Source organism: Rothia sp. HMSC065C03, from assembly GCF_001837295.1.
Lineage (GTDB): Bacteria > Actinomycetota > Actinomycetes > Actinomycetales > Micrococcaceae > Rothia.
Genome location: NZ_KV832005.1, coordinates 173,107 through 229,511, shown reverse-complemented (window position 1 = coordinate 229,511; position 56,405 = coordinate 173,107). Strand labels below are relative to the sequence as shown.

The window sequence follows — 56,405 nt, the reverse complement described above, 5'->3', positions numbered from 1 at the left end:
GACCCGCCGTCATGGCGAGTCGCCCCTCCCAGTATTTTATGACAGTTTGTTACATGGTATTGGGTGGTTTTTCCCGTTTTCCTGTGGGATTGGGGGGGGTGGAGGCCTAAATTTTGCCGTGGTTTTATTTTGTTTTTGTCTTTTTTACTTTAAGTTGCGCCTGTGTGTCGAGTTATGGGTGGTGCGCATGAGATGCTTTATATATGACACGGGTTACATTGGGAGTGACGGCCCCGTATTAGTCAGTAACCCGAGAAAGATTCGTTCACGTGATGTTCTGGTGAGCGTAGTCGCTTTCCTTTTACTCTGCCTATAAATCTTTAAGGCATGCCATTTTTCTGTGAACTAGGCTCATTGTGTTCATCGCAATTCTTGGTCGCTATTTTGATGCGTCCTGGAAGGAGTAAAGCATGACAACACACAAAATACCCTGGAGAATCTACGTAGCCCTTATCGGCTCTCTGGTAGGTACAGGAATATATTCCTTCGCCCTACCCATTGCGATTCTCGCTAGTACAGGCGAAATTGGGCTGGCCGGCGTGATGGCGGTAGCCATGCAAATCCCCAATATCGCCTTGGCATATCCGCTAGCAACCCTATCGGATAGTCTGCCTCGAAAACCTATGATCGTGATTGCCGGGGCAGTAAACATCCTCAGCATCCTTACCTTGGCGTTGATGATTGAGCAGCATATGCTGTCATGGTTCGCCATCGCCGCACTAGGATTTGTGAGCGGTGTCTTCTCTGAACTGGCTGCTGCCTCAGAAGCAGGATATATCCCGCAGCTTCTCGGACGAGAAAACCTTCTTTCGTACAACGCACGTCGTGAAATTTGCGAGGGAATATCCGCAATCATTGCGCCCCCTACAGCAGGATTTATTGTTCTTGTCGCGGGCGCAACGGTCGGTCTTATCGTCCCGGTGCTCCTTTTCGGAGCGGCAACTATTTCATACGCAACGTTGCCATCCGTAGAGATGGAAACTAAAACTGAGCAACGCGAAACCGCACAACATGGGTTTATTCACCGAATGTTTGACGGTATCCAATACATGTTCTCCGGCGCCCCGCAGAGACTTATCCTTGTCTACACGTTCTTCTTGGCGGCAGCTACAGCATCGTATTCACTCATCATTATTTACCGCCTATACGAGGAACTCACTTTTGAAGCCTCAGTGGTAGGCATGATTATGGCCTGCAGTGGTATCGGCGGTATTGTCGCGGCACTCATCATCGATCGTTTCCTCTCTTTCGAGAACACACGAGGAATGCTGCTGGTCGCCAATGTCGTATCCCTGCTCGGAATACCGCTCGTCACTGTCAGCAATAACCCCGTAGTGCTCGGCGCCCTGCTCTTCATCCTGGACGTAGGATGGGCATCAGCTTTCATCTTCTCCAACAATCTGCGTGACTGCATTACACCGAATGAGCTACTGGGGCGTGCCAGCTCCCTTGACGGTGCCGTGTTTGGACTAGGAACGCTGTACTCCATGGGCGCGGTAGCACTGATGCTTGACCATCTCGGCTCCTTCAACGCTGCGCTTGTCGTCAGTATTCCGGCTGTACTCTGCCTCATCTACACGCTGGTCCACTATAAACAGTTCAAAGTGTTTAATATCGTTGAACAATAGTGAGAACCCGCTACCACCTTAATGACGGGGGCAGAGAACATACACAGAAGGAGGGGCGACCCGCCGTCATGGCGAGTCGCCCCTCCCTCTATGGTTAAGCCGCGAACCTCAGGCGAGGTTCAGACGGGGTGAGATTAGAAGTTGCCCAGCATCTTGGTGACGTCCAGAGCCGCATCCAGCTGCTCCTCAGTCACTTCGCCGCGCTCCACGTAGCCCAGTGCCACAACTGCCTCACGGACAGTCACCTTGTGAGCCACCGAGTACTTAGCGATCTTCGCAGCAGCCTCGTAACCAATCAGCTTGTTCAGCGGGGTCACGGTCGACGGCGAAGCCTCAGCCAGGAAGCGGCAACGGTCAACGTTAGCGGTCAGACCGTCAATCATCTTCTCAGCCGAAACACGGGAGACGTTAGCGAGCAGGCGGATCGACTGCAGCAGGTTAGCAGCCATCACCGGGATACCCACGTTCAGCTCAAACGCGCCGTTAGTGGAGGACAGAGCAATGGTTGCGTCGTTACCGATAACCTGAGCGGCAACCATGATGGTAGCCTCACAAATCACGGGGTTGACCTTACCGGGCATAATCGAGGAGCCGGGCTGCAGGTCGGGGATGTGCAGCTCGCCCAGGCCGGTGTTCGGGCCCGAACCCATCCAGCGGATGTCGTTGCTGATCTTCATCAGGCCGTACGCCAGGGTGCGCAGCTGACCGGAAACCTCAATCAGGCCGTCACGGTTAGCCTGAGCCTCGAAGTGGTTACGAGCTTCGGTCAGGGGCAGGCCGGTCTCCTCAGCGAGCAGCTCAATCACGCGAGCGGAGAAGCCGTCGGGGGTGTTGATGCCGGTACCCACAGCGGTACCGCCCAGGGGAACCTCAGCCACGCGGGGCAGGGAAGCGTTCACACGCTCAATTCCGTAACGTACGGTTGCAGCGTAGCCGGAGAACTCCTGGCCCAGGGTGATGGGGGTTGCGTCCATCAGGTGGGTACGACCGGACTTCACAACGTCCTTGAACTCTGCGGACTTGCGCTCCAGGGACTCAGCGAGCACCTCGAGAGCGGGAATCAGGTCCTTCACCAGAGCCTCGGTCACAGCAACGTGCACGGAGGTGGGGAAGACGTCGTTGGAGGACTGGGATGCGTTCACGTGGTCATTGGGGTGAACCTCAATGCCCTTGGACTCCAGGGAACGGGTTGCCAGGGTTGCCAGAACCTCGTTCGCGTTCATGTTCGAGGAGGTACCGGAACCGGTCTGGAAGACGTCAATGGGGAAGTGGGCGTCGTACTTACCGGTTGCTACCAGATCCGCTGCGTCGCGGATAGCCTGGGCGCGCTCAGCGTCGAGCACCTTGAGTTCCTCATTGGCGGTCGCGGCTGCCTTCTTCACGAGGGCAAGCGCACGAATATGGGCGGATTCGAGGGTCTGACCCGAAATCGGGAAGTTCTCGACTGCGCGCTGGGTCTGTGCACGGTAGAGCGCATCAGCCGGAACGCGAACTTCGCCCATGGTGTCATGTTCAATGCGGTATTCAATGTTTTCAGCCATATCTCTAGGATAGGCGTTCAAAGTGGCTTACGTCGCCTCGAAAAGGTGTCAAAAGAGGAAAAACGCTCATAAATTTTGAGGCGTGAGAAGGCGCAGAAAAACCCCGCCCCGATAGATGTGCGAACACGCTGCCGTGGCGGGGGTATCCCATAGAAAAATCTGTTGTTAAGTGCGAGCATGTGGGTTCTCGCGCTAAGGCTCGTAACGAGCGGAGGAGAAGGAACCTAGGCCAGGTTCTCGGCAACCACAACGCGCGGGGGAGTCTTCACGACCACCGGAAGTGTCTGGGTCGGCGGGTTCTGTGCGTTGTTCTTCTCCTCCGGCAGGGTGAGGTCCTGCGAACTGAACACCAGCTCAGCCTTACCCTCCTTCAGGTGGTAGAAGACACCAATCACGGCGACCTTACCCTCAACCACCGCATCCGAAATGATGTGGGACTGCTCAATAATGCGGATAGCAGTCTGGCGGGTGTGCTCACGCACCATGTCGTTGACGACCGGGTTCTCCGGCAGCTTCGGGGACATCACCGAAGGCAGGATGTGCTGCACCAGGTTACGGATGAAGCCGTGCGGCATCTCGCCGGACTCCAGGGATTTGCTGGCTGCGGTGACAGCACCGCAGGAGTCGTGACCGAGAACCATCACGATAGGGGTCTCGAACTCCTCAACCGCGTACTCCAACGAGCCGAGCGCCGCGTTCTCCAGCACATGACCGGCGGTACGCACCACGAACGCATCACCCAGACCCAGGTCAAAAATAATCTCCGCCGCCAGACGCGAGTCACCGCAACCGAAAATCGAGGCGAACGGGAACTGACCTGATGCAAGGTCGGTACGGCGGATCGTGTCCTGGTTGGGGTGCTCATTGCTACCCTCAACGAAACGGCGGTTACCGTCCTTCAGACGCTTCCATGCTTCTGCGGGGGTCGGTTGAATACCAGCCATGTGATGCTCCTTAGCGGACAAGTACAGAAAACGCCTGCGCCAGAGCAAACGAATCTGCGAATCGGGTATGTGGGGCTTCAGGCGCTCGCGCTGAAGCTCAGCTCCTTGCCGGAACCCGGCGAAGAACCTACCTCAAATATGCCTTAAAAATGCGAAAAATAGCTAGTTTGGCACGCCTTCTCAGCTTCGTTCTCGGCACCCAGCAGCACAAAATAACGCGAAGAGAGACGCAGCCCTCACCAATATGCCGCATCTGCTCACCTTACAGTCAACACGCACGCAAACTCGTTCAGAACAAGAAAAACGAAGCCTGAGCGCGCTATCCTGAAAGGAGCACTACTGCGTCGGCGACTTCGCGCTGGAAAGAACCAGCCAGCCGACAGTGTATTCAGAAATCTCGAAGGTGAGTCTATGACTACGAACAATAACCACGGCGACCGCAACCTCGCAATGGAACTGGTGCGTGCCACCGAAGCCGCAGCTATCGCCGCAGGCCCCTGGGTTGGCGCTGGTGAAAAGAACCTCGCAGACGGCGCAGCTGTCGACGCCATGCGTTACCGCCTCTCCACCGTTAACTTCAACGGCACCGTCGTCATCGGTGAAGGCGAGAAGGACAAGGCTCCCATGCTGTACAACGGCGAGAACGTCGGCGACGGCTCCGGCCCCTCCCTCGACGTGGCAGTGGACCCCATCGACGGTACCCGCCTGACCGCACTCGGCATGGACAACGCCCTCTCCGTGATTGCTGTGGCAGACGGCGGCACCATGTTCGACCCCTCCGCAGTGTTCTACATGGAGAAGCTGGTCACCGGCCCCGAAGCCGCAGAGTTCGTGGACCTGCGCCTGCCCGTCAAGCAGAACCTGCACCTGGTCGCTAAGGCTAAGGGCAAGAAGGTCAGCGAGCTGACCGTCTGTGTGCTGGACCGCCCCCGCCACGCCAAGCTGATCCAGGAGATTCGCGAGGCAGGCGCCCGTACCCGCATCATCCTCGACGGTGACGTCGCAGGCGCTATCGCAGCTTGCCGCGAGAACACCGGCGTGGACCTGATGCTCGGCACCGGCGGCACCCCCGAAGGCGTCGTCGCAGCGTGCGCTATCAAGGCAACCGGCGGTGTGATTCAGGGCCGTCTGGCACCGACCGACGAGGCTGAGCGCGAGAAGGCACTGGAAGCCGGTCACGACCTGGACCGCGTGCTGACCACCAACGACCTGGTCACCAGCGACAACTGCTTCTTCGCCGCAACCGGTATCACCGACGGCAAGCTGCTGCGCGGCGTGCGCTACAGCAAGAACGTTGTGACCACCCAGTCGCTGGTCATGCGTTCCTCCTCGGGCACCGTGCGCACCGTTGAGGCTGAGCACCGCCTCTCCCGCCTGCGCGAGATCCTCTCGCACACCAAGAGCCCCGGCGAAGCATAAGCCCTTGAGGTAGCCCCCAAGCATAAAGGAGCCGCCCCCGACCGAGTGATTCGGTCGGAGGCGGCTCCTTTGTATATTTAGCCCGTATATTGAGCTCGTATATTTAGCTTTTAGCTCTCAGAACCTACCCAGATTGGGGCGCCTGAAGTCGTTAGCGAGAGCGGAAGGACTGAACCTTTGCCTTCGCCTTTGCCACTGCATCGCAAACCGCAGGACGAGCCTTGTACGCCAGGGTGTAGGCGCGGTAACCCAGCGAGGTGACCGGCACATCCCAGGTACCCGGGTACTCCACGGACTCGCCGCCGAAGGACTTCTTGAACTTCGTGAAACCGGCCCACTCGTGATCCGGCTGATCCTCCGGCGCGATGCCGAAGAGGTCAACGTACTTCAGGCCCTTACGCTTAGCGTCCAGGATTAAGTTCGTCATCACCACAACACCGGCACTAAGGGTGCGGTGCTCGAAGGATGCCGCCGCGTGCGCGTAGGTGCGGGTATCGTCCGAATCGTACACGAACGCCGCCGCAATCGGGGTGCTCTCACCGTTCTCGCCCGCCAGCTTCGCAATGTAGAGCGACGCCGCACCGGCGGGCATCAGCACGCGAGCCGCCTGCATCAGGTAGTCGTCGTGCTGACGGTTGAAGCCGTTACGCTCCGCGGTCTCCTCGAGGAAGCCGAAGAGAATCGACATATCCGAGGGATTGGTCGATGCCTCAACGGTCACGCCCTTCTTGTGGATATTACGATGACGAGTACGATAACCGGAAATCATTCCCTTGATGATCTCATCCTCGGTGCCCGAGAGGTCAATAATCTGCGTGTGCGAAGGCTGCACCTGGCGAGGAGCCAGAACCGCACCGCGACGAGCCAGGAACGCCGCAGCATCCTGATCGCCCCAGATGGCGGACTCAGTAGGCTCAATACGCACAAACAGACAACGAAGCTTCGCGGCCTCTTCCTTCAACGAGGCAAGAGCCTCGTCGAAGGCCACAGCGCTCGAAGCAACCGGTCCGTACGGGCTGTACAAGTAGCGGCCGGTAGCACCGCCCTCAACGGTCGCAAGGTACGACCAGCCGTTACCGCTCTTACGAATTACGGTGTGACCATTAGATTCCTGAAAACGTGCCCAAATATCGGACTGAAGAATATTGCTCATACTTCTAGTGTATCCGAGCTTAGGGAACGTAAGCCTGCGGCTCCGAGGAAGCCTCGGGGGCAGGTGCCGGGCGAGTCGAGGAGGTGCTCTCCTCAGCCTCATGCTCGGCAGCAGCCTTCGCCTTCGCCTCGGCTACGCGGGCGCGCAGGGCGGCGCCCTTGTCCATAGCGCTCTGACGCAGATCCTGAGAGAACTGACGCAAATCAGCGTGAACCTGCTGAGCAAACGCATCGGTGCCCGAACCCAGAATACGCAGAGCCAGCAGACCCGCATTGCGAGCGCCGTTAATGGAGACGGTAGCTACCGGAACACCGGCGGGCATCTGAACAATCGACAGCAGCGAGTCCATGCCCTCGAGGTTCTTCAGACGCACCGGAACACCAATCACAGGCAGAGCGGTGACGGAAGCGAGCATACCGGGCAGATGAGCGGCGCCGCCGGCACCGGCAATAATCACGCGAATACCGCGGCTGTGAGCCTTCTTGCCATACTCAATCATGTCCTCGGGCATGCGGTGTGCAGAAACAACATCAGCCTCGTAAGGGATGTCGAACTCGTCCAGAACCTCGGCTGCGGCCTCCATGACCGACCAATCCGAATCCGAACCCATCACAATGCCAACAATGGGCTGGGAAGAATTATAGGGAGACTGAGACATAATCCTCATATCCTTTCAGGATGCGGTGGCGAACCACCATCAATAGGGTGCGTCGGATACGCAGGATGCTCTCACCCCACGCACCGGCTAAAAATAGGGCTACAGGGGGCGGCCGTCACGCAAAATGGAGGCGGCATTCGCGGCGCTGTGGCGCAACTCGTCAAGCTCAGCCACCGTGCCAGTAATGTTCACGTGACCAATCTTGCGTCCCGGACGGGTTTCCTTGCCGTAGAAGTGAATCTTTGCGCGCGGCTCAGCCGAAAGCGCCAGCGGGTAGACGCCGAAGATATCCTCGTTCTCGCCGCCCAGGTAGTTCTTCATCACTGCAACGCCCTCCAGCACGGAGGTATCGCCCAGCGGCAGATCAAGCACCGCACGCAGGTGCTGCTCAAACTGGCTGGTCACCGAACCGTCCTGAGTCCAGTGGCCGGTGTTGTGCGGGCGCATCGCCAGTTCGTTGATGTAGAAGCCTGCGGGGGAGCCGGGTACCTCAAAAAGCTCAGCAGCCATCACACCGGTGACACCCAGCTCGGAAGCAATAGTCACGGCGGCGGAAGCGGCAGCCTCAGCAATCTCGGGGTCCAGATTCTGCGCGGGGGCAATGACCTCGTCACAGATGGAGTTCACCTGGATGGTCTCAACGACCGGCCAGGGGCGCACCTCGCCGCTTTCACGGCGAGCAACCAGCGCGGAGAGCTCACGGGTGAAGGGCACCTTCTCCTCAGCGAGCAGGGCGGAGAAATCAGTGCGGGAAGGCAGCTGCTCGAACCACTCGGCGCTGCGCTCGCGAGCATCGGCGGGGGAATCCAGAACGAGAACGCCCTTGCCGTCGTAGCCGCCGCGCGGGGTCTTCAACACCACGGGCCAGCCGATCTCATCACCGAAGGCGAGCAGCTCGTCCAGGGTAGAAACCTGAGCCCAACGCGGGTTCGGCAGACCCAGGCGTTCAACAGCCTGGCGCATCAGGAGCTTGTCCTGGGCGTACTGCAGGGCTTCGGGGCGGGGCTGAACGTTCACGCCCTCTGCCATGAGAGCGCGCAGAAAATCGGTGGGCACGTGCTCGTGGTCGAAAGTGATGACATCCTTGCCGCGAGCAAACTCGCGGAGGGTGTCCAGGTCTTTGTAGTCCCCGACGGGTGCGGTACGTACCGCTGCCACGGCGCCGACGGTGGGCGCCTCCGCAAGAATCTGCAGGTCGAGGCCAAGGTTAGTTGCTGCGGGTGCCATCATGCGGGCCAGCTGGCCTCCGCCGATGACGCCAATTACGGGTCCAGTCACAGGGTAAGTCACAGCACCTAAGTGTACCGGTTTCAGAGTGCTTATGGGAGCAAGACCACATTAAGGTCACAGAATGAGTGCCAGGGAGGTGAAACAATCCAGCGCATAGATTCTTGCGCCGTTGATGTAACGCGGCGGATACGCGGGTAAAGCCCTCAAGCTTGCCTCTTTGGCATCATCAGGGGCGAGGTGAACGGAGGCGTCCCGATAGCTGGGAGGTCCATGGAAAAACTCTCAGAGGTACAGAGAAGACAGCAGGACTGTATTAACATATAAGAGCTTGTAAAAGAGGCTGAAGCATTCGACCGTCGCCGCGTAACTAGCGCCCACCGTCGCATATCGCCCCTTTTTCCCGATAAAACTCCGCTAGATAGGCCCCGTATGAGCGCACAGACGAAACCGACCCTCACCGAACGCTTGAAATCCCTCTGGGACAGCTACGGTATTGAGGTGCTCAAATTCGGTACCGTGGGCGGCGCCGCCTTCATCGTGAACTCTGTGACGGTGTGGGTGCTGATGATGACCATCATGTCGGAGTCCCACACCAAGGCGAAGGTCGTTGCAAGTGTTGTCGCAACCATCTTCTCCTGGCTCATGAACCGCCTGTGGACCTTCCGCGAATCCCGCTCCGAGAACTGGAAGCGCGAAGCTATCGAATTCGGCTTGGTCAATCTGCTCGGCATCCTCGTTGAGGCCGGCTGTGTGGCATTCAGTACCTACGTGCTGAACCTGCGCACCCCCGAGGCGTCCTTCATCTCCGGTACGATCATCGGTACCATCCTGGGCACCATCCTTCGCTACTTCCTCTACCGCTTCTGGGTGTACGGTTCGCACCGCCAGAAAGTCGAAGAGGGCGAAGGTACCGACCACGAGGAGCTCGGCCGCATGTTTGACGAAGCTGCCGCCATTCTCGACGGCGAAGAGCCCGCAGCACGTAAGGCAACCTCTGAAGCGGCTGCATCCGAGGCGCAGTCGAAGCCCGGTTCGCAGAACTCCTAGACCCGCCTAAGGCCGACCATCAGCTAAGACTTGTTCCAAAAACTTATCCCCCGATACACGCTGTATCGGGGGATAAGTTTTTTAAAAATCTAGAAACTTTGGAAGACTCACTAGGCGCGGGAAACTAGCTGCGGGGAATCTCCACTGCACGCTCGGAATCCATCAGAGACGCCAGCTGCTCATCCTGCCAGTCCACGCTCGGGTCAGCCACAAACACCGCATGACCGGAGAGCAAAATCGCCAGAACCTCCAACAGGGCGCTCATGGTCGCCTCCGACGCATCAAAAGCGTAATCGGGGCTCAACTCCAGCGCGAGCGCACGCTGACCCGAAGGCAGCGCATAACCCGCCGTGCGATAAATCTGCGCCTGTGCAAGCGCCTGCTCGTACGCCTCTGCGTATGTGAAGCCCTCAAGCACCTCTGCCGAGTCATCCGGAAGCATACCGGAGTACTGGTCGCCAAAGCTACGCACCAGCGCGCAATAATCGAGCACCTCATCGGCATAGGAGGACAGCGCCTGCAGGTCACCGGTGTAAGAAAGCGCCAGCGGGGCACGATCAACCGCCAGAAGGTACGCGGGGTCGTTCGTGTAGCCAGCCTCCTGCTCGGTGCAGACTGCGGCAACCAACGGCTCATCCTGGTTCAGCAGAGCGCCCACACGCAGCGCCGCCAAGCCCAGAACAATAGTGCGCCAGTGCAGGGGAGCCTGAAGGTCAAAGTCCTCACCAGGCTCCAGCTCGCATTCTTCAACCAGCAGGTTTGCGCTCTTATCAACCCAATTCATGAGGACCCTGCCGGAGAGCTCGATGCGCTCGCCATTTACCGAATACCAGATGAGGGCGGGAGTCTGCTGGCTGCTGAGCTTCTCAAAGAAGCGGTTCAGAGTTGTGGGCACGGAGGCGCCGGTGGGGGAGAGAGTAACCATGGGTTTTACTCTACCGCACCGTGTGGTGGGGCGCGTGGAGAAGCCGACGCGGGAGTAAAAGATACAGGGGTAAAGTAAAAACGCCTAAGGATGCCTTAAAAAATCTAATGGCTCAAAATGTTTGACAGCCCTAATGTCTCATTTTGGAATGTGGCATAAATATAAATTGGAAATGTAAATGGTTCGCAATGCCTCGAAAAATATTCAGAAACCGCATGGTGAAAAAGATAAGTTTTTCTTATCTAATTATTAGAATCTTTCCCTATACTCGAGATGGGGCGTGTGGGATGGTCGTCATGAACCCTTATATTTGCAGTCAGGATGCGGAATTTGCGGGCGATGGAAACCACTCCTGGAGAAGGGAAAACCTGGGTGTCCCTTAGGTGTGAGCGAGGGTAAGTGGTGCGTGGGAAAATATATAAAGGTCAAATTTACATTAAATATGACGCCCCTAACACATACATCTAAATATTGTTTAAGTCTAGTTTGACGAAACGGCGTGTCGCACGTCTAATAGATATATAAGCGTGTTTGCCTTGGAGGGACCGTAGAGGCCAAAGCGAACCATGCCACACCATACACACTAAGATTCCGTCGACGACGGATCCGCAGACTCATTAAGCTCACAATGAGAACACGGAAGGAAAACCCATGGGCTCCTACATTGCATCGGACCGCTCCATCGCGGCCGCGCGCGCATCAGGCGCTCAGCACCGTAGCATGAATCCCACTCAATCTCTCGAAAAAGCCACCGACGCCTTTCTCGCAGACGCAGAACGAAACATGCCTGCCTGCACCGACGTATGGACCGCAGCGGCAGGACTCTACGGAACCGAAGGCGAAGACGGAGAACTCGCCTGGCAAGCTGAAGCACTCTGCGCCCAGACCGACCCCGAAGCCTTCTTCCCCGAGAAGGGCGGCTCCACCCGAGACGCCAAAAGGGTATGCGGTGTATGCCCCGTGCGCGAAGAATGTCTACAATATGCAATGGACAATGACGAGCGCTTCGGAATCTGGGGCGGGCTGTCAGAACGTGAACGCCGCCGACTGCGCAAGCAGGCGAGCTAAGCCAGGAAGGTACCATCTACATGCAGACCGCACGACTGTGCTCCCGCCAGACCTGCCAGCGAGAGGCGACTGTTACTCTCCACTACTCCTACGCAGATTCCACGGCACTCATTGATGCACTCTCTGAATTCCGCGAACCCCACGCCTACGACCTCTGCGACGATCACGCCGCACGACTGACGGCACCTCAGGGCTGGCGAGTGGTCTACAAGGTACCCGTCCAGGGTGCGGACACCATCGAATCCTAGAATTCGGACCCAAGATTTAAACACCCGAATGCAAAGAACCTTCCGTGAATTCACACGGAAGGTTCTTTGCGTATGAGAAACTGGCAGATAGTACAGACACCCGCAACTCACTCAAACACCATTCACTCGAAGAAGAACGCGAGATCAATGAGCAAAGAAACACACCGAGGAATGTGGGGCGCACTGCGCCCGGCCATCCGCCGCAATAGCGCCGAAGAACTTCTCAAGGCCCGCCGCGCAGAGACCGTCACCAGCGAACCGGCACCGCACACCGGCGCATTCGGCCGCATCGTAGCAGACGTACCCACCGTCGCTGAAGAACCCGACCTGCCCACCGGTTCCGTACCCGTCGTCCCCGCACGCAGCAAACTCCGTGAACAGGGCGTCGGCACCCGCGTGCGCACCCGCACCAACGTCTCCACCGGCTTCGTGCCCCTCGTGCGCGACTCGCAGAGCACCCCCAAAAACCCGACCCTCAGCGACCTCAACCGCGAAACCATGCAGCGCGCCGCCGAAGCAGAAGCCGCGGCAGCAGCAGAAGCCGAAAAAGCCGCTGAAGCAGAAACCGTCGCTACCGCGGAGGCGGCAAGCGCCTCCACCGCCGGACGCAAGTACCGCACCGAAACCACCCGCACCGGCCACACCCACGCGGTCGCAGACCCCAACGCGCCTCTGTCCTCCCTGGCAGCCTCACCCGAGGCCGCTGAACGCGCCGCGGCACGCGAAGACGCCGTGGAAGACACCCCGCGCCTCCTCAAGCTCCGCGCAACCCTCATCGCGCTCACCGTACCGCTGACCGTACTCATGATCGCGATCCGTGCCGTCGCTTCCGCGCCCTTCCTCTGGCTTGAATACCACCGACCCGGATTCCCCGAAGACAGCTACGGCTACTACCTCATCGAGAGGATGCGCCTGGGCTCTTACGGCGTGGACTACATCAACAACTTCGCGCCGCGAGAATACCTCGCCCGCGTCACCACCGGTGCCGACAATACCCTCGCCTTCACCGAAGCAGAAGTAAACCACATGCACGACGTGAAATGGGTGCTGCTCATCGCTACCGTAGCCGTTGCCGTGCTCTTCCTCGTGACGCTCTTCAGCAGCATCTCCCTGCGCGAGCGTGCCCCCGGAACCATCCGCCGCAGCCTTTTCTCGGGCGCGTGGATTACCCTGGGCCTTATCGTGGTGCTCGGCGTCGTGGGCGCCTTCGGTTGGGAATGGCTGTTCACCACCTTCCACCAGGTGTTCTTCCCGCAGGGCAACTGGGAGTTCTCGGTGCGAAGCTCCCTAATCCGCCTCTACCCGCCGCAGTTCTGGATTGATGCGGCAATCGCCGTAGCGGTCCTCGTGGCAGCGCAGATTACCCTCCTGCTCGTGACCACCTGGCCCACCAAATACCGCAAGCTCAAGGCGGAACGCCGCCGCCAGGAACGCCAGGAGCTGCGCGTCAAGCTCGCCTCCGCACGAGTCGGCGAGAACTAAATTCCATAAGCCTTCTCGCTCCCCGCGTTAGAGCGCAGAGGGCACAACAAAGGGGGCTGGGCATCTACCCATACGGTAGAACCCAGCCCCCTTCGCTATACCCAAGCTTGCATCGCTCGCGTCTAAACCCGAGCCTAAAACCCGAGCCTAAAACCCGGCTCTAAAACCCGAGGCTAGATTCCGAGCCTAAATCCAGGACTTAAACCACATGTGCGAATACCACTGCTCATACGGAATCACCTGAGCAGTCCACAGCGGCATAAAGTATGCACTCAACACCAGCACACCCACAAGGTAAATCGCCACCAGCGTCACGCCCAAACGGGCACGCAACACCGAACCGCGAGCACCCGACAGCGCCAGACCCAAAACACCCGCCAACAGCAGAATCAGGAACGGCTCAAAGGACAGAGCGTAGAAGTAGAACATCGTGCGGGTCGGGTACATAAACCACGGGAAATAGCCCGCACCGAACACAACCAGCAGCGCACCAAAACGCCAATCCCGCTTCAGCAACAGAACCAGAAGCGCCACAATAATCGCCGGAATAAACGCCCACCAAATCGCCGGGTTACCGATATTCAAAATAGCCTCGGAACAGGACTTCACGGTACAGCCAGAAGAACCCAGCTTCGGCGACTCATAGTAGTACGAGGTCGGGCGGCCCAAAACCAGCCACTGCCACGCCTGCGAAGAATACGTGTGCGGGCTACTCAAACCAGAATGGAACTTAAACGCCGAGACATGGTACTCCCACAAGGAACGCAAATCCTCAGGAAGCCACATGACACCCTTGCCGGGGTTCTCAACAGCCCAGCGGCGGAAATACGCATTCGACGACTGGAACCAGCCCGCCCAAGTGCTCAGATACACCAGCAGACCCACACCAATCATCTGGAAGAACGCGGGGATGCCGTCACGCACCAGCGCCGTCAAACCCCACTTATCCAGGCCCACAATACGGCGAGCATTAATATCCCAGAACACCGTCAGCAGACCCATCGCCGCAATAAAGAACAGCGAATTCCACTTCACACCCACCGCGGCACCGGCGCACACACCGGCAGCAAAACGCCACAGGCGCAGACCCATACTCGGGCCCCACGGCATCGGCGGAAGCACACCGCTATTCTGGCGTGCCGCCTCCGCAATATTGCGCGCCAACACGCGCCGCGCCTGAATACGGTCAAGCACCAGGCACACAAAAGTCGCCAGAATCCAGAACATCTGGAAAATATCCAGCAGAGCCAGGCGAGACTCCACCAGCATCAGACCATCCACCGCAGCCAGCAGAGCCGCAATAGTCGCCACCGTCATCGAACGGAACAGCAACCAGCCAGCATACGCAATCAACGCCACCGACAGGGTGCCAATCACCGCAGCAGAAACACGCCAACCAAAGGGATTATTATCACCAAAAATTGCCATGCCCGCGGCAATCATCCACTTACCCAACGGCGGATGCACCACATACTCCGGCGAATCCGTCAACAGACCCGACGGGTGACCCGCCGCAAAGGAAGCATTAGCGTCCTTCGACCAGCTCAACTCATAGCCGTAATGCACATACGAGTAGGCGTCCTTGGCGTAGTACGTCTCATCAAAAACAATGGCATTCGGATGCGCCAAATTATAAAAACGCAGAATACCGGCAACCAGCACAATCAGTGCGGGCGCCAGCCAGCCCCAACGCGGGGCACGAATATAGGCAACAGCGAGCGCATCCAGCAGAGAATCGAGGCTGTAACGACCACGTTCAGACGAAGAACGGGCAGAACCAGCCGAACCAGCCGTGGCGGCAGACGCGGGAGAAAGTAGCTTAGGTATCTTCACCCCATCAATCCTAAAGGGTCAGAACGCACGATGCACCATTTCAGCCCGTGAACGGCTTATATGACGCACTGGCACCTGTGCCTGACGCGGAGTCCCACCCGGTACTGGATTGAGCGCGGGCGTTACACTTAGTGGGTACACGAAGACCAGACACAAACACGAGGCCTGCCATGACCGCACCCGCAGAATACACCGAAGAAACCGCCGCCCCCTCAGAAACGGTCGAGGCACCCGAGACTGACACCGCCGTCACTTCCGAAGAAGGCGGCGTACTCATCCTCGGCGGCACCCCCATCGGCAACCTCGCCGACGCCTCCGACCGACTGCGCTCAGCCCTCGCCACCGCAGACCTCATCGCCGTTGAAGACACCCGCAAGCTACGCACCCTCGCCTCCGGGCTTGGCGTGCGCACCCGCGGTCGCGTCATCGTCAACCACGACCACAATGAAGCCGAACGTAGCGAAACCATCGTGCAATCGGTACAGGACGGTCAGCGCGTGCTGTTGCTCTCGGACGCGGGCATGCCCACCATCTCCGACCCCGGCTACGTTGCCGCCGCAGCCGTCGCGGAAGCCGACCTGCCCGTCACGGTGGTGCCCGGCCCCTCCGCCGCGTTGACCGCGCTCGCGCTCTCCGGCCTGCCCACCGGACGATTCACCTTCGAAGGCTTCCTCGCCCGCAAGGGCTCCGAGCGCACCCGCCGCCTTGCATCGCTGGCGGGGGAGGAGCGCACCATGATTTTCTACGAATCCCCGCACCGCACCGCCGCAACCCTGGCAGACTTCGTGCAGACCTTCGGCGCTGACCGCCGCGGAACGGTCAGCCGTGAGCTAACTAAGCTTCACGAAGAGGTTCGACGCGGTACCCTGGCTGAGCTTGCCGAATGGGCTGACTCTGAACGCGTCCGAGGCGAAATCGTCATTATTGTTGAGGGCGCACAAGCCCCCGAAACCCCCGAAGCGCAGGACGTAGTGCAGCTGGTCCTCGACCGCGTGGCTGGCGGCGAGCGCCTCAAGAGCGCCTGCACCGCGGTTGCCGCTGAGACCGGCACCTCCAAGCGCGACCTGTATGAGGCGGCACTGGCTGCCCGCTCCGAATAGCCCAGAATCACCGCGCAATTTTACCCCCTAAGTTTTACCCCGCTGTTTTATCCCGAGGATTTATCAATGTGTCAGAGCTATCCCGGTCCTGAAATCACCCAGGAGTACCTGAACTCCCTCGCCGCCCTGGCGAACTACACCCTGCCCACCCCCGCGGCACTTCAGGCAACCGCCCTGCCTAACGGCTGGGCGCCTGTCCCCGGTGAAGTCCCCGCACCCTATAAGGCGGAACTCTACACCGGCATCAGCGACGCCGAAGGCGGAGAAGGAACCCGCCGCCGCTCCACCACCGGCGAGAACGGCCGCAGCCGCAATCTGGTCTTCCCGCCCGCCCCCGAACCGCTGCCGTACCCCATCGTGGATAACCACACCCACATGGACCTGCTCGACGGCGAAGTAGAAATCAGCGCCCGCGATGCACTCGATGCCGGTGAGAAGCTCGGCATCGCCGCCATCGTGCAGGTCGGATGCGATATCCCCTCCTCCCTATACGCGGTCGCCGCCGCGCAGGCTGATGAGCGCGTCCTCGCCGCTATTGCGATTCACCCCAACACCGCTCCTGAGCTGGCTGCAGCCGGTCAGCTGGAGGCGGCGCTCGCCACCCTCGACGAGCTCGCCACCGCCGACCGTGTGCGCGCTATTGGCGAGACCGGCCTGGACTATTTCCGCACCGGTGAGGAAGGCAAGGAGGCGCAGCACTACAGCTTCCGCGAGCATATTCGCATTGCGAAGAAGCACAATCTGGCGCTGCAGATTCACGACCGTGACGCGCACGAGGATGTTGTGCGCATCCTGGATGAAGAGGGCGCACCGGAACGTACCGTGTTCCACTGCTACTCGGGTGGTCCGGAGCTTGCCGCGATCTGCAATGAGCGTGGCTGGTACATGAGCTTTGCCGGCACGGTGACTTTCAAGAATTCGAAGGGAATCCAGGAGTCGTTGGCGATGGCTCGCCCGGAGCTGATGCTGGCTGAGACGGATGCACCGTTCTTGACCCCGCATCCGTTCCGCGGCCGCCCGAATGCGTCCTACATGACGAACTACACGGTGCGGTTTATGGCGGCTCATCGCGGTGAGGAGCTGGAGGCGCTCTGCCGCCGTATCCGTGAGAATTCGGAGCGCGTTTACGGTCAGTGGTAGGCACGTACAGCCTGTAGCGGAGAGCTACTCTGGATCGCCTGCGTATTGCCTTGGCTCCAAAGATGCGTTTGGCGAATGCAAAGAACGCCCTGGACGCCACCATTGATGAGGTGAAGCAGCGTCTGGGCAAGGCGAAATAAGTAAGCCTCTTTGAGAAAGCCTTTCTTTGTCATATATGTATGGCGGGGAGAGGCTTTTTTGTAGCTATTTTCAGCTCTAGTGCGTGAGGTAGCATGTAACGTGCGAGACATAACAGGGGGCCGTACGCCAATTGTTGGGTACTATCATTCAATTGAATGATAGTGTATTTTTATACATACGATTCATCACTCACTGACTGGGCGACTTGTTATCGTGCGCGCATATTTTCTGCGCGCTTTGCGTTTGTCGTTGCCAAGTCAATACTCGGCACTCATGCGTGGCTTCTGTCGTTTCAGATAAAGACTGTATGGGCGTGCCACAGCAAAGGGAAAACCATGGCAAAAATCCTGAAATACGTTCTGGGACTGGACGACGCGAACCGTTTTGATTCTTTCTTCTCGGTGGGGGCACCCGCTCAAGATTTTCAGCGTTATTCTGCGGTGGATAACCGCGATGATCACGTCACTGATGCGCAATTCGATAGCAAGCAGTTCTTGGCTCGTTACGGTAAAGAGCCGAGGCCTGCCGAGAAGGGTTGCGCTTTGAGCCACTACCACATGTGGAAGGACTTCCTCGCTTCAGATGCCGACTGGGCTTTGTTTGCTGAGGACGATGTCCTCATTTCCCCTGACCTGCAACCTGTAGTGGATAGGATTATCGAAAAGTATCCTCACGTGCAGATGGTTAACCTGGGCGATATCTACGCTTCTGAAGCTGGCAAGCTCACCCCGCAGGTTGATTACCCTCGTCTTTCGTTGCTTTCTCCTTTTGTGTACGGCAAGTACCGTATGGGTAATGCCTATGGTTCAAAGCCTCTGTACGGTGCTGCCCTGTATCTTCTTTCGCGTTCTGGGGCTGAACGACTCGTGGAATGTTATGGAGAGACGGTTCCTGGCGTTGTTGCCGATGATTATTCCCTCTATCGAGAATGGGGGGTAGACGTATATTTGGTGCAACCCGGTCTATGCGGTTGGGAAGGTACTAGCCTCATTCAAACTTCTGGCGTTCGTCACTTGGAAAGTCTCAAGAGCACGCAGCATGGCACTGGTTTTCTCGATCGGTTGCGCATCGCCCTGGCGCCGAAGAAGCGTATTGCGAACGCGAAGAACATTCTGGAAGCCACCATTGATGATGTGAAGCAGCGCCTGGGACGATAACCCAGAGACGGATTGGGCTACTGTCATCACATAAAAATGTAAATATGTGGGTCTTCTGCCTGTCTAGTATCCCCTCCCTATCGTGTATCTGCGGTAGGGAGGGGATTTTTGCTGTGCACTAGTACGACGCGTACCATATCGCGTTTTAACCTGAGGAGACCTGAGATTGGCGCCTGGTGAATGATAGAATTCTTTTTACGTTGCACTGCGGTGTGCGTATTTATCACACGCTCAATATTTCAGACTCCCTGCCGTTTACGCACTGATTTTTAAGATTGATGAACCCCTCTGTTGTGCAGGTGGTCTGAAGTTCTGAAAGCTCATCATTAGCCGACGCGATCTTCTACTGCTTAGGTCTTCTGGATGAGCTATTGAAGGGAAAAACATGGCAAAGATTCTGAAGTATGTTCTGGGCCTGGATGGCGCGAACCGTTTTGACTCGTTCTATTCGGTGGGCGCACCCGCGCAGGATTTTGTCCGTTATTCTGCGGTGGATAACCGCGATAATCACGTCACTGATGAAGAATTTGACGTTGAGTTTTTCCGTAGCCGCTGGCATCGCGACCCGAGCCCCGCGGAGAAGGGTTGCATGCTTAGCCACGTGAAGATGTGGCGTGACTTTGTTGCGAGCGACGCCGACTGGGCACTGATTGCTGAAGACGACATTCTTCTTTCTCCGGATGCTGAGGCGGTGGTGAACGCAATCATCACGAAGTACCCGCAGGTGCAGCTGGTGAACCTCAGCGATTCTTTTGCGAATGATGCCGGCAAGCTGAACCCGCAGGTGGAATACATCCGCCTGTCTCTGCTGTCTCCTTTTGTACACGGTAAGTACCGTATGGGTAAGCCGTACGGTACGTGGCCCCTGATTTGCACCGGTCTGTACCTGATTTCCCGTTCGGGTGCTGAGCTGTTGCTCAAGCAATTTGAGGATAAGGTACCGGGCACCGTAGCTGATGATTACAAGCTGTACCAGCAGTGGGGTGTGGATGTGCGTTTTGTGCAGCCTGGCCTGTGCGGCTGGGAAGGCAGCAGCGTCATTTTGGAATCCGGTAAGCGTCATCTGGATAAGGTGAATAGTCTCCAGCACGGTACTGGTCCGCTGGATCGAGTGCGTATCGCTTTGGCACCGAAGAAGCGTATTACAAATGCTAAGAACGCTCTGGAAGCCACTGTTGATGAGGTAAAGCAGCGTTTCTCGCGGTAACCTAAACTGTAACCTCCCCACCATCCACCTATGTGAAGGAACGCTGTGAACGATCTGCCCCTGCTCGGCCCTGCTGAGATTCGTGAGCTTGCCGAGATGCTCGGTATTCGTCCTACGAAGACTCTTGGGCAGAACTTTGTGATTGACCCTAATACGATTCGTCGTATTGTCAACGCGGCAGAGATTTCACCGGAGGAGACGGTGCTGGAGGTCGGCCCGGGCCTGGGTTCGTTGACCCTCGGCATCCTGGACGCTGCGAAGGATATGGTGGCGGTGGAGATTGACCCGCCGCTGGCTCAGCAGCTTCCGCACACGATTGAGAAGTTCCGCCCTGAGAAGGCGGGCGATATTGACGTGGTGCTCATGGACGCCCTGAAGGTCACCGAGCTGCCTCGCACTCCGGATGCTCTGGTGGCGAACCTGCCCTACAACGTGGCGGTTCCGGTGCTCCTGCACCTGTTTGCGCAGTTCCCGAGTATCCGTCACGCCCTGGTGATGGTTCAGGACGAGGTCGCCGACCGTCTTTCGGCGACCCCCGGTTCGAAGATCTACGGTGTGCCCTCGGTGAAGGCTAATTGGTATGCCGAGGTGTATAAGGCGGGCGTGATTGGCAAGAACGTGTTCTGGCCTGCGCCGAAGATTAACTCGGGCCTGGTGGGTTTCCGCATGCGCGAGGAGCCTCTCTCGACCGTTGACCGCGACCTGGTGTTTACGATTGTGGACGCCGCTTTCGCTCAGCGCCGTAAGACTCTGCGCGCCGCGTTGAGCTCCTGGGCGGGGTCGGGTGCACGTGCGGAGCAGATTCTGGTGGCTGCCGGTATCGCTCCGACGGAGCGCGGTGAGAAGCTGGATATTCACGGCTTTATCCGCATTGCGGAGGCTTCGCTGACTGTCCCGGCTGAGCCTGTAACGAAGTAGCTTCTTCCCGCTCTAAATTTTTCACTGACGTTCTCACGCGAGTTTCCGCACGAAAGGTGTATGCGCTGATGAGTACCGCCTCCCAGACCGCTATTTCGGTTGATGCTCCCGGCAAGGTCAATCTGTACCTTGCTGTGGGGGACGTCCGCCCGGACGGCTACCACCCGCTAACTACGCTTTTTGCGGCGGTCTCTCTGACGGAGACCATCACGGTTTCTGAAGGGGCTGCACCCGGGCTGAGCTTGAGCATGGATATTGTGCCCGGTTCCCTGGTAGATCAGCAGATGCAGGCGGGGCAGTTCGACCCTGCCGCTGTGCCGATGGATGAGCGGAATCTCGTGTATCGTGCCGCTGCGCTGATTCTTGCGGAGCACGGTATCGAATCTGTCCCGGCGCTGCACCTGCATATTGCGAAGGCTGTGCCCGTGGCTGGCGGTATGGCGGGCGGTTCAGCGGACGCGGCTGCCGCCCTCATTGCTACGGACCGTTATCTGCACGCAACCGGTCGCACCGGTGCACTCCTGACCCAGACGGATTATGAACGTCTTGCCGCGCAGCTGGGCGCCGATATTCCCTTTAGCGTGCGCGCCGCGCTTGGGCAGACCCTCGCCCTGGGGCAGGGGACCGGTACCGAGCTGCAGAATGTTGCGGCGCCTCGGGAACCTCTGCACCTGGTGATTGTTGCCGCGCAGTTTGGCCTCTCCACCCCCAGCGTATTCAAGCAGCTGGACGCGGGCCGTGCCGCCGGTGAGTATCCCGCCTCCGGCGAGCTGGTGGAACCCGTAGAGCTTCTGAGCGCCCTGAATTCTTATGACGGTTCGGAGGCGGCGCTCGCCTCCTTGGCGTCGCTGTTGCGTAACGACCTGCAGGCACCCGCACTTTCGTGCGCCCCGCAGCTGGAACAGACCCTGAACCTGCGCGAGAGCGAGGGCGTGGATGCGTCCCTGGTGTCCGGTTCCGGTCCGACGGTGCTTCTGCTGACTTCTTCGCAGGCTCGGGCGGAGGCTCTTGCCTCCACTCTTCGCGCTGCGGGCAACCACGCTGTGAGCGCGGTTAGTGCGATTCTGAATCACCCTTAGTTGCCGCTGTAGCTGAGCGCTGAATATATGAAGAATGCCGGTTCTAGATTGAATCTAGAACCGGCATTCTTCTATGCCAATAGACCTTAGCCTAGTAGCTCGGAGAGTTCGAGCCAGCGCATTTCTAGCTCGTCAATCTCATCCTGAAGTGTCTGCTGCTGCTCGCCGAGTGCCGCTAAACCGGCGTAGTCGGAGGCGTCGTGCGCGCTCATCTGCTCGGAGAGCTTCTCCTGCTCTGTAGCGAGCTTGGCGAGGCGGCGTTCAATCGCACCGGATTCCTTTTGCGCCGCACGCAGCTCGGCACCGGAGACCTTCGGGGTATCCGGCTCAGCAGAAGCCTGCGCCGAGGAGGCGGCACGCGCCTGCGCGCTACCGGCGGCAGAACCGCCAGCACCAGCTGCTGAGAGCACCAAGTACTCGTCCACACCGCCGGGCAGGTGACGGAACGAACCGTCAATCACGGCGTACTGCTGATCGGTGACACGCTCCATGAGGTAACGGTCGTGGCTGACCACCAGCAGGGTGCCCGGCCAAGTGTCCAGCAGGTCCTCCATCGCGGCGAGCATATCGGTGTCCAGGTCGTTGGACGGCTCGTCGAGAATCAGCACGTTCGGTTCATCCAGCAGAATCAGCATGAGCTGCAGGCGACGCTTCTGACCACCCGACAGGTCCTTGACCGGGGTAGACAGCTGCGCACTCGTAAAGCCCAGACGCTCCAGCATCTGCGAGGGGGATAGCTCCTTACCATCGGCAATGTAGCTGCGCTTCTTGCGGCCAATCACATCCGAGACACGGTCGTTAGCGACCTCGTTGAGCTCGTCGAGCTGCTGGGTGAGGGTTGCAATCTTCACCGTCTTACCGTGCTTGACGCGGCCTTCGGTCGGCTTCAAATCGCCGGTGACCAAGGAGAGCAGAGTCGATTTACCCGCACCGTTCACGCCCAGGATTCCGGTGCGCTCGCCGGGAGCAATACGCCAGGTGACCTTCTTCAGCACCGGGCGCTTGCCGCCGGGCATCGAGGGGTCGTCGTAGGTGACCGAGACGTTTTCGAGGTCTACCACGTCCTTGCCGAGGCGGGAGACCGCCATCTTCTTCAGCTCCACCGTGTCACGCACCGGCGGAACGTCCGCAATGAGGGCGTTCGCGGCATCAATGCGGAACTTCGGCTTGGAGGTACGCGCGGGCGCACCGCGGCGCAGCCAAGCGAGCTCCTTACGCATCAGGTTCTGGCGCTTCGCCTCAGCTGCGGCTGCCTGGCGGTCACGTTCCACGCGCTGCAGGATGTACGCCGCGTAACCACCCTCGAAGGGCTCGACGATGCGGTCGTGCACCTCCCAGGTGTCGGTGCAGATTTCGTCGAGGAACCAGCGGTCGTGGGTGACGACCATGAGGCCGCCGGCGTTCTTCGACCAGCGGGACTTCAGATGGTTGGCGAGCCAGGTGATGGCCTCGACGTCCAAGTGGTTGGTGGGCTCGTCGAGCATGAGCACGTCCCACTCCTGCGCGAGCAGGGAGGCGAGCGCTACGCGGCGGCGCTGACCACCAGAAAGAGAAGAAACCGGCGCGTCCCAGGGCAGGTCGGAAACCAAACCGGAGATAACGTCGCGGATGCGCGCCTGGGACGCCCACTCATATTCGGGGGTGTCGCCCACAATTGCGTAGCCGACCGTGTGGTCGTCGTCGAGTACATCGGACTGGTCGAGGTAGCCGATGCGGGTGCCGCCGCGCACGGTAACGCGGCCGGAGTCCGGTTCGAGCCGGCCGGCAAGGATCTTCATGAGGGTGGACTTGCCGTCGCCGTTGCGACCGACAATGCCTATGCGGTCGCCTTCGTTCAGGCCGACCGTGATGCCTTCAAAGATGGTTCGGGTAGGGAATTCGAGGTGCAGCGATTCGCCGCCAAGTAGATGTGCCACGCCTTCTAGGGTACAGGGTGAGTGTTCAGTTCAAGTAGCGCTCCAAGCTTTGATGAGGGGCTACTTGGCGGTGCTGAGAAAAGCTGTGGGGATTGCGGGGCGCGCGGCTAAGTTGAGCACAGATATTTGATAAACTGAGGAAAGCATTTCCTGCATTGCGCTGTTCTGTGCCCAAAATGGCGGTCAATGACGATGAGGACCCGCTAGCGGGGGCTTGTCGTGAATGTAAGGATAATCCGCCATGGTGTAATGGCAGCACAGCGGCCTTTGGAGCCGTTTGTCTAGGTTCGAGTCCTAGTGGCGGAGCGTAAGCACTCAACGGCACCGTTGATTAGAGAGTTAGCGGTCCGCGCTCACTCCTCACTCTTACAACCTCGTCTAAGGAGTCTTCCCAGTGAATACTGAACTGGCACCCTCTGCAGTGATTGTTCTCGCTGCAGGCGCTGGTACGCGCATGAAGTCCGCTACCCCTAAGGTTATGCACGGTATTGGTGGTCGTTCCATGGTGGAGCACGCTGTTGCCGCGGCACGTGACCTGAACCCCGAGCGCCTTGCTGTTGTGGTGCGCCACCAGCGCGATAAGGTTGCTGAGCACGTCCTCGCTTTTGATTCTGAAGTAACCATTGTTGACCAGGATGAGATTCCCGGTACCGGCCGCGCTGTTGAGGTCGGTCTGAATGCACTGGATGCGCAGGCACCCGTTTCTGGCACCGTCCTGGTGACCTACGGTGACGTTCCCCTGCTGCGCCCCGAGACTCTGCGTGAGCTGATTGCTTTCCACGAGGACGACAAGAACTCCGTAACCGTGCTGACCACCCACGTGGATGAGCCCGGCGCTTACGGCCGTATTGTCCGTAACCAGGCTGGCGAAGTGACCGCCATTGTTGAGGCGAAGGACGCTTCCCCCGAAGAACTCGAAATCACCGAGATCAACTCCGGTATTTACGCTTTTGATGCTGCAGTCCTGCGTGAGGCGCTGCTTGAGGTGACCACCAACAACGCTCAGGGCGAGAAGTACATTACCGACGTTCTGTCCATCGCTCGTTCGAAGGGCCACCGCACCTCCGCTCTGGCTATTGAGGACCGTTGGGAAGTTGAGGGCGCTAACGATCGCGTGCAGCTGGCTCAGCTGGGTCGTATGCTCAACAACCGCATCCTTGAGGCGCACATGCGTAACGGCGTGACTATTGTTGATCCGCAGAACACCTGGGTTGACGTTACCGTCACCATTGAAAACGACGTAACCTTGCTGCCGGGCACTCAGCTGCACGGTTCCACCACCGTCGCTACCGGTGCCACCATTGGCCCGGACACCACCCTGACTGACATGACCGTTGAGGCTGACGCTACCATCATCCGCGCGCACGGTTACGGCGCTGTCATTGGTGAGGGCGCAACTGTTGGTCCCTTCGCATACCTGCGCCCCGGTACCACCCTGGGCAAGGACGCTAAGCTTGGCACCTTCTGCGAGGCTAAGAACTCGCAGATTGGCGATGGCGCAAAGATCCCGCACCTGTCCTATGTTGGTGACGCCACCATCGGTGAGGGCGCGAACATTGGTGCAGGCTCTATTTTCGCGAACTATAACGGTCTGGTGAAGAACCGCTCCGTTATTGGCGCGCACGCCCGTATGGGCTCCGCAGGCATTTATGTTGCACCTGTTACCGTCGGTGACGGTGCCTACTCCGGCGCGGGCGCGCTGATCCGTAAGGATGTTCCTGCGGGCGCCCTCGCCTACTCTGAGACTTCCCAGCGCACCATCGAGGGCTGGGTCCTGAAGAACCGTGCTGGTACCGAACCCGCCGAAGCCGCCAAGGCTGCTGGCGCTCAGGAACCGGCAGAATCCTAATTCGAGGAAAGAACAACACCATGAGTAGCGAGATTACCAACCCCGGTGAGCGCAAGCTTGTAGTGGTCTCCGGTCGAGCACACCCCAAGCTTGCCGAGGAGATTGCACAGGCACTTGATCACGACCTGCTGCCCACCTCCGCATACACCTTCGCCAACGGCGAGACCTACGTTCGCTTTGAGGAGTCGGTGCGCGGTGCGGACGCTTTCGTGATTCAGTCGCACCCGGCACCCATCAACGAGTGGCTCATGGAGCAGCTCATCATGATTGATGCGCTCAAGCGCGCATCCGCTCGCTCTATTACCGTGGTGTCTCCTTTCTACCCCTACGCTCGTCAGGACAAGAAGCACAAGGGCCGTGAGCCTATCTCGGCACGCCTGATTTCTGACCTGTACAAGACTGCTGGTGCTGACCGCCTGATGTGCGTGGACCTGCACACCTCGCAGATTCAGGGTTTCTTCGACGGCCCGCTGGATCACCTGTTCGCAATCCCGGTGCTGGCTAAGCATATCCGTGAGCGCGTTGAGGACCTGTCGAACGTGACCGTCGTGTCCCCGGATACCGGTCGTGTGCGTGTGGCTGAGCACTGGGCTGACCTGCTGGATGGCGCACCTCTGGCATTCGTGCACAAGACTCGCGACATTAATGTCCCCAACCAGGCTGTTTCTAAGACTGTTGTAGGTGACATTGAGGGTCGCACCTGCGTGCTGATTGACGACATGATTGACACCGGCGGCACCATTGCTGGCGCTGTGAAGGTCCTCATGGACAAGGGCGCGAAGGAAGTTATCATCGCAGCAACTCACCCGGTTCTGTCTGACCCGGCTGCTGAGCGTCTGTCTCAGTGCGGTGCTGTGGAGGTCGTCGTGACCAACACCCTGCCTGTGCCGGAAGAGAAGCAGTTCGATAACCTGACTATTCTCTCCATTGCTCCGTTGATTGCTCGCGCTATCCGCGAGGTCTTCGACGAGGGTTCTGTGACCGAGATTTTCGATCACTAAGCTTCTAAAGCCTAACGAAAGTCCCCCGCTGACTACTGTCGGCGGGGGACTTTCTACTCTTGAGGCTAAGTTGTAGAGGCTAAAGCTAACCCGGCTGGAACAGATATCTGTTCCAGCCGGGTTAGCGCTGTATTTAGCCTCGTATGGTTAGCGATGCGCCTGTGCGAGCCAAGGCAGAATCACGCGGAGGGACTGCTCCACCTCGTCCACGGCAACCTTCGCTGCTGCGGGGCCGCGGCGGTAGGGGTCTTCCAACTTGTCGCTATCGAGCGGACGGGCACCGTAGGAGTAGAGGTAAGAGAGCGGCTCGGCGCGGCGTGCATCCTCACGGATACGTGCAACCTGCTTGAGAAGCTTAATCTTGGAGTGGTGTTGGGGCCATTCGCGCACGATCCAGTCGGCGTGTACCTTCTCGGCCACCAGAATGATGGTGGCGTTTTCAATAATCTGCTCGTTGAGCTGGCGGGAGGCGAAACCTTCGGGGTTGTATCCTCGTTCGATGAGTTCGTTGGCTACGTGTTCGTAGACGCCGTGGCCGACGAGAGCGCCGGTGCCCGCGCTGGAGAAAATCCACTTGTCTTCCAGACCGTACTCTGCGGCGAGGTGCTTGGAGATTACCTCACCGGATGCGCTGCGGGCAATATTGCCGGTGCACACGAAGAGCGCTTCGAAGGGGCCGTCCTTGCGGGCGCTGTCGGTACGGTTGAGAGTCTTGGGGGAGAACTTAAAGAGGGAGGGGCGTTCGCCGCGGGGCGTGGTAGCCGGGCGGGAAGCCTGTGCGTTCTGGCTGTTGGCTTCTTCGGGGTTGGCGAGCTCTTCGGCATCAACGATGGGCGCGTTGTGCTGGCTCACACGGATAATGCTGGGGCCGGTGGGCTTACCGTCTACATCGAGGATGTCACCGGGGGCTGCCTCGATATCGGTATGGGTGAGAGGCTGCGAGACGGTTGCGGTGCCGTCGGCGCTCAGTTCTTCTTCCGGGGTGACTTCCTGCTGATGGGTTTGCGTAGCGGTGTATGCCTCGTAGTCGTCTACTGCTTCGAGGAGGGAACCGTCAGGGGAAATGGTGCGACCGGCTACCCCGTGGCGGTTCTTGCCTGCCAGCTCGGGGTTGCTCTTAATGAGGGAGCGGACTCCATCAGCAATATTTGCGGAGGGAGAGGCGGCGGTTGCCTGCTGCGCCTCGGCAGTTTCTGCTGAGTTGGTTTTGTCCTCGGAGGAACCCCACGCGTACTTGTCCTTGAGGGACTTGATGTTGAAGATGCCCATCAAAAAGCCTTTTCTAATTGACGTACCCAACAGTGAACAGAGAAGCCGGAAGTGTCGGGTTTGCTGAATGAATAGTATCTATCATACCGAGTTACTTGCACCTTCAACGGGTCCTTTTCCTGTGTGTGGCGAATACCCTACAAGTGCGTAGAAGAGCAACAGTATCCGTAGGAACATCCGTTTAAAAATGACCTAAAGTACAGAAAGGTCTCCGAAGCTAAAGAAAGCCTGCATGTTAGAATTATGCCTAGACTCTACTCATCACTCCTCAAATACATGGGCCCGTCTGCAATTTATGGCGGGTCGAGAAAGGCATCATGAACCTTCTCTCAAAAATCCGTTCAGAATTGGGCCAGCTCAGTTACTCCTTTAAACGGCGAAATACTCCTAAACTCTGGCGAGATCAGGTTGAAGCCATTCGTTTTCTTAAAGTCCATAACCTTCCTGCACCGCATCTTAAAGGTCCTCGTCAGGAAGTGTGGGCTGTTTCTGTCGTTAAGAACGAGCTCGATATTTTGCCCTCTGTTCTCGACCATTTTTTTGCCCAGGGAATTGATCGGATTATTGTTGCTGACAACCTCTCGACTGATGGCACTCGTGAGTACTTGAGCCAGCGAGCAAACGAGGATCCGCGACTTATCTTTGCTGAAGATAACTGCGACCGACACATTCAGTCTGAGAAGATGACATATCTTTCACATCTGGCATGGCGGAGCGGCGCTCGCTGGATTATTCCTTTCGACGGAGACGAATTTTGGTATGCGGAGGATGAGAAGCTCGGTGATTTCCTGCGCAATGCACCCGATAACATGGGTGTCTACTACGCAGGATTCCACCACACTGTACCCACTGTGGACTCACCAGAGAATATCGTGGACACCGAGTTGGTGATGGATACGTCCTATCCTTTCCCTGGCAAGTGTGCTTTCCGCTCTCACCCCTTCGCTGTGGTCATCCCAGGTAATCACGATGTGTGCCGTCTTGGCAATATTGAGCAGCGACTTGAGATTGTTCACCTGCAGTACCGAGGCATTGCTCAGATTGCCCGTAAGGTACGCGTGGGAACCGAGACCTCCCGTCGTACTGGTGAGGATTTGAGCTACTTCGCGCCTCACTGGGAAGCGGGTAGCAAGCTCAGCGATGCTGAAATTGCTGAGGTATGGGAGAACATTTCGCATGGCCGTCCCGATGAGCGTATTAAATTCGTAGCTAAGGGGCCGATGGTGTGGGGCAAATTCCTACAGTGGCGTTACTGGAATGAAGACGGTTCGATTGCTAAGGGAGATGCTTAATGACAGCGCCCGTACGCCCAGCATCCAGGATTATGTTGGATTCTCTGACTGCTGTGCGCGGTCCGGCGGCACTTCTTGTGTTCGGGTACCACGTTATCCACGGGACTCAATGGGCTAACTGGCTTCCGGGTGCGCGCCTCGGTTATGTGGGTGTTTCGCTCTTCTTTATTCTTTCTGGATTCGTGTTGGCATGGTCGTATAACAAGAACGCTGGGGCGAAGAACTTCTATCTTCGCCGCTTTGCGAGGGTATACCCTCTGCATCTCTTCTTCTATTGCGTGGCGTTGCTGGGTCTTCTACTGTTCGGAGTGTCTAACTCTGCTGGAGACCTCAACCCGCTGAGTGCATTGCTGAATCTGGTTCTGTTGCAGGCATGGGTACCGTCCTGGGAAGTTATTTTCTCAAATAATGCGGTGAGCTGGTCACTCTCCTGCGAGGCATTCTTCTACCTCATGACCCCGTTCGTACTGAACCGCCTGGATGGTATGCGCTACCGTGTGAAGGCTGCTCTACTGGGTGGCTGGTTCCTACTGATGGCAACGGTCTCCTATATTCTGGCCGCCCAGTCGAACTTTATGGACGTGGTGGTGTACGCTAACCCACTTCTGCGCTCGGGCGAGTTCGCACTCGGCCTGGCTCTGGGCCTCTTTGCTCTCAAGGTGCGTGATGGTTACCGCGTTCCCGTGATTCACGGTTACCACTGCTTGGCCATGATTGCTATAGCTCTCGGCGCCATGTACGTCAGCTCGAAGTTCTACCTGCTACAGACGGCTCATGGCCTGCTACTGGCACCGGTCTGGGCGGTATTGATTCTTGTATTGGGGCTCTGGGATATCCAACGTTCCGCTCAGCCTCGCGAAAAGAACGTGTTCTGGAAGATTGGGGTCGTTGCTGGTGAAGCAAGTTTCGCATTCTACCTGGTGCATGAGCTGGTGCTGGCTTACGTGCGATCGGTACCTTCGGCTGCATCCGCTCACGGCGGTATAACGGGTCTGGTGTACGTCGTAGTTTCTCTTATCATCGCGAGTATTCTCGCGCTGCTGGCTCATTATTATATTGAGCGTCCAGCTCATCGTTTCATTGTGAAAAAATATTCACAGAAGGTATAGGTTTTATTGTGAAGAGTGTTTACTCTAAAATTCGGGTTTTTTTCCCGGGTAAAAAGTTTAGGCTCTTGGTACTAAACATTTTGGGTCTCTTTGCGGTATCGCTTTTTGAGATGCTTGGTGTGGCTCTCGTGCTTCCTCTGGTGAACCTCGCTATGGGAACCCCACGTGAAGGCTTCATCCTGAAAGTTTCTAACTTCTTCGGCGATCCGGATACCCCCACCCTAATTGTTATCTTCGGCGTGGCTCTCGTCGCAGCATTTGTTTTCAAGGGTGTCTTCTCCCTAATTATTCGTCGCTGGAGCCTCGGCTTCATCGCCACCCAGCAGAGCGCTGTTTCAGTGACTCTGCTAAACCGCTACATGCGCGAGCCCTACCTGGACCACCGTAAGCGTGGTACCGCCCCGGTGCTGAACTCCGTAAATGATGTGGTGGGTCAGGCCTACGGTACCTTTGTCAACGGTGTGCTTGGCTTTATCGGTGACTTACTGTCAATTATTGTGTTGATGGTAATGCTACTAGTCATTATGCCGGTGCCTGCTCTTCTCGCCTTTATCTACTTCGGTCTGGCTTCGTTCGTGCTACAGGCTGTGCTCAAGCGCAAGAACCGCGAACAGGGCGTCATCGTACTGAATGCGACTAAGGGCGCGCTGGACGCGGCTATCGAAGCTGTAGTGGGCTTCCGTGAAATCCGCATGTACGGTGTGACTGAACGCTACACCTACCGCTACCAGGAAAAGCGAATTGACTCTGTTAATGCGTCAATGCGTAGTGCTTTCCTCTCCGATTTCCCGAAGTACACCTTGGAAATCATCTTCATTGTTGGTATTGCTGCTCTCTTGGCCTTTATGAGCGCTACGCAAGGTGCTGATAGCACTGGCTATTTGCTTCTCTTTGCTGGTGCCTGCATTCGTATTTTGCCTAACTACACCCGTATGGTTGCCTCTCTTGGTAGCATCCGTGCAGGTGAACATGCGAGTGATACACTGCTGGAAGAGCTTGAACACCTTACCCCTGAAGAGCGTATGTTCAAGATGCCCTCCGCACCGGTCGTCCCGAAGGATCACGACTACATCAACAAGAGCATTGAGCCTGTTAATATTCAGATTGATAATCTGACCTTCCAGTACCCTGACGGTGATAAGCCTGTGCTGAAGGACATCACTCTTGATATCCCGATGGGCTCCTCAATTGCTTTTGTGGGTGGTTCTGGTTCGGGTAAGACTACTCTGATTGACCTTATTCTGGGTCTCTTTGCACCGACCCGTGGTCAGGTGCTGCAGAATGGTGAGTCGATTCTGAAGGACCTGCGTTCCTGGCACCAACATATCGGCTACGTTCCCCAGGATGTCTTTATCGCAGATTCCACTGTGCTGGAGGCTGTAGCATTCGGACTAAAGCCTGAGGAAATTGACGTGGAACGTGTCAAGTACTGCCTCGAAGTGGCTGCTCTGACCGAGGTTATCGACTCTCTGGAGAATGGCCTGGAAACTAAGATTGGCTACAACGCCACCCGTTTGTCGGGTGGTCAGAAGCAGCGCCTGGGTATCGCCCGTGCACTGTACCGTAACCCGAGTGTGTTGATTCTGGATGAAGCAACCAGCGCATTGGACAACGAGACCGAGCACAAGATCACGAAGACCATCGAGCGTATTTCTAAGGACATTACGGTTATTATCGTGGCTCACCGATTGTCGACGGTTCGTAATGTTGACCAGCTGGTTTATCTCTCCAAGGGACAGATTGCTAATCAAGGTACCTTTGTGGAGGTGCAGCAGGCCAACGCTGAATTCGCTAACCTGGTGAAGCTGGGCCAGTTGCCGGATTAGTCTCATAGGTTGCATATCTAAAGCAGAAGGGGCTCTCGTCATGAACGAGAGCCCCTTCTTTTGTTTATGTTGTATTTTTTACCGTCTGGAAATATCCGTGTTAAATACCTGTAGCCGTCTTTTCTTTGAGCAAATGAACGATTTCTTTAAACTCTTGAGGTAAAGAGCCAATAGATGTAAGAGGGCCAGTTGGATGCCAAGTGACGGTTTCATGGTTAACTTCGCCGCGCAAAAGTGCTTCCCATAGGGGGGTAGCACTTTCAACGGTTATATCACCATTACGTCTCCAATGGTATCCCATCTCTTCAGGCAGATTGGTGGCTTCCAACGCCTTAGCCCCTTGACGTAGCTTGCGCGTAAATTGTTCTTTTGAACGCCAGGGGTAGTGGATGATAGCAACTTCATTAAGCTTCTGCTTACCCGGTGCAATGACCTCATGGTTGCCCATTTTGATAACTGCATTCTCCCAGCGTGAGAAACACACTTTCAGATCCCAGTGGGGAGTTGGATCAATCCTGAGAGTAGGTCCTTCAATACTGGGAAAAACGTTGTACAGCTTCGTCAGCTCGACAGTATGACCCTTTTGCGAGCGTAGGACTTCCGATAGCGGAGCAGAAACACCATACCAAAATTCATCAGCGTCGAAAGGGATAATCCATTCAGCGCCCGCTTCCATCACCCGGTCAGCAAGCCAAGTCATTTTCTCTGACTGGTAGTAGGCTAGCTCACGGTCCTGAATAACGTGCACCGGTAGATTCTTGCTGAGTTCGAGCAGCAGCTCATAGGTCCCATCAGAAGAGCCATTATCGGCTGCTAAGATATGGTCCACACCTTGATTGAGTAGATGTCGGATCGTCTGCTCGACGATATCTGCTTCGTTTTTCACCATGGTTATGCCCCAGATGAAGGGACCAGAGGGGAGATCCGCGTGGGTAAATGTTTTGTTGAGTGAAGCGTAACGCTCTTTAAACTCAGCACTCTCACGGAGCTCAATCGCTTCGCGTTTTTTATCACGATTAATTTTTAGCAGGAAAAGCTGATGCTTGAGGGATTTAAGAGCGTTAATCACAGCAGTTCACCCGTAATCCAGTTTTTACCTTCGGGATGATGCACAGCAACCCAATGAGTGCGGTGCATCTTTGGGCGGCTCTGATAGGCACGATCGTCTACAGGAATAACTTGATGAATATCAGGGGAAAGGACAACCTTCTGAGCTAACAACTCACCGATGTAAGCCCCCCAATAGCCGAAGGTCGTATTGGTTAGAATCAGGTAAGGCGCGCTAGCCACAAGGGCCAGGTCATCGAACATGCCAGATCCCTGCTTTTCGAAAATGCAGGGCGCAACTGAGCTCAGATGTGAGAGATTTTCCTCGCACCACTGAAGATCATCTGATACAAAAATAATTTTTGAAGGAGTAACGGTATCCTGAAGCTTCTTCAGTGCTTCCTCCACATAGGTCACCGTATCAATTCCGAAAACCTCACTAATTTGAGGCACGGAATAGTAATCGCCTCGGCGAACATTAATGACGAGAGAATTTTCATCCACTACATTCTGCATTCTTGCAAGGCGCTCACTAAAGGCCTCTGAAGAAAGAAGATATTCGCGAATAAAAAAGTGCAAATCTTCTTCGCTGATATCTTTCTCAATATCCGTCGGGAAGTAGCCGCTACGGCGGGTGAAGAACGTGTACTCTGACAAAGGAGCCGTAATAGAGGCAAGTTTCGGGAATTCCTCGGTCCATGCCTCCATACCGGGACCGTAGAGCAAAGATGCTTTATCGGTACCGTGATGGCGCAGAGTCGCAGCGCGGGCCCATAGATACAGCCAATTGCCTCCCCGGGAGATAGGGTAGGAAAGGAGAATAAATTTTTCACCGCGACGTAGAAGGTTAATATATTTCCCCAAATACTTATGGCGAATAGAGCTGTAAGCTGCAGTGACAGCACGTTTGAAAGCGGGTTGCTGAACAGTGTATACGGCGACCCTTTCTGATTCATTGATGGGTTGGATATCAGAATCCACGAGAAAGTCCCCTTTCGAATGTGTAAGATGGCGAGTTGATAGTGGGTGAGTATTTGTTACCTGTATAGGTAATCGAAAAGTGCAGCTGAAAAAGTAGTGAAGTTGTATAATCCTAGAGACGATAGCACCCACCGCTACGGTGGTTTCTATTATCCCTCTCACTCAAGAAAGATTGTAATACATGACCTTCCTTCCCCGCGTTTCTGCGGTTATTCCTTTCTACGGCGAGCCGGAACCGGTTCTTGCCATTATTGACACTCTGCGTACTCAGCAGGGCATTGACCCCGCCGATATCGAGATTATTGTCTCTGATGATGTTTCTCCCACCCCCTTCCCCGAGGTTGAGGGTGTGACCGTGGTTCGCCGCCCCGTCAACGGTGGTTTCGGTAAGGCTGTGAACTCCGGTGTTGCTGCCGCGACCGGTGAATGGGTTTTCATCCTCAACAGCGACCTGGAGCTGGATAACAGCTTCGTCTCGCGTATGCTTGCAGCCGTGGAACGCCACGGCGAGATCCTGGCTAGCCCGCAGATTATTGGCCACGACGGCAAGCAGCAGTGGGTGGCTCGCAAGTTCCCCACCGCGGCACATGTGGCGTGGGAATGGTTCACTCCGCTGGCTCGTTTCAAGCCGACCAACTGGTGGCACCGCGGTGTTGGCCACGATGTTGAGGCCTGCACCGGCACCTCGGACGCGAAGGTCGACTGGGTTATGGGTGCGTGCATGGTTGTTCCTCGTGCGACCTTCAACCGCATTGGTGGCATGGATGAGCGTTTCTACATGAACAGTGAAGAGGTGGACTTCCAGTATCGCCTCTCGAACGCTGGTGTGGATCGTTACCTGATTCCTTCGGTGACTGTAACCCACGAGGGTGGCGGATCTTCGCCTTCTGAGCGTCGTGTACAGTGGCTGACCACTGCTCGTTTCATTTATGCGGATAAGTGGGGCTGGGAGAAGAAGCTTGCTGTTGCTCTGCGTGCTACCAGCTACGCGAACTTCCTGGTGAACTCGGTACGCGGCCTGCGCAATAAGGACGTGGATGCTCGTGGCTTCCTTGCCACCGAGCTGGAGCGTATCGCCAAGGCAGAGCGCCGCGAGAACTAGACGCGAAACGTGCGGAATCTACAGCGGTAGTTCCGCAAGATTTTGAACGCGACATCACAGAAGGCACATATAGAACGTAGGAGGCGACACAGTGCACTCGAGTGTGTCGTCTCCTGCTTTCGTTGTAAAATTTCAGTAGGTATGTTTTGCCTCAAGTTCTAGGTGAAACTTTCCGTTCCTCTTCACTCCAACACATAGCACCGCACGGTTTTACCCTGCGGGTTCGTATAGCAAACGCCGACAGGATTCAATCCTCATATGACTCAGCCCAAACTTCTACTGCTCTCGCCCGCATTCCACGGGTACTGGAAGGCAATTCAGGCATCTCTGGAAGTGCACGGATACGAAGTGCGCACCCACATCTACGATGCGCCGGGTACTCTGCCCGAGCGTATCCTCAACAAGCTTGCCCACGAGCTGCCCGAGAAGTACCGCCCCGAAAGCTTCGCGGCTCAGGCAACTCGAAAGGCTATTGACGCTTTCAACGAGTTCCGCCCCGATATTGTGCTGGTCATTAAGGGCGACATGCTCTCCCGCGAATGGTGGGACCTGCTGGAAACCTCCGGCGTTCGCTACGGCACCTGGCTCTACGACGAGATGCGCCGCATGAGCTACACCGAAGAGGACCTGCACCACCTGGGTTCGCTGGCAAGCTACAGCCCGCTGGACGCGCAGCACCTGCGCGAGCAGGGCTTCGAGGTGCTCGACATGCCCAACGCCTATGACACCCACTGCCCGGTTATTCCCGTGCGTGAGGACTCCATCAACTTCGTGGGCGCCAAGTACCCCAACCGCGAGGAGACCCTGCAGGCCCTCGTCGCCGCCGGTCTGCCGGTTCGCGCGTACGGTCGTGCCTGGTCGCGTCACCCCTACGATATTCTGCGCACCAAGCAGTTCAAGGACTCCGGTGTTCCCGCCGGCCGCGACATCGACCGCTCCGAGGCGTACGGCATTATGGCGTCCTCCCCGGCAACGCTGAACATCCACAATAACCAGGATGGCTTCACCATGCGTACCTTCGAGGCGCCCGGCGTTGGCGCCCTGCAGGTGATTGACCGCCCCGACGTGGACCGCTACTACATTCCGGGTGAAGAGGTTTTGGTGTACGAGAGCATCGATGAGCTCATCGAGATTTGTACCCGCATTTTCCGTGACCCGAAGTGGGCGCGAAAGATTCGTGAAGCCGGTCAGAAGCGTACTCTGGCCGAGCACACCTTTGATCAGCGCGTCAAGATTTTGGAGCAGCTATGGGCCTAACCTATCCCCTCGACATTGATGCATGGGCCGCCTGGCAGAAGCGCCAGAATACCCTGCGTTGGGCTAAGGGCGAGGCCCGCAGCCTTATCGGACGTCTGCGCGGGGGCGCGGCTGAACAGGAAGCACCTGTTGGCGGTGTTCTCTACACCCGCGGCGCTGTACCCCGCGTGCTCATCGTGCTCGATTCTTTCTCCCCGACGAGCCGTAACTCCCTGCTGGAGCCGCTCAAGTACCTCGAGAACGTGGGCGTGGCCCTGTGGGTCCCCGAGGACGCCTCGGAGTACCTCAACGGCCAGTACGCCACCGAGCGTTACGGCCGTGATGCCTGGACCGAGCAGGAAGTGACGGGCGACCAGCTGCAGGGGCTCCTGCCCGGTGTGCGCGTGGTCCTTTCCCTCGGCCACTACCTGGCCCGCGGCGCGGCCGCCTACGAGTACTCTCGCGCGATCGGCGCTGAGTACTGGGTTGTTCAGCACGGCCTGCTGGTGCCTCAGGCACCGCCGCTACCGGTTGGATGCACCCTGCTGGCTTTCAGCGAAGCGGACGCCCAGTTCTGGGCATCGGGTCGCCGCGATGTGACCACCCACGCGGTGGGTTCGCAGCTACTCTACCTGGCGGCACAGAAAGCTGCCGGTGCTGAAGCGCAGAAGCAGAACGACCTGGAACCGATTTTCCTGGGACAGATGCACGGTGCGGAACTGCCGCGCGCATCCTTCGCGTACGCTTCCCACTCTTTCTTGAAGAAGTTTGGTGGAACCTACCGCCCGCACCCGAGCGAGAAGGACAAGCTGTCGGTGCTGACCCACAAGCTGTGGGAGAAGGAAGGTATCCGTATTGACCGCTCCGGTACCCCGCTGAACGAGGTACCGAACCCGGTGGTGTCCATCTTCTCTACCGGTGTTCTGGAGGCAGCGATCCGCGGAATCCCGGCGTGGGTATACCACCCTGCACCGCCGGCATGGCTGGTGGAGTTCTGGGACCGCTACGGCATGAACCAGTGGGGCCAGGAACCGACCCCCGCGCCGGTTCAGCCGAAGAAGGAACCGGCACAGCGTATCGCTGAACTAATGATTGAAACTTTGGAGGCATAATGCGTATTCTCTGCGTCATTCCCGTGCGCGGTGGCTCGAAGGGCATTCCGCGTAAGAACCTGCGTCCTATCGCGGGTAAGCCGCTGGTTGCATGGACTATCGAGCAGGCACTGGCTGCTAAGGAAGAAGTCGCCGGCGAGCACGAGCTGCGTGTTGTCGTCTCCACCGACGATGCTGAGCTGGCTGATATCGCCCGCGAGTACGGTGCCGAGGTACCGTTCATGCGTCCGGCACACCTGGCTGAAGATACCACCGCAACCGAGCCGGTCATTGAGCATGCCATCGAGTTCTACGCCGAGAACGGTTGGGAGCCCGAGGCTGTCATGCTGCTGCAGGCAACCAGCCCCGTGCGTCTGCCCGGCACCCTGGCTCGTGCGGTCCGCCAGTTCGCTGAGAACGGTAAGGACTCCATGGTCGGTGTGATTCCGATTGGTCCGTTCATCTGGACCTGGCACGCAGACGGTGAGCCCACCGCGGCATTCGAGATTATGCATCGCCCGCGCCGCCAGGAACTGACCAAGGAAACCTTCCGCTACCGCGAGAACGGCTCGATGTACATCACCAAGACCCACGTGTACATGGACCACCACAACCGCCTGGCGGGCTACCCCGGCGGTACCATTGACTTGTTCATGCTGGACGAGGTCGAGGGCGTCGACATTGACGCACCGATTGACTTCTCCGTGGCAGAGCACCAGCTCACTCAGATCCTGGCCGAAGGCAAGTAACCTTCACCAGCGGCAGTACCTCGTCTGCCGCGCCCGGCTTGACCGGCACTCAGGCATTCAACTGAACACTCAAACGAAAAGGTCAAAATCGTGATTATTGAACGCAATATTGCCCCCTATGTGGTCTTCGCTGAAGACCCGATTCTCAACGCCCTGCAGAAGATTTCTGCTAACGGCCAGCGCATCATCTTCCTGGTGAACGAGTCCGGTATTCTGCGTGGTTCGCTCTCTGACGGCGACTTCCGTCGTTGGCTGATCGCTAACCCGACCGCATCCCTGGAGACTAGCGCCCTGGACGCTGCGAACACCAACCCGCAGACCGCACCGGCTGACGCTGACCCCGAGACCCTGCGCGGATACTTCGCGAAGGGCATCAACCACGTTCCGCTGACCGACGAGCGCGGTCACCTCGTGGCGCTGGCAATGGACGAGCAGGACGTTCTGCGCATTGGTAAGCACACCATCAGCGAGGATTCCCCCTCCTTCATCATTGCTGAGATTGGTAACAACCACCAGGGTAGCGTTGACTTCGCTAAGGAACTGGTGGACCTGGCTGTTGAGTCCGGCGCGGACGCTGTGAAGTTCCAGCTGCGCGACATGGACGCTCTGTACCGCCAGCGCGGCGCAGCAACCGCAGGTGAGGACCTGGGCGTTCAGTACACCCTGGACCTGCTGTCCCGCTTCTCCCTGACCGTTGACCAGATGTACGAGGTCTTCGACCACGTCAAGCAGCACGACATGGACATCATGTGCACCCCCTGGGACGCACCCTCCGTTCAGGCACTGGTTGACTACGGTATCCAGGGCATGAAGATTGCTTCTGCCGACCTGACCAACCACGAGCTGCTGCGCGACGTGGCTTCCCGCGGCCTGCCCATGCTGGTCTCCACCGGTATGAGCCGCGAAGAGGAAATCCGCGAGTCGGTTGCCCTGCTGCGTAACGCTGGCGCATCCTACGCTCTGCTGCAGTGCCAGTCCGCATACCCGGCACCCTTCAAGGACGTCAACCTTGCGTACATGGACCGCCTGGCTGAAATCGGTCAGTGCCTGGTCGGCTACTCCGGCCACGAGCGTGGCTACCACGTGCCGATTGCTGCTGTTGCTCGCGGCGCGAAGATTATCGAGAAGCACTTCACCACCGACAAGACCCTCGAGGGTAACGACCACACCGTCTCCCTGCTGCCCGAGGAATTCAAGGCAATGGTTCAGCAGATCCGTGAGGTTGAGACCGCTATTGGTTCTGCTGCTCCTCGCGAGGTGTCCACCGGTGAGCTGATGAACCGCGTGAACCTGGCAAAGTCCCTGGTTGCTACCCGCCACATCGCTAAGGGCGAGGTCGTGACCGAGGCTGATGTTGCTGTGAAGTCCCCCGGCCGCGGTCTGCAGCCGAACTACCTGCCGCAGCTGCTGGGCCGCACCATGCAGCGCGACGTTGAAGAAGGCTCGTTCTTCTTCGAGGGTGACCTGAAGGACGACCTGGTGACCCGCCGCGACTTCAAGTTCGACCGCCCCTGGGGTCTGCCGGTTCGTTACCACGACTACAAGCCGCTGATTGAAGAGGCTAAGCCGGACTTCCTGGAGTTCCACTTCTCCTACAAGGACCTCGAGATTAACATCGACGACGTCTTTGACTCCAAGCTGGACATGGGCTTCACCACCCACCTGCCCGACCTGTTCGCAGGTGACTTCCTGGTGGACCTCGCGTCCAAGGATCCTGAGGTGTGGGAGCGCTCCATCGCTGAGGTCCAGCGCACTATCGACATCACCCGTGACCTGACCCGCTACTTCACCGTAGACGAGGACCCGGTCATGGTTGTGACCATGGGTGGCTTCACCAAGGACAAGCACATCCCCGCTGCTGCACGTGCTGAGAAGTACGAGCGTATCGGTGAGGCTCTGAAGCGTCTGGACGCATCCGGCGTTCGCCTGGCTGCTCAGACTCTGCCCCCGTACCCCTGGCTGATGGGTGGTCAGCAGTACCACAACCTGTTCCTGGATCCGAAGGACACCGCAGAGTTCTCGCGTGCATTCGATACCGCACTCTGCCTGGATATCTCCCACACCATGCTTGCATGCAACTTCCTGAACATTCCGCTGTCGGAGGCTGTTGAGCAGCTGGCACCGCTGTCCATTCACCTGCACCTGGTGGACGGCACCGGCGTTGACGGTGAGGGCGTTCAGGTTGGCGAAGGCGATGTCGACTGGGCATCCCTGGGTAAGCAGCTGCGTGAGCTGGCGCCGAAGGCATCCTTCATTCCCGAAATCTGGCAGGGCCACATCAACAACGGTGAAGGCTTCTTCACCGCACTGGACCGCCTCGAAAAGTGGCTGTAGGATTAGCGTCTATGGCCAAGTCTCAGACCGTAAAAGCTCGGGAGGGTGAAATTCTGGATCAGAATTTCATTACTCCCGGGCGTTTCCGGGAGCTAGACGGGTTCCGTGGCCTGGCTGCTATTACCGTGGTGATTTATCACCTGGGTGTTCCGGCTACTCAAAATTACCCGCGAACCGCCCCCTCGCCTTACGATATTCCTCTGGGCGAGCTGGGTGTTCAGCTCTTCTTCATTATTTCTGGCTTTGTAATCCTGCTCAGCGCTATCAAGAGCGGGTCGGCACTGAAGTTCGCGGTTTCGCGTTTTTCTCGTATTTACCCGACATACTGGTTTGCGCTGGCTGTATCAGCGCTGGTGTATTTCATCTATGGAAACCCCGGACGCCATATTACGATTCCGCAGACCCTAATCAACACAACGATGTTGCAACGCTTCCTGCGTGTGGATAACGTGGATCAGGTGTACTGGACGCTGGCAGTTGAACTGCAGTTCTACGTGATGGTCGCCCTGTACCTGATTATCAGGAAGGGAAAGATTTACCGTGGGGAGCTGACTACGATTCTGCTTACCTGGTCGGTTATCGGTACGGCTCTGTGTCTGCTTTTCCACCCTGAGGCTTCTCTCGGTGGAGCACCGAAGATGATTGTGTGGGCTGCGGTTGCGGAACATTCTTCGCTCTTTAGTCTGGGCATGATGTTCTTCATGTACAGTCATGATCGAAAGTTCACCTGGCACATTCCGTACTTTGCAATTCTGGCTTCCCTCAACGCAGCGCTGATGCATGATCTTGCTCATGGAATCGGTGTGGCGCTGATTAGCCTGGTGTTCTTCATCGTTGTATACCTGAAGAACGTTCCGGTACTTGCAAAGGGTCCGCTGAATTTCTTGGGACGTATTTCCTACCCCCTGTACTTGGGCCACGCTATGGTCGGCTATATGCTGGTGGATCTGTTCTACCCGGTGGCTGGTCCCTGGGGGGCACGTATTATTGCATTGGTTTTGGTGGTTTGCTTCGCCTACCTGGTGCATATTTCCATTGAAACTAAGGTTTCTGCATCCTTCCGTTCTTTCCTCACTCGAAAGTTGACTAAGGCATGACCTCTACACCAACGGCTCTATGGGTCGTTCCGGTTCCCGATTTTGGCGGGGTAGCTCGGCACGTTGTCGATATGGCACGTGCCGGGCTCCCCGGCTTTAACCTGGTGGTTCTCGCACCCGAGGGTAAGCTCACGAACCGCCTTGAGGAACTGGGCGTCACCGTCATCAAAGCTGACTTCGGCCCCGACTACGGTTTTAAGACTTCCTTTGCTTCTCTACAGAAGGCTATTGAGCAGGTCCGCCCGGATATCGTGCACAGCCACCTGGCGTATGCGGACGTTGTAGCGACCGCTGTAGTCAACGCGCTACGCATCCGTAGCGTCATCAAGCGCGGCACCTGTGTGCCGAAGCTCCTGACCACTGAGCACGGTATCGCCGGTAATGACTCCGTGTATCACGGTAGCTCTTGGCGTTCTAAGCTCATGGAGACCGTACACCGTGTGCGTCTGTGGGGTACCAATCAGGCGATTGCTGTTTCTCGTTCTACCGCTGATCAGATGCGTGCCAAGTGGGGCGCTCGTGGCGTGGAGCTGGTGTACAACGGCGTGGATATTCCCGAGGTGCACGCGGCTGTTGAGCAGCAGTGTGTGCCTGCTGATGGCGGTCCGCGTATTCTTTCGCTGTCTCGCCTGTCCCCTGAGAAGGGTATTGACGTGCTGCTGGACGCTTTTGCGCAGCTTCGTGCTGATTACCCGCAGGCTCATCTTGAGATTGCGGGCTCTGGCGATTTGGCTTCCGAGTTGCAGGCTCAGGCTCAGCGCCTGAACCTGGGTGATTCGGTGACCTTTAGCGGTTTCGTTAACCCGATTGAGGCGATGGGCCGCAGCGACATGATTGTTCAGCTGTCGGTGTGGGAGAACTGCTCCTACACTCTGCTGGATGCTAAGGCAGCCGGCTTGAAGACGGTCGCTACCGCTGTGGGCGGCAACCCGGAGATTCTGGGCGCCGATGAGCTGGTGGACCGCCAGAGTGCAACTCTGACTCAGGATGTTCTGCAGGCTATGCGCGCGCAACTGCAGAAGGGGGAATCGGTGCCTTTTACCTGGATCTCAAACGCGCAGATGGCTGCTCAGACCGCCGAGATATACGCTCGTATTTTGGAGAAGAAATGACTGTAGCTCACTCTCAACCTGCATCTGGAACCCAGTATCCAGGTGCCGCATCGAGCAATGCCACTCGCTTTGGGCAGGCTGCGAAGGCTGAAGCAAAGTACCTTGCTGGTAGTGTGTCCAAGCTATCGATGCTCGATTTCTGGGCGGGGTTCGGCCTGATTTTTATTGGTATTACAACAGCGTTCTTCGCCATGCCAGTTGGAACTGTTGTGGTGATGGTGCTTGTACTCTACAACTTGACTAAGCCTGCCAAAATCGAGAACACCTACAACGGCTTGTTCTTTACGATTCTTCTGTTGGCCATTGGCTGGGCACTATTTGAGACTTTGACGTTCAACAGCTTCCCTGTTGAATATGCGATTCGTCGTGCTGTGCGTATGGCGGTTGTGGTACTGCTTGCTCTGCAGATTGCGCAGAAGAAGATTGATATCCGTTCTCTACTGTTTGGTGTGGCCTTTGGCCTCTTGATCAACGTCATTGGCTTCTACGCGGGTATCGCACCTGATAACTATGGTGGTACGTTGACCGGTTGGCTCAATGATAAGAACCAATCGGGTCTGTACTATGCGCTTTTCGGTTTCCTCTTTGTCGCTATGGTCAGAAAGACAAGCCACCGTATTGCTGCTATTGCTGTTAGCGCGGGCATGTTGTGGCTGACTGGTTCTCGCACTTCATTGGCGGCGTACGCATTCGCCGTCCTGTGGTTGTACTTCTCCTACCGTCTGAATCTCTTCGGCAAAGCTGTTCTGGCGTATCTGTTCTATCTAGGCGTGAACTACCTGGAAGATAACTTTGCTCGTGCTGGTGCTTTCTCGGATCGCCTCGGTAGTGACCTATTGCGTCAGCGAATTGACGAAGGAATGTACCGCATGATTGATGTGGTTCCGTGGTACGGCGGCGGTTTGGGTACTGCACAGGTTCCGCTACAAGACCGATACTTTTACTTCCACAACTCATATATGACGCTGGTCCAGGAGGCCGGATGGGTCTATATGATTGTGGTTGTATCCTTGATGATTTCTGCCGCATTCATCTGGAAGCAGCAGCGTACTCAGCGCATTGTTATTGCCGAAGCCGCAATGGTGATTATCATTATTACCTCTCAGCGTCTTGGAGAGGTGATTCTGACTGTGCCGTGGGCTATCGTGGTGGGTCTTGCATTGCTGTACCTGAACCCGGATAAGGATCTGGATGCTTCAGATAGCGGACAGCAGGAACCAGGTGCTATGCAGAAGGTGCAGAGTAGCGATGAAAAACCTGCGCTGCAGAACGGCGAGCTCATCGAGAATGAAGCTCCTGCCTCTGTAACCCATCAAGAAACGCCTAAGAAGTTGACTACTTCTAAATCGTTTGACGTCAGTTCTATCCGTCAGCAGGCGAGGAAAGTATAACGATGAAAGAACTCTACATCGCCACCAATAACGGTGACATGGGCGGCGGCGAGGTCATGCTCCTGAACATTGCCCGCGCAGCCCGTAGCCTTGGCTACAAGGTCACTATTGTGGGTCCTTCCGAGCCGAAGCAGCTTGTAGAAGCTGCTGCGGATGAGGGGTTCCCCCGCATTGTCTTGCCGGCTAAGAACCGCGCACAGTACATGGTGGCTCTGCGTAGCTGGCACGCTCGCCATAAGGACGTTCTGTTGTGGTGCAATGGTCTGGTTCCCGCAGCGGCAACGGGCGGCCGTAAGAACCGCATCGTGCACCTGCACCAGCTGCCTACCGGTGTGAACGCGAAGCTCGTACCCTTTGCCCGCCATAAGGCGTCTGTCACCCTGGTGCCTAGCCGCTATGTGGCTCGTGCCTGCCCCGGTAGCGAGCTGTTTGCGAACTGGGTCAGTGGCGTATCCACCGAGCTGGATCACCGTGTGGGGGAGCGCCGACTTCGCGTCGGTTACCTGGGGCGTTTGACTCCGTCCAAGGGTATTGCAACCCTGTGCCAGGCGATGAGTTCCTTGAACTCTAACGGTATTGAATACGACCTGGTGATTGGTGGCGAGCCTGTCTTTGCATCTGATGAAGAACGTGCTGAGGTTGAGGACGCTCTAGCCCGTGTTGCTACGTTCAGCACGCGTTTGGGCTGGACTACCCCGGACCGTCTTTTCGGTGACATTGACATGCTTGTTGTACCTTCGATTGCCCCTGAGTCCTTTGGCTTGGTGGTCGCTGAAGCGATGAGCGCGCGCGTCCCTGTGGTTGTCAGTGATGCTGGTGCTCTGTCGGAGGTGCTGGGCGGCGCGTCGTACCCGTACGTTGTGCCTGCTGATCAGCCGGTAGCTCTTGCACAGGCCATTAAGAGCCTGGGTACTGAGCTTCGAGAAGATACGGATGCCCTGGCGGAGCGAACCTCCGAGCTGTTCTGGCGTTGGCAGGAGAATTACTCGCCTGAAGCAGGTAAGGTCCGTGTTGGTGAGATTCTGGAGCGTTTTATCCGCTAAGGTGCTTCTAAACGTATAAGCCATTCCCAACGGATATCCTCTCACTCAAACCCCGAAGGAAAATTATGACGACTACCCACCGTTACAAGGCTGCGGTTATCATTCCGTCTCGCGGTGGTGCAGATATTCTGCACTACCCGCTGGATGTGCTTGCCGCCCAGACCGAGAAGGACTTCCAAGTTATCGTGGTCCTCGACGGCGATATCGATAACAGTGAAGCTGTGCTTGACCGCTACATTGCCGAAGGCAAGCTGAACCTGACCAAGATCGTTTTCGAGGAGAACCGTGGCCGCGTGGCTGCGCTGAACGCTGGCCACCGTGCGGCTGATGCGGATGTCCTCATCCGTTGCGATGACGATCTTGAGCCGGCATCCGACTACGTCGAGGCGCAGATCCGCCTGCACCGTGATTATGACGGTGTGATTGGTACCTTGAAGAACGTGTACCCGGACACTCCCTACTCTCGTGTGTACGGTAACTTCCGCGATGCTCGATTCAAAGAGGGCGCCCTCAGTGTAGCTGAAGAAGGCCGTTGGCTGTACTGGAACGGTAACTCTTCTATCTCTGCGGAGTACTTTGAGCGTACTGGCGGCTACGACCCCGCGTACCGTCTCTACGGCTGGGAAGACGTAGACATGGGCAAAATGGTTCATGACGCTGGTGGCCGCATCATCATCTCTGATGAGGTTGAGGTCAAGCACTACGCCGAGGCTACCACCACTGCTGTGCGTGCCCTGCGTGCCCTGCACTCGGGTTCTGCCCGCACTATCTTCGTGCGTAAGCATGGTGAAGAAGCACACCCCGCCCCGAATCCGACGGGTCCGTGGGGTTTGCTGGTCAAGACCCTCGCTCGTTTCACCACGGAGAAGACCATTAAGGCTCTGGGCGATGCGAGCGATAAGATTCTGCTGAAGCTGCCCGCTAAGGCCGCTGAGAAGCTTGTGGCACTGCAGGTTGAGGCTGCATCTTACGCCGGTATTCACTACCCTGAGCGTGCTCAGAAAGTCTTTTAGGAGGAAAAGAAAATGTCACTCACTCAGCTCTTGACCTCCGCTCCGTTTACCGGGCCGAAGAACCCTGACGCGGTGCTCGCGGATATCCCGAAGAGCCTCAAGAAGCTTGCCCATCTGGCGCGCCGTTACGTGCCGCTGGTCAAGCCTGAGGCTACTGAAGAGATAGCAATTGCCCACGACTACCTGACTCAGCGTGGCGGTGCGGAGCGTGTTGTGCTGGCAATGCATCGTGCATTCCCTGACGCACCGATTTACACGACTTTGTACGACCCGGAGGGCACCTTCCCGGAGTTCAAAGATGCGAAAATCATCACCAGCCCGCTGAACAAGATTGGTTACCTACGTCGTAACCACCGCATGGCTCTGCCAATTCTGCCGATTGCTTCTTCTTTCCTGAAGGTACCGGCTGAGCGCGCTGTGGTATCGACGACCGGTTGGGCGCACGGCTTCAACTTCGCCGGCCGCAAGTTCATTTACTGCCATTCGCCGGCGCGATGGCTGTACTTGAGCGATCAGTACCTGGGCGAGAAGAGCACCGGTCCCGTGCCGCTGTTGCTGAAGACCTTGCGTCCTGCACTGATGCTGTGGGATCACTGGGCTGCTCACCGCTCGGCTGTGTATGTGGCGAATGCGAGCGTCATTAAGAAGCGTATTGAGAATGTCTACGGTAAGAAGGACGTTCCGATTTTCTTCCCGCCGCACTCGGTAGACACCACCGCACCGGTTGAGCCTATCCCGGGCCTGGAAGAGTTCACCGAATCGGACGATTATTTCCTGATCGTTTCTCGCCTGCTGCCCTACAAGAATGTTGATAAGGCTGTTGAAGCCTGCAATGAGTTGGGTAAGAAGCTGCTGGTGGTTGGTCGCGGCCCGGAAAAGGAACGCCTTGAAGCGCTTGCAGGCCCCACTGTTCGTATCGTTTCTGGCATTTCGGACGCCCAGCTGCGTTACGCGTACCGGCACTGTCTGGCTCTGCTGGCTATCTCCTATGAAGACTTCGGTATTACTCCGTTGGAGGCTGGCGCCAGCGGTAAGGCTGTGATTGCGTACCGTGCGGGCGGCTTCCTGGACACCATCCAGGAGGGCAAGACCGGCATGTTCATCAACCAGCCGACCGTGGAGCAGCTGGTGGAAGCTCTCAAGGCTTTCAACCCGACTGACTGGGACGCTGACTATATCCGCGAGCACGTTGACGGTTTCTCGGAGGCTCGTTTCATTAGCCGTCTAAAGACGTACGTGCAGGCTCTGCCCGAAGACTAAAAAGCGCTAGGCTGCTCATAGAAGAAGGCGGGGCGGTAGAAACTATAAAGTTTCTACCGCCCCGCCTTCTTTGTGTCTTCTGGGAGGCCTAGCGGGCTTCTAGGAGCCCCTTGGCTAGCAGCTCGGGGATAAACCCCTCGATCTGCGGTCCCATGGTCTCTACGGGCTGTTCATACATTTCGCAGAGCAAATCGATAGCTTCCTGTAGAGACATTGGGTCCTCAAAGATACTCCAAATAATGGAGGCAGAATCCTGAAGAACAGACAGCTCACCATTGGCAAGATTTGCAAGATACGTTGCTGTGGGGGAGTACTTAGCGAACTCTTCAGAATGAACGTACGCGATGTTCTCGGGGATACCGTAGACGGTCTGGCGGGAATCTACCGGGTTGCTCATTTTTTCACCTTGATTCCGAAACGTTCAAAGAACTTGGCACGAATTTCAGCCTTGGTGGGGGTACGTCCCAGCTGCATCGCCAAGTGGTCCTTATTCACGAAGAAAATATTTTTGAGGGTGCGTAGCTTATCGTGCAGGGTGGTCGCCGCCTGCAGGCGCCCAACCCACTGAATATAGTGGGGGACGTCCTGAGAGACAGACAGCCACAGCAGGTAGTCGCGGTCGTCACGGTACTGCTCCAAGCCGCCCATAGCCGCGCTATACGCCAGGGATGAGTCAAGCTCCTCCGCGCGGGCTCGCAGGCGCTGCCAATCGCTGTACGAGAGCAGAGAGACCAGATAGTTAATATCTGCGCTGTAGCGTGATGCTGCGCGGGCGCGGTGAAGCACCACGAGAAGACGCGCGTCCAAATCACTGGGGACAACGCAGGGACGGTGAGCAATCATACGGGTCTTGCGTGCCGCCCAGACGCGTTCAAAAGCCTTCTCATAATCGCCGTGGCGTCCAAGACCGGGGAAGAAACGATGAATATCGGTCAGACCCCATGAAGCGTGGTAGAGCGTCATCGCGTGTTCGAACACGGAGCCTGTCTCGAAATGGGCTTGGATACGCCATCCATCTGCCAAAAGGATCTCTACAAAGCGGTCCACGTGAGAGGGACGGACCAGCAGGTCGGCATCGGAACTGTACCTGCCTTTGCGGTAAATTTCCTGGGAGAAAGCGTAGCCTTTGACATGCATAATATCGATGGAGTGCATGTCGGCAATTCGCTGGAAGTAGGCGTGCGCAAGCCGAATCCGTGCCGCAAGAGGAGTGGTCTGCGGCTCCGGCGTATTGGGTGAGTGAGTGGTCACAATAGCCTTTCGGTGCACATGTATACCAGATAAGTATAAGGCGGGACGGGCAGAAAAACTGCCCATCCCGCCCTAAGTCGCTCCCTATGTTTTAGGGCGCTTATTACGTTATTACTTCTTGGTCGAGGACTTCTTTGACGACTTCTTGTCGCCTTCCTTGCCGTAACCGTAGTAGGTTGCATAGCCAACGTAGGCACTTGCGTAACCGAAGCCGTAGTAGGAGTTACCCAGGCCCTTACGGGGTGCACGGTTCAGCACCATACCGAGGAGGTTCGCGTTGACCTTCTTCAGGATGTTGGAAGCTTCAGTCATCTGCTCACGGTGGCTTCGTCCGATAGAACCAACGAGAATCACGCCATCCACGGAGTGGGAGAGCAACGAAGCGTCGGTCACGGGCAGCAGCGGCGGAACGTCGACGACCACGATGAACTCTTCGGAGAGTTCGTTAATCAGCTGGCGCATCTTATCCGAGCCCAGAAGTTCGGAGGGGTTCGGGGGGATACGGCCTGCAGGCAGGACGAAGAGGTTCGACTCACCAAGCTGGTGCACAGCGTTAGCAATCTCAACCTGGCCAGCCAGAACCTGGGTCAGGCCAACCTTAGCGTCCAGCTTCAGCTTCTTAGCCACAGTCGGGCGGCGGAGGTCGGCGTCAATGAGGATGACGGGTGAACCCGCATCAGCCATTGCGCGAGCCAGCGACAGCGACACGGTCGACTTACCTTCACCGGGCACCGCGGAGGTGACGATGAACGAACGCGGGGGAGTGTCAACGTTCACGAAGCGCAGGTTGGTGCGCAACTGACGAATGGATTCCTGAGCGATGTGGTCGTCGGTGTCGCCCTTAACGATGTTGTCTTCGTTCAGGTCGTCACTGACGGGCAGAACACCGAGGACGCTTGCGCCGGTTGCCTTGGTAGCGTCGTCACGGGTACGGATGCGCTGATCCAGTGCACGGCGCAGGAAGATTGCCGCGTAGACCAGAACCAAACCGGTGCCAGCACCGATGAGCACGTTCTGCTGGTAGTTCGGAGCTACCAGCGGCGGGTTCACGCTCGCGTTATTCAGCGGAATCACGCGAACGGTGTTGCCACCGGTCGGGGTTGCGCCGGTGTTTTCGCCGTTCACCAGAGCCTGAGCGTTACCGGGGTTCTGCTCAATTTCCTTGATGTAGTCGGCAGTAGCCTGCAATGCACCGTTAGCAAGCAACTGTGCATTCTTCGGGGAAGAAGCCTTAGCGCTCACGGTAATCAGTGCAGCGTTTTCACCTGCAGTTGCGGTGAGGCTACCGCGAATTTGACCGGTGGTCATCGATAATTCGGGGTTGTTCTGCTTAATCTTCTGTGCCACGGCCTCAGAGGAGACGATAGCTGCATAGGAGCGAGCGCGCTCCTTAGCGGCTGTAGAGCCAGAGAGAACATCCACCGTACCGGATTCGCCCACGGTCACGTAGCCCGAGGAGGACGCGGCGTAGACCTTCGGCTGCAGTGATGCATAGCCGAAGCCCGCTGCGGCACCGACAACGATGCCAATAATCAGCAGCCAGAGGTTAGCCCTCGTGGTGCGGAAAAATTCCAAAATGGTCATGGTAGTGAGAATACTCCAGAAAGTTTGAGTTAGTGTACCTGCAACGTGGAGTGTTGTTGCAGGCGGTGAAGGGATACGAAAATCCCCTGGTGTTTATTAGCGGAGCAATCCGAGCAGGTAGCTACCGTAACCGCTCTTAACAAGCGGGGTAGCGATGTCGCGCAACTGCTCATCGGAGAGCCAACCATGGCGCCACGCAATTTCCTCCGGGCAACCAACTGACAGACCCTGACGGCTCTGAACAGTGCGGATGAAGTTAGTGGCATCAGCGAGTGAATCAAAGGTTCCGGTATCGAGCCACGCGGTACCGCGAGGCAGAACCTCAACCTTCAGTTTACCCTGTTCCAGGTAGACGCGGTTAAGGTCAGTGATTTCCAGCTCACCGCGCGGAGAAGGCTTAATCTGACGTGCATACTCTACAACCTTCGAGTCGTAGAAGTACAGACCCGGAATAGCGTAGTCGCTCTTGGGGTTCTCGGGCTTCTCTTCAATGGACAGCGCGTTGAAGTCCTTGTCGAACTCCACCACACCGTAAGCGCGAGGATCAGCAACCCGGTAAGCGAAGACGGTTGCGCCGTCCTTCTGCTCGTAGGTGGCAAGCTGAGTACCCAGACCGGGGCCGTAGAAGATATTGTCACCGAGCACGAGTGCTACGGGGTCATTACCAATAAAATCGGCGCCCAGGATAAATGCCTGTGCCAGGCCATCAGGGGAAGGCTGCACCTTGTATTCGAGATTAATACCGAAACGGGAACCGTCACCGAGCAGTCGCTGGAACTGCTCCTGATCGGCAGGAGTGGTAATAATCAAAACATCGCGGATACCCGCCAGCATGAGAGTGGACAGCGGGTAGTAAATCATCGGCTTGTCATAGACCGGAGTGAGCTGCTTGCTAATACCCTGAGTGATAGGGTGCAAACGGCTTCCGGTGCCGCCGGCAAGAATAATTCCCTTCATAACTTCTTATTGTGTCATGTTTATCTCGTTGTTGAGGCATAAAAATCGCTATTTAAGTGGGTAAAATATACCGTATGGCTCACATTCTTGTTACCGGCGGTGCCGGTTTTATTGGTTCGAACTTTGTTCACCACCTCATCGATAACACTGATCACACTATTACTGTGCTGGATAAGATGACCTACGCCGCAAATGCTGCGTCTTTGGAGGGTCTTCCTGAATCCCGCTTCAAGCTTGTCGTAGGCGACATTGCCGACCGCGAGTTGGCTGACGAACTGGTCGGCAAGGCAGACGCTGTTGTCCACTACGCTGCGGAATCGCACAACGACAACTCTCTGTCCAACCCCGAACCGTTCATCCACACTAACCTCATCGGTACTTTCAGCCTCCTGGAAGCAGTCCGTAAGCACGGCACTCGCTACCACCACATCTCCACTGACGAGGTCTTCGGCGACCTCGAGCTGGACGATCCGGCAAAGTTCACCGAAACCACCCCCTACAACCCCTCTTCCCCTTACTCCTCCACCAAGGCAGGTTCCGACCTGCTCGTGCGCGCATGGGTCCGCTCCTTCGGTATTGAGGCCACTATCTCTAACTGCTCCAACAACTACGGCCCCTACCAGCACATTGAGAAGTTCATCCCCCGCCAGATTACTAACATTCTCTCGGGTCTGACCCCGAAGCTCTACGGCGAGGGCCTGAACGTTCGTGACTGGATTCACGCATCCGATCACTCTTCTGCTGTGCTGCGCATCCTGGAGCAGGGCAAGATTGGTGAAACCTACCTCATCGGTGCTGACGGTGAAGAGAACAACATCACCGTTCTGCGCACCATCCTGCGTCTGATGGGCAAGGACGAGAACGACTTCGAGCACGTGGTTGATCGCCCCGGCCACGACCTGCGCTACGCAATCGACGGTAGCCGCCTGCGTGCAGAGCTCGGCTGGGAGCCGAAGTTCACCGACTTCGAGTCCGGTCTTGCCGACACCATTAAGTGGTACACCGACAACCGCGGCTGGTGGGAGCCCCTGAAGGCTGAGGTTGAGGCGAAGTACGCAAAGGCTGGCCAGTAATGACCAAGGAATTGAAGGTTACTGAAACCGAGATTCCCGGCCTGCTCATCATTGACCTGCCGGTTCACGGCGATAACCGCGGCTGGTTCAAGGAAAATTGGCAGCGCGAGAAGATGGTTGCAGCCGGTCTGCCCGACTTCAACCCCGTGCAGAACAACATTTCGTTCAATGCTTCGGTAGGTACCACCCGCGGTATCCACGCTGAGCCGTGGGATAAGTACGTCTCTGTCGCAACCGGTCGTATCTTCGGCGCATGGGTTGACCTGCGTGCCGGCGAGTCTTTCGGCAAGGTCGTTACCGTGGAGCTGGGCCCGGACACCGCAATCTTCGTGCCCCGCGGCGTGGGTAACTCCTTCCAGACCCTGGAAGAGAACACCGCCTACACCTACCTGGTGAACGACCACTGGTCGGCGGATGCAGTATCCGGCTACAGCTTCCTGAACCTTGCCGATGAGACCGTCGCAATCGACTGGCCTATCGACCTGGCGAAGGCAGAACTCTCCGAGAAGGACCGTAACCACCCGCGTCTGAACGAGATCAAGCCCCTGGAAGCCGACCCGATCCTGATTATTGGCGCGGGCGGTCAGCTCGGCACCGAGCTGGTTCGCCAGCTCACCGAGCAGAACGTACCCTTCCTGGCTGTGGATCGCGACCGCCTCGACCTGGGCAAGCCCGAGCAGTGGCGTGACGCATTCCGCTGGCGCTCCTTCCGTGCGGTCATCAACGCTGCAGCGTACACCGCAGTGGATCAGGCAGAAACCCCCGAGGGTCGCCGTGATGCCTGGGCAGCTAACGCTCTGGGTGTGAGCGCTCTTGCCTCCATCTGTGAAGAAGCTAACCTGCCGCTGGTTCACGTATCCACCGACTACGTCTTTGACGGTTCCCTGCCCCTGGGCGAGGAATACCCGGAGGATTACCCCCTGGCACCGCTGAGCGTCTACGGCGCATCCAAGGCTGCCGGTGAGGTTGCCGCCGCCGCATGGCGTAAGCACTACACCCTGCGCACCAGCTGGGTTGTTGGCGCCGGCAAGAACTTCGTTGGCACCATGGCATCCCTGGCTGAGCGCGGTATCGACCCGTCCGTGGTCGCCGACCAGTGGGGCCGCCCGACCTTCACCCAGGACCTGGCAGCAGCTGCCCTGCACCTGCTCTTTTCCGGCGCTGAATACGGCACCTACAACGTGTCGAACACCGGTGAAGTCATCAACTGGGCACAGTTCGCTCGTGCAGTGTACGAGGGTACCGGCCACGACCCGGCACGAGTCAGCGACACCACCACCGAGGAATACTTCGCCAACGCTGAGCTCTTCGCTCACCGTCCGACGAACTCGGCAATGGACCTGTCCAAGCTGATTGCTGCAGGCTTCACCCCGCGCAATCACCGCGAGGCGCTCGCCGCCTACCTTGCAGAAATGGGTTCCTAATCCTCTAGGATTTGGTCCTATATCTGCTGATAACAGCATAAAAGGCGTGAAAAGCGCCATATCACAGGTTCCCGGCCCTTGAAGAAGAGCCGGGAACCTGTACAATATTGTCTTGGCCAAGGCGGTGGAATACACGAAACGTGTAGGTCCGTAACTGACGGTGGCTGGTTGGAAAGAGATTTCTGGCGCCAGTCCCTATTCCACTTGGCGCATCACTTCTAACCAAGAAAGGATGGACGACTCATGTCAGATACCATCAAAATTTCAGCTACCGTACGTAGCGACTTCGGCAAGGGCTACGCGCGCCGCATCCGCATGGCAGGCGACATCCCCGCCGTCATCTACGGCCACGGCGAAGAGCCCAAGCACGTAGTACTCCCCGGCCACGCAACCACCCTGGCTGCCCGCGTCCCCAACGCTATCCTCGACCTCGACATCGAAGGTGAATCACACCTCGCAATGATCAAGGACATCCAGCGTCACGCAATCCGCCCCGAACTGCAGCACATCGACCTGCTGACCGTTAAGCGCGGCGAGCGCGTTGAGATCGAGGTTCCTGTACACGTTGAAGGCGAGCCCGCTGTTGGCGCCGTTGCTAACCAGGAAGAAACCGTTCTTCTGGTTGAAGCTGACGCACTGAAGGCACCCGAAGCTTTGACCGTGAGCATCGAAGGCCGCGAAGCTGGCGCTCACGTTCTGGCATCAGATGTTGAACTGCCCTCAGGCGTAACCCTGGTTGCAGACGCTGAACTGCTGATCGTTAACGTTTCTGAGCCCGAGGAACTCGACGTTCCCGAGCCCGGTGAAGAAGGCGAAAACGCACCCGAGGGTGACATCGTTGAAGCTTCCGAGGAATCAGATTAGGCTGGCGAAGCTCACGACTCAGATAACTCAAAGCACTAAGACCGCGCCCTGCGCCTAGCGCAACAGTGATCTGTGGATGGCCCGCCGCTACCTCTCTTCTGAGGTGGTAGCGGGCCATACTCATAGAATGGTGTAGTCCATGAATTTTCTAAAAAACCTTTTACAGCGCCGTGGAAAGGGCGAAGATATGTCTGATGCGTGGCTCATTGTTGGTCTGGGGAACCCGGGCCCGGAGTACGAGAAAACCCGCCACAATATTGGTCAGATGGTTCTGGACGAGCTCGCCAAGGAAGTTGGCGGCAGCTTCAAGAAGCATTCCAAGGCCTCCGCGGTTGTGGTGGAGGGGCGCCTCGGTTTTGGTGGCCCCAAGGTCATCCTCATGAAGTCTCTCGGCTACATGAACACCTCCGGCGGCCCGGTCAGCGCCGTCGCCAAGTTCTACGGTATCGACCCCGACCATATCATTGTTGTGCACGATGAACTCGATATCCCCTTCGACACCATTAAGCTCAAGATTGGTGGGGGAGAGGGCGGTCATAACGGTCTGCGCGATATCACCAAGGCACTGGGCACCAAGGACTACTACCGTGTGCGCACCGGCATCGGTCGACCTCCCGGACGCATGGACACCGCAGACTTCGTGCTCAAGCCCTTCAGCAGCACCGAAGCGAAAGACCTGCCCTTCCTCATCTCGAACGCCGCTGATGCCACCATGATGCTCGTGAAGGAAGGCCTGCTGGCAACCCAGCAGCGCTACCACGGCGCAGGCTCCTAGCACATGACCCGTGCCGGGCAAGCACTGAACCGGGGCAACGCATGATTCGGGTCGAGGTGTGAACTAGGCTCTACCTAACTATGCAAGAGCCCGGTGAGGGAATAAGCTAGAAAAGAATGACGTTATACGCTCCACGACGGGAAAATACCCGACCCGTGGAGCGTATGAGCGAGAGAAGAAGGTACCCGTGGCTGAATACTCCACCCCCGCCAACACCCCGCTGAGCGACGACATCGTACGCCAGCTTCGCCAGGACTTCCCGATCCTCAACACCGAGGTCAACGGGCATCCCTTGGTTTACCTGGATTCGGGGGCGACCAGCCAGAAACCCCTTCAGGTGCTCGACGCAGAACGCGACTTCTACCTGCACGCTAACTCCGCCGTGCACCGCGGCGCCCACACCCTCGCGGTTGAGGCAACCGACCTGTTTGAGGATGCGCGTATCACCGTAGCGAACTTCGTGGGCGCCACTGACGAAGAGATCGTGTGGACCTCCAACGCAACCGAGGCGCTGAACCTGGTTGCCTACTCCATTGGTAACGCCTCCCAGGGTATCGGCGGTCCCGCCGCTGAGCGTTTCGCGCTGGGCCCCGGCGATGAAATCGTCACCACCGAGATTGAGCACCACGCGAACCTCATCCCCTGGCAGATTCTTGCCCAGCGAACCGGCGCGACCCTGCGCCACATCCCCTCCACCGAGGACGGTCAGCTCGACTACGAGGCTGCCGAGGGTATTATCAACGAGAAGACCCGCATCGTGGCGTTCACCCACGTCTCGAACGTGACCGGCGCAATTACCGACGTGCCCCGCATGGTTGCCTTGGCTCGCAAGCACGGCGCG

48 protein-coding genes and 1 tRNA gene (1 of these 49 running past the window's edge) are annotated in these 56,405 nt (G+C 57.4%); 34 read left to right on the top strand and 15 right to left on the bottom strand.

Translation table 11 applies throughout. The features are described 5' to 3' along the window. Positions 1 to 410: 410 nt before the first annotated feature. On the top strand, positions 411 to 1,628 hold the full coding sequence (locus HMPREF2605_RS05530; RefSeq protein ID WP_049346790.1) for an MFS transporter: 1,218 nt from the start codon (positions 411 to 413) through the stop codon (positions 1,626 to 1,628). Positions 1,629 to 1,762: 134 nt separating this feature from the next. Here HMPREF2605_RS05530 and HMPREF2605_RS05525 read toward each other — a convergent pair whose 3' ends face one another. Next, entirely contained in the window at positions 1,763 to 3,169 is a 1,407-nt protein-coding gene (locus HMPREF2605_RS05525) for a class II fumarate hydratase (RefSeq protein ID WP_049338717.1), read from the bottom strand. Between the two features lie 224 nt (positions 3,170 to 3,393). After that, complete coding sequence (locus tag HMPREF2605_RS05520) at positions 3,394 to 4,113, bottom strand: carbonic anhydrase (RefSeq protein ID WP_070847289.1); 720 nt, start codon at positions 4,111 to 4,113, stop codon at positions 3,394 to 3,396. Between the two features lie 411 nt (positions 4,114 to 4,524). Here HMPREF2605_RS05520 and glpX point away from each other — a divergent pair, with 411 nt between their 5' ends. Then, positions 4,525 to 5,532, top strand: a complete 1,008-nt coding sequence (glpX, locus tag HMPREF2605_RS05515; protein ID WP_049355000.1) for a class II fructose-bisphosphatase — start codon at positions 4,525 to 4,527, stop codon at positions 5,530 to 5,532. A gap of 151 nt (positions 5,533 to 5,683) precedes the next feature. Here the strand turns inward: glpX and HMPREF2605_RS05510 are convergent, their stop codons facing one another. The 3 genes from HMPREF2605_RS05510 to HMPREF2605_RS05500 form a co-directional block, all read right to left on the bottom strand. After that, entirely contained in the window at positions 5,684 to 6,685 is a 1,002-nt protein-coding gene (locus HMPREF2605_RS05510; RefSeq protein ID WP_049355001.1) for a lipid II:glycine glycyltransferase FemX, read from the bottom strand. Positions 6,686 to 6,704: 19 nt separating this feature from the next. Further along, complete coding sequence (gene purE, locus HMPREF2605_RS05505) at positions 6,705 to 7,343, bottom strand: 5-(carboxyamino)imidazole ribonucleotide mutase (RefSeq protein ID WP_070847287.1); 639 nt, start codon at positions 7,341 to 7,343, stop codon at positions 6,705 to 6,707. Between the two features lie 99 nt (positions 7,344 to 7,442). Continuing rightward, on the bottom strand, positions 7,443 to 8,633 hold the full coding sequence (locus HMPREF2605_RS05500; protein ID WP_070832895.1) for a 5-(carboxyamino)imidazole ribonucleotide synthase: 1,191 nt from the start codon (positions 8,631 to 8,633) through the stop codon (positions 7,443 to 7,445). Positions 8,634 to 9,002: 369 nt separating this feature from the next. On the opposite strand from HMPREF2605_RS05500, the gene HMPREF2605_RS05495 reads away from it, so the two are divergent. Further along, on the top strand, positions 9,003 to 9,620 hold the full coding sequence (locus HMPREF2605_RS05495; RefSeq protein WP_070847285.1) for a GtrA family protein: 618 nt from the start codon (positions 9,003 to 9,005) through the stop codon (positions 9,618 to 9,620). Positions 9,621 to 9,744: 124 nt separating this feature from the next. Here HMPREF2605_RS05495 and HMPREF2605_RS05490 read toward each other — a convergent pair whose 3' ends face one another. After that, on the bottom strand, positions 9,745 to 10,545 hold the full coding sequence (locus HMPREF2605_RS05490; RefSeq protein ID WP_070604210.1) for a TIGR03089 family protein: 801 nt from the start codon (positions 10,543 to 10,545) through the stop codon (positions 9,745 to 9,747). Positions 10,546 to 11,196: 651 nt separating this feature from the next. On the opposite strand from HMPREF2605_RS05490, the gene HMPREF2605_RS05485 reads away from it, so the two are divergent. The 3 genes from HMPREF2605_RS05485 (at position 11,197) to HMPREF2605_RS05475 (ending at position 13,343) form a co-directional block, all read left to right on the top strand. Next, positions 11,197 to 11,613 (top strand): WhiB family transcriptional regulator, encoded by a 417-nt coding sequence (locus HMPREF2605_RS05485; protein ID WP_005506882.1) that lies wholly within the window; start codon positions 11,197 to 11,199, stop codon positions 11,611 to 11,613. Positions 11,614 to 11,633: 20 nt separating this feature from the next. Further along, on the top strand, positions 11,634 to 11,861 hold the full coding sequence (locus tag HMPREF2605_RS05480) for a DUF3499 family protein (protein ID WP_070634168.1): 228 nt from the start codon (positions 11,634 to 11,636) through the stop codon (positions 11,859 to 11,861). Between the two features lie 147 nt (positions 11,862 to 12,008). Then, complete coding sequence (locus HMPREF2605_RS05475) at positions 12,009 to 13,343, top strand: TIGR01906 family membrane protein (protein WP_070847283.1); 1,335 nt, start codon at positions 12,009 to 12,011, stop codon at positions 13,341 to 13,343. A 186-nt stretch (positions 13,344 to 13,529) separates the two neighbouring features. Here HMPREF2605_RS05475 and HMPREF2605_RS05470 read toward each other — a convergent pair whose 3' ends face one another. Next, the gene (locus tag HMPREF2605_RS05470) at positions 13,530 to 15,176 is read right to left on the bottom strand and encodes a dolichyl-phosphate-mannose--protein mannosyltransferase (protein WP_070847281.1); all 1,647 of its coding nucleotides are present in this window, start codon (positions 15,174 to 15,176) and stop codon (positions 13,530 to 13,532) included. A gap of 170 nt (positions 15,177 to 15,346) precedes the next feature. On the opposite strand from HMPREF2605_RS05470, the gene rsmI reads away from it, so the two are divergent. From rsmI to HMPREF2605_RS05440, 6 genes are all read left to right on the top strand, one after another. Further along, complete coding sequence (rsmI, locus tag HMPREF2605_RS05465) at positions 15,347 to 16,276, top strand: 16S rRNA (cytidine(1402)-2'-O)-methyltransferase (RefSeq protein WP_070847279.1); 930 nt, start codon at positions 15,347 to 15,349, stop codon at positions 16,274 to 16,276. Between the two features lie 66 nt (positions 16,277 to 16,342). Beyond that, positions 16,343 to 17,416, top strand: coding sequence for a TatD family hydrolase (locus HMPREF2605_RS05460; protein WP_070847277.1), 1,074 nt, complete (start codon positions 16,343 to 16,345; stop codon positions 17,414 to 17,416). Positions 17,417 to 17,892: 476 nt separating this feature from the next. Beyond that, positions 17,893 to 18,714 (top strand): glycosyltransferase family 25 protein, encoded by an 822-nt coding sequence (locus HMPREF2605_RS05455; RefSeq protein WP_044150717.1) that lies wholly within the window; start codon positions 17,893 to 17,895, stop codon positions 18,712 to 18,714. 385 nt (positions 18,715 to 19,099) lie between these two features. Further along, entirely contained in the window at positions 19,100 to 19,921 is an 822-nt protein-coding gene (locus HMPREF2605_RS05450; protein ID WP_049346770.1) for a glycosyltransferase family 25 protein, read from the top strand. Between the two features lie 45 nt (positions 19,922 to 19,966). Next, positions 19,967 to 20,839 (top strand): 16S rRNA (adenine(1518)-N(6)/adenine(1519)-N(6))-dimethyltransferase RsmA, encoded by an 873-nt coding sequence (gene rsmA, locus HMPREF2605_RS05445; RefSeq protein WP_070847275.1) that lies wholly within the window; start codon positions 19,967 to 19,969, stop codon positions 20,837 to 20,839. Between the two features lie 68 nt (positions 20,840 to 20,907). Then, positions 20,908 to 21,918: a GHMP family kinase ATP-binding protein gene (locus HMPREF2605_RS05440; RefSeq protein WP_070847273.1), complete on the top strand. Its 1,011-nt coding sequence runs from the start codon at positions 20,908 to 20,910 to the stop codon at positions 21,916 to 21,918. A gap of 86 nt (positions 21,919 to 22,004) precedes the next feature. Here HMPREF2605_RS05440 and HMPREF2605_RS05435 read toward each other — a convergent pair whose 3' ends face one another. After that, positions 22,005 to 23,834: an ABC-F family ATP-binding cassette domain-containing protein gene (locus HMPREF2605_RS05435; RefSeq protein WP_070847271.1), complete on the bottom strand. Its 1,830-nt coding sequence runs from the start codon at positions 23,832 to 23,834 to the stop codon at positions 22,005 to 22,007. A 235-nt stretch (positions 23,835 to 24,069) separates the two neighbouring features. Between HMPREF2605_RS05435 and HMPREF2605_RS05430 the strand changes: the two genes are divergently transcribed. The 3 genes from HMPREF2605_RS05430 to HMPREF2605_RS05420 all read left to right on the top strand — a co-directional run bounded on the left by HMPREF2605_RS05430 (position 24,070) and on the right by HMPREF2605_RS05420 (position 26,684). After that, a tRNA-Gln gene (locus HMPREF2605_RS05430) sits at positions 24,070 to 24,140 on the top strand. An 88-nt stretch (positions 24,141 to 24,228) separates the two neighbouring features. After that, positions 24,229 to 25,683, top strand: a complete 1,455-nt coding sequence (gene glmU, locus HMPREF2605_RS05425; protein ID WP_070847270.1) for a bifunctional UDP-N-acetylglucosamine diphosphorylase/glucosamine-1-phosphate N-acetyltransferase GlmU — start codon at positions 24,229 to 24,231, stop codon at positions 25,681 to 25,683. A gap of 20 nt (positions 25,684 to 25,703) precedes the next feature. Continuing rightward, the gene (locus HMPREF2605_RS05420; RefSeq protein WP_070847269.1) at positions 25,704 to 26,684 is read left to right on the top strand and encodes a ribose-phosphate diphosphokinase; all 981 of its coding nucleotides are present in this window, start codon (positions 25,704 to 25,706) and stop codon (positions 26,682 to 26,684) included. Between the two features lie 147 nt (positions 26,685 to 26,831). Here the strand turns inward: HMPREF2605_RS05420 and HMPREF2605_RS05415 are convergent, their stop codons facing one another. Further along, the gene (locus HMPREF2605_RS05415; protein WP_070847267.1) at positions 26,832 to 27,953 is read right to left on the bottom strand and encodes an arsenate reductase/protein-tyrosine-phosphatase family protein; all 1,122 of its coding nucleotides are present in this window, start codon (positions 27,951 to 27,953) and stop codon (positions 26,832 to 26,834) included. 317 nt (positions 27,954 to 28,270) lie between these two features. On the opposite strand from HMPREF2605_RS05415, the gene HMPREF2605_RS05410 reads away from it, so the two are divergent. Genes HMPREF2605_RS05410 through HMPREF2605_RS05400 form a run of 3 tightly spaced genes read left to right on the top strand, consistent with a single transcriptional unit; the run spans position 28,271 to position 32,180 of the window. Then, positions 28,271 to 29,245 carry a glycosyltransferase family 2 protein gene (locus HMPREF2605_RS05410; RefSeq protein ID WP_070832861.1) on the top strand — a complete coding sequence of 325 codons (975 nt, stop codon included), beginning with the start codon at positions 28,271 to 28,273 and terminating at the stop codon, positions 29,243 to 29,245. 35 nt (positions 29,246 to 29,280) lie between these two features. Further along, a complete protein-coding gene (locus tag HMPREF2605_RS05405) occupies positions 29,281 to 30,354 on the top strand; it encodes an acyltransferase family protein (protein WP_168167594.1) in 1,074 nt (357 codons plus the stop codon). An 8-nt stretch (positions 30,355 to 30,362) separates the two neighbouring features. Then, complete coding sequence (locus HMPREF2605_RS05400; RefSeq protein WP_049355021.1) at positions 30,363 to 32,180, top strand: ABC transporter ATP-binding protein; 1,818 nt, start codon at positions 30,363 to 30,365, stop codon at positions 32,178 to 32,180. Between the two features lie 100 nt (positions 32,181 to 32,280). Here HMPREF2605_RS05400 and HMPREF2605_RS05395 read toward each other — a convergent pair whose 3' ends face one another. Then, on the bottom strand, positions 32,281 to 33,249 hold the full coding sequence (locus HMPREF2605_RS05395; protein ID WP_053089017.1) for a glycosyltransferase family 2 protein: 969 nt from the start codon (positions 33,247 to 33,249) through the stop codon (positions 32,281 to 32,283). Next, a complete protein-coding gene (locus tag HMPREF2605_RS05390) occupies positions 33,246 to 34,208 on the bottom strand; it encodes an alpha-1,2-fucosyltransferase (protein ID WP_049355022.1) in 963 nt (320 codons plus the stop codon). Before HMPREF2605_RS05390 ends, HMPREF2605_RS05395 begins: the two co-directional genes overlap by 4 nt. A 181-nt stretch (positions 34,209 to 34,389) precedes the next feature. Between HMPREF2605_RS05390 and HMPREF2605_RS05385 the strand changes: the two genes are divergently transcribed. The 11 genes from HMPREF2605_RS05385 (at position 34,390) to HMPREF2605_RS05335 (ending at position 47,636) form a co-directional block, all read left to right on the top strand. Next, positions 34,390 to 35,310 carry a glycosyltransferase family 2 protein gene (locus HMPREF2605_RS05385; RefSeq protein ID WP_049355023.1) on the top strand — a complete coding sequence of 307 codons (921 nt, stop codon included), beginning with the start codon at positions 34,390 to 34,392 and terminating at the stop codon, positions 35,308 to 35,310. Between the two features lie 258 nt (positions 35,311 to 35,568). Then, complete coding sequence (locus HMPREF2605_RS05380; RefSeq protein ID WP_070634159.1) at positions 35,569 to 36,567, top strand: CgeB family protein; 999 nt, start codon at positions 35,569 to 35,571, stop codon at positions 36,565 to 36,567. Next, on the top strand, positions 36,558 to 37,658 hold the full coding sequence (locus HMPREF2605_RS05375) for an RNA-binding protein (RefSeq protein ID WP_070634158.1): 1,101 nt from the start codon (positions 36,558 to 36,560) through the stop codon (positions 37,656 to 37,658). Before HMPREF2605_RS05380 ends, HMPREF2605_RS05375 begins: the two co-directional genes overlap by 10 nt. Beyond that, positions 37,658 to 38,386: an acylneuraminate cytidylyltransferase family protein gene (locus HMPREF2605_RS05370; RefSeq protein WP_049355026.1), complete on the top strand. Its 729-nt coding sequence runs from the start codon at positions 37,658 to 37,660 to the stop codon at positions 38,384 to 38,386. The genes HMPREF2605_RS05375 and HMPREF2605_RS05370 overlap by 1 nt, the downstream gene beginning before the upstream one ends. A 90-nt stretch (positions 38,387 to 38,476) precedes the next feature. After that, positions 38,477 to 40,720 carry an N-acetylneuraminate synthase family protein gene (locus HMPREF2605_RS05365; protein WP_049355027.1) on the top strand — a complete coding sequence of 748 codons (2,244 nt, stop codon included), beginning with the start codon at positions 38,477 to 38,479 and terminating at the stop codon, positions 40,718 to 40,720. Positions 40,721 to 40,731: 11 nt separating this feature from the next. Then, positions 40,732 to 41,817: an acyltransferase family protein gene (locus HMPREF2605_RS05360; RefSeq protein WP_049355028.1), complete on the top strand. Its 1,086-nt coding sequence runs from the start codon at positions 40,732 to 40,734 to the stop codon at positions 41,815 to 41,817. Continuing rightward, positions 41,814 to 42,929, top strand: coding sequence for a glycosyltransferase (locus tag HMPREF2605_RS05355; protein WP_070847265.1), 1,116 nt, complete (start codon positions 41,814 to 41,816; stop codon positions 42,927 to 42,929). The genes HMPREF2605_RS05360 and HMPREF2605_RS05355 overlap by 4 nt, the downstream gene beginning before the upstream one ends. Then, positions 42,926 to 44,320 carry an O-antigen ligase family protein gene (locus HMPREF2605_RS05350; RefSeq protein ID WP_070634157.1) on the top strand — a complete coding sequence of 465 codons (1,395 nt, stop codon included), beginning with the start codon at positions 42,926 to 42,928 and terminating at the stop codon, positions 44,318 to 44,320. The genes HMPREF2605_RS05355 and HMPREF2605_RS05350 overlap by 4 nt, the downstream gene beginning before the upstream one ends. Positions 44,321 to 44,322: 2 nt before the next feature. Then, positions 44,323 to 45,363 (top strand): glycosyltransferase family 4 protein, encoded by a 1,041-nt coding sequence (locus HMPREF2605_RS05345; protein ID WP_049346739.1) that lies wholly within the window; start codon positions 44,323 to 44,325, stop codon positions 45,361 to 45,363. A 65-nt stretch (positions 45,364 to 45,428) separates the two neighbouring features. Beyond that, positions 45,429 to 46,376, top strand: a complete 948-nt coding sequence (locus HMPREF2605_RS05340) for a glycosyltransferase family 2 protein (protein ID WP_070847263.1) — start codon at positions 45,429 to 45,431, stop codon at positions 46,374 to 46,376. A gap of 12 nt (positions 46,377 to 46,388) precedes the next feature. Next, a complete protein-coding gene (locus HMPREF2605_RS05335) occupies positions 46,389 to 47,636 on the top strand; it encodes a glycosyltransferase (RefSeq protein ID WP_049355031.1) in 1,248 nt (415 codons plus the stop codon). An 88-nt stretch (positions 47,637 to 47,724) separates the two neighbouring features. On the opposite strand, the gene HMPREF2605_RS05330 is transcribed toward HMPREF2605_RS05335, so the two are convergent. From HMPREF2605_RS05330 to rfbA, 4 genes are all read right to left on the bottom strand, one after another. Beyond that, a complete protein-coding gene (locus HMPREF2605_RS05330) occupies positions 47,725 to 48,033 on the bottom strand; it encodes a PqqD family protein (RefSeq protein WP_049346731.1) in 309 nt (102 codons plus the stop codon). Then, complete coding sequence (locus HMPREF2605_RS05325) at positions 48,030 to 48,887, bottom strand: nucleotidyltransferase family protein (protein ID WP_049355186.1); 858 nt, start codon at positions 48,885 to 48,887, stop codon at positions 48,030 to 48,032. Before HMPREF2605_RS05325 ends, HMPREF2605_RS05330 begins: the two co-directional genes overlap by 4 nt. Before the next feature lie 111 nt (positions 48,888 to 48,998). Further along, positions 48,999 to 50,471, bottom strand: coding sequence for a tyrosine-protein kinase domain-containing protein (locus HMPREF2605_RS05320; protein WP_049346727.1), 1,473 nt, complete (start codon positions 50,469 to 50,471; stop codon positions 48,999 to 49,001). Between the two features lie 96 nt (positions 50,472 to 50,567). Then, the gene (gene rfbA, locus HMPREF2605_RS05315) at positions 50,568 to 51,428 is read right to left on the bottom strand and encodes a glucose-1-phosphate thymidylyltransferase RfbA (protein ID WP_070847262.1); all 861 of its coding nucleotides are present in this window, start codon (positions 51,426 to 51,428) and stop codon (positions 50,568 to 50,570) included. A gap of 74 nt (positions 51,429 to 51,502) precedes the next feature. On the opposite strand from rfbA, the gene rfbB reads away from it, so the two are divergent. The 5 genes from rfbB to HMPREF2605_RS05290 all read left to right on the top strand — a co-directional run. After that, a complete protein-coding gene (rfbB, locus tag HMPREF2605_RS05310) occupies positions 51,503 to 52,501 on the top strand; it encodes a dTDP-glucose 4,6-dehydratase (protein WP_044142793.1) in 999 nt (332 codons plus the stop codon). Beyond that, complete coding sequence (gene rfbD / locus HMPREF2605_RS05305) at positions 52,501 to 53,925, top strand: dTDP-4-dehydrorhamnose reductase (RefSeq protein ID WP_070616750.1); 1,425 nt, start codon at positions 52,501 to 52,503, stop codon at positions 53,923 to 53,925. The genes rfbB and rfbD overlap by 1 nt, the downstream gene beginning before the upstream one ends. Before the next feature lie 243 nt (positions 53,926 to 54,168). After that, positions 54,169 to 54,789, top strand: a complete 621-nt coding sequence (locus tag HMPREF2605_RS05300) for a 50S ribosomal protein L25/general stress protein Ctc (RefSeq protein ID WP_005506952.1) — start codon at positions 54,169 to 54,171, stop codon at positions 54,787 to 54,789. A gap of 187 nt (positions 54,790 to 54,976) precedes the next feature. Continuing rightward, entirely contained in the window at positions 54,977 to 55,564 is a 588-nt protein-coding gene (pth, locus tag HMPREF2605_RS05295; RefSeq protein ID WP_005506954.1) for an aminoacyl-tRNA hydrolase, read from the top strand. Between the two features lie 187 nt (positions 55,565 to 55,751). Next, positions 55,752 to 56,405 carry the 5' portion of a cysteine desulfurase gene (locus tag HMPREF2605_RS05290; protein WP_070847260.1) on the top strand. The gene runs 645 nt beyond the window's last position, so 654 of the gene's 1,299 nt are visible here — the first part of the coding sequence; the start codon lies at positions 55,752 to 55,754; its stop codon lies off the right edge, out of view.

Excerpts from the sequence above, each read along its gene's own strand:
- HMPREF2605_RS05520 (WP_070847289.1), bottom strand. The coding sequence starts at position 4,113 with ATGGCTGGTATTCAACCGACCCCCGCAGAAGCATGGAAGCGTCTGAAG.
- purE (WP_070847287.1), bottom strand. The coding sequence starts at position 7,343 with ATGTCTCAGTCTCCCTATAATTCTTCCCAGCCCATTGTTGGCATTGTG.
- HMPREF2605_RS05350 (WP_070634157.1), top strand. The coding sequence starts at position 42,926 with ATGACTGTAGCTCACTCTCAACCTGCATCTGGAACCCAGTATCCAGGT.
- HMPREF2605_RS05360 (WP_049355028.1), top strand. The coding sequence starts at position 40,732 with ATGGCCAAGTCTCAGACCGTAAAAGCTCGGGAGGGTGAAATTCTGGAT.
- HMPREF2605_RS05415 (WP_070847267.1), bottom strand. The coding sequence starts at position 27,953 with ATGGGCATCTTCAACATCAAGTCCCTCAAGGACAAGTACGCGTGGGGT.
- HMPREF2605_RS05330 (WP_049346731.1), bottom strand. The coding sequence starts at position 48,033 with ATGAGCAACCCGGTAGATTCCCGCCAGACCGTCTACGGTATCCCCGAG.
- HMPREF2605_RS05455 (WP_044150717.1), top strand. The coding sequence starts at position 17,893 with ATGGCAAAAATCCTGAAATACGTTCTGGGACTGGACGACGCGAACCGT.
- HMPREF2605_RS05375 (WP_070634158.1), top strand. The coding sequence starts at position 36,558 with ATGGGCCTAACCTATCCCCTCGACATTGATGCATGGGCCGCCTGGCAG.
- HMPREF2605_RS05320 (WP_049346727.1), bottom strand. The coding sequence starts at position 50,471 with ATGACCATTTTGGAATTTTTCCGCACCACGAGGGCTAACCTCTGGCTG.
- HMPREF2605_RS05525 (WP_049338717.1), bottom strand. The coding sequence starts at position 3,169 with ATGGCTGAAAACATTGAATACCGCATTGAACATGACACCATGGGCGAA.
- HMPREF2605_RS05475 (WP_070847283.1), top strand. The coding sequence starts at position 12,009 with ATGAGCAAAGAAACACACCGAGGAATGTGGGGCGCACTGCGCCCGGCC.
- rsmI (WP_070847279.1), top strand. The coding sequence starts at position 15,347 with ATGACCGCACCCGCAGAATACACCGAAGAAACCGCCGCCCCCTCAGAA.
- rfbB (WP_044142793.1), top strand. The coding sequence starts at position 51,503 with ATGGCTCACATTCTTGTTACCGGCGGTGCCGGTTTTATTGGTTCGAAC.
- HMPREF2605_RS05335 (WP_049355031.1), top strand. The coding sequence starts at position 46,389 with ATGTCACTCACTCAGCTCTTGACCTCCGCTCCGTTTACCGGGCCGAAG.
- HMPREF2605_RS05300 (WP_005506952.1), top strand. The coding sequence starts at position 54,169 with ATGTCAGATACCATCAAAATTTCAGCTACCGTACGTAGCGACTTCGGC.
- HMPREF2605_RS05345 (WP_049346739.1), top strand. The coding sequence starts at position 44,323 with ATGAAAGAACTCTACATCGCCACCAATAACGGTGACATGGGCGGCGGC.
- HMPREF2605_RS05355 (WP_070847265.1), top strand. The coding sequence starts at position 41,814 with ATGACCTCTACACCAACGGCTCTATGGGTCGTTCCGGTTCCCGATTTT.
- glpX (WP_049355000.1), top strand. The coding sequence starts at position 4,525 with ATGACTACGAACAATAACCACGGCGACCGCAACCTCGCAATGGAACTG.
- HMPREF2605_RS05450 (WP_049346770.1), top strand. The coding sequence starts at position 19,100 with ATGGCAAAGATTCTGAAGTATGTTCTGGGCCTGGATGGCGCGAACCGT.
- rfbD (WP_070616750.1), top strand. The coding sequence starts at position 52,501 with ATGACCAAGGAATTGAAGGTTACTGAAACCGAGATTCCCGGCCTGCTC.
- HMPREF2605_RS05490 (WP_070604210.1), bottom strand. The coding sequence starts at position 10,545 with ATGGTTACTCTCTCCCCCACCGGCGCCTCCGTGCCCACAACTCTGAAC.
- rfbA (WP_070847262.1), bottom strand. The coding sequence starts at position 51,428 with ATGAAGGGAATTATTCTTGCCGGCGGCACCGGAAGCCGTTTGCACCCT.
- HMPREF2605_RS05460 (WP_070847277.1), top strand. The coding sequence starts at position 16,343 with ATGTGTCAGAGCTATCCCGGTCCTGAAATCACCCAGGAGTACCTGAAC.
- HMPREF2605_RS05495 (WP_070847285.1), top strand. The coding sequence starts at position 9,003 with ATGAGCGCACAGACGAAACCGACCCTCACCGAACGCTTGAAATCCCTC.
- HMPREF2605_RS05410 (WP_070832861.1), top strand. The coding sequence starts at position 28,271 with ATGAACCTTCTCTCAAAAATCCGTTCAGAATTGGGCCAGCTCAGTTAC.
- HMPREF2605_RS05485 (WP_005506882.1), top strand. The coding sequence starts at position 11,197 with ATGGGCTCCTACATTGCATCGGACCGCTCCATCGCGGCCGCGCGCGCA.
- HMPREF2605_RS05380 (WP_070634159.1), top strand. The coding sequence starts at position 35,569 with ATGACTCAGCCCAAACTTCTACTGCTCTCGCCCGCATTCCACGGGTAC.
- HMPREF2605_RS05530 (WP_049346790.1), top strand. The coding sequence starts at position 411 with ATGACAACACACAAAATACCCTGGAGAATCTACGTAGCCCTTATCGGC.
- HMPREF2605_RS05340 (WP_070847263.1), top strand. The coding sequence starts at position 45,429 with ATGACGACTACCCACCGTTACAAGGCTGCGGTTATCATTCCGTCTCGC.
- HMPREF2605_RS05510 (WP_049355001.1), bottom strand. The coding sequence starts at position 6,685 with ATGAGCAATATTCTTCAGTCCGATATTTGGGCACGTTTTCAGGAATCT.
- pth (WP_005506954.1), top strand. The coding sequence starts at position 54,977 with ATGTCTGATGCGTGGCTCATTGTTGGTCTGGGGAACCCGGGCCCGGAG.
- HMPREF2605_RS05385 (WP_049355023.1), top strand. The coding sequence starts at position 34,390 with ATGACCTTCCTTCCCCGCGTTTCTGCGGTTATTCCTTTCTACGGCGAG.
- HMPREF2605_RS05440 (WP_070847273.1), top strand. The coding sequence starts at position 20,908 with ATGAGTACCGCCTCCCAGACCGCTATTTCGGTTGATGCTCCCGGCAAG.
- HMPREF2605_RS05480 (WP_070634168.1), top strand. The coding sequence starts at position 11,634 with ATGCAGACCGCACGACTGTGCTCCCGCCAGACCTGCCAGCGAGAGGCG.
- HMPREF2605_RS05420 (WP_070847269.1), top strand. The coding sequence starts at position 25,704 with ATGAGTAGCGAGATTACCAACCCCGGTGAGCGCAAGCTTGTAGTGGTC.
- HMPREF2605_RS05370 (WP_049355026.1), top strand. The coding sequence starts at position 37,658 with ATGCGTATTCTCTGCGTCATTCCCGTGCGCGGTGGCTCGAAGGGCATT.